Origin of the sequence: Paraburkholderia sp. RL17-347-BIC-D (assembly GCF_046027915.1) — a bacterium.
GTDB lineage: Bacteria > Pseudomonadota > Gammaproteobacteria > Burkholderiales > Burkholderiaceae > Paraburkholderia.
Genome location: NZ_JARESS010000059.1, coordinates 1 through 47,076, shown reverse-complemented (window position 1 = coordinate 47,076; position 47,076 = coordinate 1). Strand labels below are relative to the sequence as shown.

Annotated in this window: 42 protein-coding genes and 4 pseudogenes; 16 read left to right on the top strand and 30 right to left on the bottom strand. The window is 59.3% G+C overall.

Annotated elements, in window-relative coordinates:
- Window positions 1–154 precede the first annotated feature (154 nt).
- The 3 genes from P0D96_RS41055 to P0D96_RS41045 all read left to right on the top strand — a co-directional run bounded on the left by P0D96_RS41055 (window position 155) and on the right by P0D96_RS41045 (window position 2,342).
- Window positions 155–664, top strand: a complete 510-nt coding sequence (locus tag P0D96_RS41055; RefSeq protein WP_132379622.1) for a nuclear transport factor 2 family protein — start codon at window positions 155–157, stop codon at window positions 662–664.
- Window positions 665–759: 95 nt separating this feature from the next.
- Window positions 760–1,872 carry a Gfo/Idh/MocA family protein gene (locus tag P0D96_RS41050; protein WP_408319569.1) on the top strand — a complete coding sequence of 371 codons (1,113 nt, stop codon included), beginning with the start codon at window positions 760–762 and terminating at the stop codon, window positions 1,870–1,872.
- Between the two features lie 230 nt (window positions 1,873–2,102).
- Entirely contained in the window at window positions 2,103–2,342 is a 240-nt protein-coding gene (locus P0D96_RS41045; protein ID WP_408319567.1) for a hypothetical protein, read from the top strand.
- A 75-nt stretch (window positions 2,343–2,417) separates the two neighbouring features.
- Here P0D96_RS41045 and P0D96_RS41040 read toward each other — a convergent pair whose 3' ends face one another.
- The 6 genes and pseudogenes from P0D96_RS41040 to P0D96_RS41015 all read right to left on the bottom strand — a co-directional run.
- Window positions 2,418–2,957 carry a MarR family winged helix-turn-helix transcriptional regulator gene (locus P0D96_RS41040; protein ID WP_408319565.1) on the bottom strand — a complete coding sequence of 180 codons (540 nt, stop codon included), beginning with the start codon at window positions 2,955–2,957 and terminating at the stop codon, window positions 2,418–2,420.
- 224 nt (window positions 2,958–3,181) lie between these two features.
- Window positions 3,182–3,945, bottom strand: a pseudogene (locus tag P0D96_RS41035) (SDR family NAD(P)-dependent oxidoreductase).
- Window positions 3,946–3,963: 18 nt separating this feature from the next.
- Window positions 3,964–4,347: a nuclear transport factor 2 family protein gene (locus P0D96_RS41030; RefSeq protein ID WP_408319563.1), complete on the bottom strand. Its 384-nt coding sequence runs from the start codon at window positions 4,345–4,347 to the stop codon at window positions 3,964–3,966.
- A 360-nt stretch (window positions 4,348–4,707) separates the two neighbouring features.
- Window positions 4,708–5,214 (bottom strand): nuclear transport factor 2 family protein, encoded by a 507-nt coding sequence (locus P0D96_RS41025; RefSeq protein WP_408179520.1) that lies wholly within the window; start codon window positions 5,212–5,214, stop codon window positions 4,708–4,710.
- A 1,038-nt stretch (window positions 5,215–6,252) separates the two neighbouring features.
- Window positions 6,253–7,419, bottom strand: a complete 1,167-nt coding sequence (locus P0D96_RS41020; RefSeq protein ID WP_408179521.1) for a porin — start codon at window positions 7,417–7,419, stop codon at window positions 6,253–6,255.
- 242 nt (window positions 7,420–7,661) lie between these two features.
- A pseudogene (locus P0D96_RS41015) lies at window positions 7,662–7,897 on the bottom strand (outer membrane protein assembly factor BamA); the annotation flags it as partial.
- A gap of 414 nt (window positions 7,898–8,311) precedes the next feature.
- Between P0D96_RS41015 and P0D96_RS41010 the strand changes: the two are divergent.
- Entirely contained in the window at window positions 8,312–10,405 is a 2,094-nt protein-coding gene (locus tag P0D96_RS41010) for a phosphocholine-specific phospholipase C (RefSeq protein WP_408319561.1), read from the top strand.
- Between the two features lie 731 nt (window positions 10,406–11,136).
- On the opposite strand, the gene P0D96_RS41005 is transcribed toward P0D96_RS41010, so the two are convergent.
- Both P0D96_RS41005 and P0D96_RS41000 read right to left on the bottom strand, forming a co-directional pair.
- Window positions 11,137–11,889: an SDR family NAD(P)-dependent oxidoreductase gene (locus P0D96_RS41005; RefSeq protein ID WP_408319559.1), complete on the bottom strand. Its 753-nt coding sequence runs from the start codon at window positions 11,887–11,889 to the stop codon at window positions 11,137–11,139.
- A 56-nt stretch (window positions 11,890–11,945) separates the two neighbouring features.
- On the bottom strand, window positions 11,946–12,530 hold the full coding sequence (locus tag P0D96_RS41000; RefSeq protein WP_408179524.1) for a TetR/AcrR family transcriptional regulator: 585 nt from the start codon (window positions 12,528–12,530) through the stop codon (window positions 11,946–11,948).
- A gap of 336 nt (window positions 12,531–12,866) precedes the next feature.
- Here P0D96_RS41000 and P0D96_RS40995 point away from each other — a divergent pair, with 336 nt between their 5' ends.
- Complete coding sequence (locus P0D96_RS40995; protein WP_408319557.1) at window positions 12,867–13,934, top strand: alpha/beta fold hydrolase; 1,068 nt, start codon at window positions 12,867–12,869, stop codon at window positions 13,932–13,934.
- A 49-nt stretch (window positions 13,935–13,983) separates the two neighbouring features.
- On the opposite strand, the gene P0D96_RS40990 is transcribed toward P0D96_RS40995, so the two are convergent.
- The gene (locus P0D96_RS40990; RefSeq protein WP_408319555.1) at window positions 13,984–14,796 is read right to left on the bottom strand and encodes a class I SAM-dependent methyltransferase; all 813 of its coding nucleotides are present in this window, start codon (window positions 14,794–14,796) and stop codon (window positions 13,984–13,986) included.
- Between the two features lie 123 nt (window positions 14,797–14,919).
- Window positions 14,920–15,486, bottom strand: a complete 567-nt coding sequence (locus P0D96_RS40985) for a cysteine dioxygenase family protein (protein ID WP_408319553.1) — start codon at window positions 15,484–15,486, stop codon at window positions 14,920–14,922.
- Window positions 15,487–15,713: 227 nt separating this feature from the next.
- Between P0D96_RS40985 and P0D96_RS40980 the strand changes: the two genes are divergently transcribed.
- From P0D96_RS40980 to P0D96_RS40970, 3 genes are all read left to right on the top strand, one after another.
- Entirely contained in the window at window positions 15,714–16,607 is an 894-nt protein-coding gene (locus tag P0D96_RS40980; protein WP_408319551.1) for a LysR substrate-binding domain-containing protein, read from the top strand.
- A 540-nt stretch (window positions 16,608–17,147) separates the two neighbouring features.
- Complete coding sequence (locus P0D96_RS40975) at window positions 17,148–18,467, top strand: PQQ-dependent sugar dehydrogenase (protein ID WP_408319549.1); 1,320 nt, start codon at window positions 17,148–17,150, stop codon at window positions 18,465–18,467.
- A gap of 609 nt (window positions 18,468–19,076) precedes the next feature.
- Window positions 19,077–20,447 (top strand): FAD-binding oxidoreductase, encoded by a 1,371-nt coding sequence (locus tag P0D96_RS40970; protein WP_408319547.1) that lies wholly within the window; start codon window positions 19,077–19,079, stop codon window positions 20,445–20,447.
- Between the two features lie 270 nt (window positions 20,448–20,717).
- Here the strand turns inward: P0D96_RS40970 and P0D96_RS40965 are convergent.
- The 4 genes and pseudogenes from P0D96_RS40965 to P0D96_RS40950 form a co-directional block, all read right to left on the bottom strand.
- A pseudogene (locus P0D96_RS40965) lies at window positions 20,718–20,851 on the bottom strand (YbhB/YbcL family Raf kinase inhibitor-like protein); the annotation flags it as partial.
- A 796-nt stretch (window positions 20,852–21,647) separates the two neighbouring features.
- Window positions 21,648–21,962 (bottom strand): DUF3303 domain-containing protein, encoded by a 315-nt coding sequence (locus P0D96_RS40960; protein WP_341317919.1) that lies wholly within the window; start codon window positions 21,960–21,962, stop codon window positions 21,648–21,650.
- A 657-nt stretch (window positions 21,963–22,619) separates the two neighbouring features.
- On the bottom strand, window positions 22,620–22,784 hold the full coding sequence (locus P0D96_RS40955) for an FmdB family zinc ribbon protein (RefSeq protein ID WP_132379650.1): 165 nt from the start codon (window positions 22,782–22,784) through the stop codon (window positions 22,620–22,622).
- A gap of 386 nt (window positions 22,785–23,170) precedes the next feature.
- Window positions 23,171–23,746: a cytochrome b gene (locus P0D96_RS40950; protein ID WP_408319545.1), complete on the bottom strand. Its 576-nt coding sequence runs from the start codon at window positions 23,744–23,746 to the stop codon at window positions 23,171–23,173.
- Window positions 23,747–24,197: 451 nt separating this feature from the next.
- Between P0D96_RS40950 and P0D96_RS40945 the strand changes: the two are divergent.
- A pseudogene (locus tag P0D96_RS40945) lies at window positions 24,198–24,449 on the top strand (helix-turn-helix domain-containing protein); the annotation flags it as partial.
- 81 nt (window positions 24,450–24,530) lie between these two features.
- On the opposite strand, the gene P0D96_RS40940 reads toward P0D96_RS40945, so the two are convergent.
- Together P0D96_RS40940 and P0D96_RS40935 are read right to left on the bottom strand one after the other, a co-directional pair.
- Entirely contained in the window at window positions 24,531–25,517 is a 987-nt protein-coding gene (locus P0D96_RS40940) for a zinc-dependent alcohol dehydrogenase family protein (RefSeq protein ID WP_408319543.1), read from the bottom strand.
- A 74-nt stretch (window positions 25,518–25,591) separates the two neighbouring features.
- Entirely contained in the window at window positions 25,592–25,876 is a 285-nt protein-coding gene (locus P0D96_RS40935) for a DUF1488 family protein (RefSeq protein WP_408319541.1), read from the bottom strand.
- A gap of 237 nt (window positions 25,877–26,113) precedes the next feature.
- On the opposite strand from P0D96_RS40935, the gene P0D96_RS40930 reads away from it, so the two are divergent.
- Window positions 26,114–26,338 carry a hypothetical protein gene (locus tag P0D96_RS40930; protein WP_408319539.1) on the top strand — a complete coding sequence of 75 codons (225 nt, stop codon included), beginning with the start codon at window positions 26,114–26,116 and terminating at the stop codon, window positions 26,336–26,338.
- A gap of 135 nt (window positions 26,339–26,473) precedes the next feature.
- Here the strand turns inward: P0D96_RS40930 and dhaK are convergent, their stop codons facing one another.
- The 12 genes from dhaK to P0D96_RS40870 all read right to left on the bottom strand — a co-directional run bounded on the left by dhaK (window position 26,474) and on the right by P0D96_RS40870 (window position 38,693).
- Window positions 26,474–27,463 (bottom strand): dihydroxyacetone kinase subunit DhaK, encoded by a 990-nt coding sequence (gene dhaK / locus P0D96_RS40925; RefSeq protein ID WP_132379658.1) that lies wholly within the window; start codon window positions 27,461–27,463, stop codon window positions 26,474–26,476.
- A gap of 14 nt (window positions 27,464–27,477) precedes the next feature.
- Window positions 27,478–28,116 carry a dihydroxyacetone kinase subunit DhaL gene (gene dhaL, locus P0D96_RS40920; protein ID WP_408319537.1) on the bottom strand — a complete coding sequence of 213 codons (639 nt, stop codon included), beginning with the start codon at window positions 28,114–28,116 and terminating at the stop codon, window positions 27,478–27,480.
- Window positions 28,113–29,159: an ABC transporter ATP-binding protein gene (locus P0D96_RS40915; protein ID WP_132379662.1), complete on the bottom strand. Its 1,047-nt coding sequence runs from the start codon at window positions 29,157–29,159 to the stop codon at window positions 28,113–28,115. Before P0D96_RS40915 ends, dhaL begins: the two co-directional genes overlap by 4 nt.
- Complete coding sequence (locus P0D96_RS40910; RefSeq protein WP_408319535.1) at window positions 29,152–30,255, bottom strand: ABC transporter ATP-binding protein; 1,104 nt, start codon at window positions 30,253–30,255, stop codon at window positions 29,152–29,154. Before P0D96_RS40910 ends, P0D96_RS40915 begins: the two co-directional genes overlap by 8 nt.
- Window positions 30,256–30,258: 3 nt before the next feature.
- A complete protein-coding gene (locus P0D96_RS40905; RefSeq protein WP_408319533.1) occupies window positions 30,259–30,453 on the bottom strand; it encodes a hypothetical protein in 195 nt (64 codons plus the stop codon).
- Window positions 30,450–31,403, bottom strand: a complete 954-nt coding sequence (locus P0D96_RS40900) for a carbohydrate ABC transporter permease (protein ID WP_132379668.1) — start codon at window positions 31,401–31,403, stop codon at window positions 30,450–30,452. The genes P0D96_RS40905 and P0D96_RS40900 overlap by 4 nt, the downstream gene beginning before the upstream one ends.
- The gene (locus tag P0D96_RS40895) at window positions 31,400–32,356 is read right to left on the bottom strand and encodes a carbohydrate ABC transporter permease (protein WP_132379670.1); all 957 of its coding nucleotides are present in this window, start codon (window positions 32,354–32,356) and stop codon (window positions 31,400–31,402) included. The genes P0D96_RS40900 and P0D96_RS40895 overlap by 4 nt, the downstream gene beginning before the upstream one ends.
- Before the next feature lie 66 nt (window positions 32,357–32,422).
- The gene (locus P0D96_RS40890; RefSeq protein WP_132379672.1) at window positions 32,423–33,754 is read right to left on the bottom strand and encodes an ABC transporter substrate-binding protein; all 1,332 of its coding nucleotides are present in this window, start codon (window positions 33,752–33,754) and stop codon (window positions 32,423–32,425) included.
- Between the two features lie 113 nt (window positions 33,755–33,867).
- Entirely contained in the window at window positions 33,868–34,887 is a 1,020-nt protein-coding gene (locus P0D96_RS40885; RefSeq protein ID WP_310819387.1) for a LacI family DNA-binding transcriptional regulator, read from the bottom strand.
- Between the two features lie 800 nt (window positions 34,888–35,687).
- A complete protein-coding gene (locus P0D96_RS40880; protein WP_408179550.1) occupies window positions 35,688–36,119 on the bottom strand; it encodes a tautomerase family protein in 432 nt (143 codons plus the stop codon).
- 204 nt (window positions 36,120–36,323) lie between these two features.
- Window positions 36,324–37,208: a beta-keto acid cleavage family enzyme gene (locus P0D96_RS40875; RefSeq protein WP_408319530.1), complete on the bottom strand. Its 885-nt coding sequence runs from the start codon at window positions 37,206–37,208 to the stop codon at window positions 36,324–36,326.
- 78 nt (window positions 37,209–37,286) lie between these two features.
- Window positions 37,287–38,693 (bottom strand): NAD-dependent succinate-semialdehyde dehydrogenase, encoded by a 1,407-nt coding sequence (locus tag P0D96_RS40870; protein WP_408319528.1) that lies wholly within the window; start codon window positions 38,691–38,693, stop codon window positions 37,287–37,289.
- Window positions 38,694–38,854: 161 nt separating this feature from the next.
- On the opposite strand from P0D96_RS40870, the gene P0D96_RS40865 reads away from it, so the two are divergent.
- The 6 genes from P0D96_RS40865 to P0D96_RS40840 all read left to right on the top strand — a co-directional run bounded on the left by P0D96_RS40865 (window position 38,855) and on the right by P0D96_RS40840 (window position 45,453).
- Window positions 38,855–39,151, top strand: a complete 297-nt coding sequence (locus P0D96_RS40865; RefSeq protein WP_132379680.1) for a DUF1330 domain-containing protein — start codon at window positions 38,855–38,857, stop codon at window positions 39,149–39,151.
- 430 nt (window positions 39,152–39,581) lie between these two features.
- On the top strand, window positions 39,582–40,358 hold the full coding sequence (locus P0D96_RS40860; RefSeq protein ID WP_408319526.1) for an enoyl-CoA hydratase/isomerase family protein: 777 nt from the start codon (window positions 39,582–39,584) through the stop codon (window positions 40,356–40,358).
- A 1-nt stretch (window position 40,359) separates the two neighbouring features.
- A complete protein-coding gene (locus tag P0D96_RS40855) occupies window positions 40,360–41,625 on the top strand; it encodes a CaiB/BaiF CoA transferase family protein (RefSeq protein WP_408319524.1) in 1,266 nt (421 codons plus the stop codon).
- A 134-nt stretch (window positions 41,626–41,759) separates the two neighbouring features.
- Entirely contained in the window at window positions 41,760–43,067 is a 1,308-nt protein-coding gene (gene fahA / locus P0D96_RS40850) for a fumarylacetoacetase (RefSeq protein WP_408319523.1), read from the top strand.
- Window positions 43,068–43,121: 54 nt separating this feature from the next.
- On the top strand, window positions 43,122–44,486 hold the full coding sequence (locus tag P0D96_RS40845; RefSeq protein ID WP_408319521.1) for an MFS transporter: 1,365 nt from the start codon (window positions 43,122–43,124) through the stop codon (window positions 44,484–44,486).
- Between the two features lie 145 nt (window positions 44,487–44,631).
- A complete protein-coding gene (locus P0D96_RS40840; protein WP_408292419.1) occupies window positions 44,632–45,453 on the top strand; it encodes a TetR/AcrR family transcriptional regulator in 822 nt (273 codons plus the stop codon).
- A gap of 261 nt (window positions 45,454–45,714) precedes the next feature.
- On the opposite strand, the gene P0D96_RS40835 is transcribed toward P0D96_RS40840, so the two are convergent.
- Both P0D96_RS40835 and P0D96_RS48780 read right to left on the bottom strand, forming a co-directional pair.
- The gene (locus P0D96_RS40835) at window positions 45,715–46,386 is read right to left on the bottom strand and encodes a methyltransferase (RefSeq protein WP_408319571.1); all 672 of its coding nucleotides are present in this window, start codon (window positions 46,384–46,386) and stop codon (window positions 45,715–45,717) included.
- Window positions 46,387–46,463: 77 nt separating this feature from the next.
- Window positions 46,464–46,727 carry a methyltransferase family protein gene (locus P0D96_RS48780; RefSeq protein ID WP_459252705.1) on the bottom strand — a complete coding sequence of 88 codons (264 nt, stop codon included), beginning with the start codon at window positions 46,725–46,727 and terminating at the stop codon, window positions 46,464–46,466.
- Window positions 46,728–47,076: the final 349 nt, after the last annotated feature.

Sequence of the window (47,076 nt, the reverse complement as noted above, 5' to 3'; positions counted from 1 at the left end):
ACGGTGAAGTGACCGCTGGCGTATTCCGACTCGGCCGTCAGGTTACATTCCGGATTTGCTAGTGGATCGCGCTCGCGGTCGGTTTCAATCCACTCACCCAACGGCGTGGCACCGATTTGCTTCAGCCCCGACGGTTCAATCAAGGAGACCCAAGTTGGATGCGAAACTTCAGCAGCTACTGGATGAAGCGGAGATTCGCCGCGTTCATATCCGCTATTGCCGCGGCATCGATCGGATGGACTGGGACCTCGTGCGGTCGTGTTATCACCCGGATGCGATCGACAGGCACGGCGTGTACAACGGAGGTGTCGAAGGTTTTATCGACTGGGCAGCCGAGTTGTTGCCGAACTTCGAATCGACGCAGCACTTCACCGGCAACCAGTATGTCGAGGTCCACGGCGACGTGGCGTTTGCGGAACACTATGCGCAGGCAAGCCACCGCACGAAACCCGACGGCGACAAGCCTGCGATGGATTGGGTGGTGAACATTCGCTACGTGGACCGCATGGAGCGGCGAAACGGTGAATGGCGAATTGCCGATCGGGTGGTCGTGCTCGACTCCCAGCGATCGGACCCGGTTCCAGGAGATCTGGCACCGCTCGAAAATTCCAATGTTGGACGCCGTGACAAGGAAGACCCATCGTACAAATACCAGATCGTATGAGGGAAGCGGCCGGTGTCTGCGGCCGGCTCCAAAGGGCCAACCTGTGAGATCAGGCGCTCAAGGTTACTGCAGTTACCTAAACGTTAGAGGAAGCAATGGAAGGGAAATATCGTGTCGGTATCGTCGGCCTGAGCCCAGGACGCGGTTGGGCGGCGACAGCCCATATTCCGGCCTTGCGGGCCTTGTCCGACGTCTTTGAGCTCGCAGGCGTGGCGAATACGAGCCTCGCGAGTGCGCAGGCCGCAGCCGCCGCGTTCGGCATTCCGCGGGCATTCGAAAGTGCCGCTGCGCTGGCCGCATCGCCGGACATCGATATCGTCGTCGTCACCGTCAAGGTTCAGCACCACAAGGAAGTCGTCACGACAGCCCTGCAGGCGGGCAAGAGCGTATACAGCGAATGGCCGCTCGGCAATGGGTTCGAAGAAACCATCGCGCTTGCCGAACTCGCGCGCGAGAAAAAGGCTTTGGCCGTCGTCGGCGCACAGGCGATCGCCTCCCCCGAAGTGCAGTTCATGCGCAAGCTCGTCGCGGGCGGCAAGATCGGCGATGTCCTGTCTTCGACGTACGTCGGATCGGGTTTCAGCTGGGGCGACGACATCCTGCAGGGCGACGCATACGCCATGGACAACCGGAACGGCGCCACACTGCTTTCCGTGATCGGTGGGCACGCGATTTCGGCGATTGATGCCGTCCTCGGCGACATCGAACAGATCGGCGCGGTGCTCTCGCAACGCAGGCAAACCGCGCGCGTCATCGAGACGGGCGAAACCGTCGAGATGAAAACGCCCGACCACCTTATGGCGAACGCGGTTCTGCGCTCCGGAGCGCCGCTGTCGTTGCAAATCCGCGGTGGCGTGCCGCGCGGGACGAAGCTGCTGTGGGAGATCAACGGAAGCGAGGGCGATCTACGCGTCACCGCGAGGAATGAATATGTCCCGGCGGTCAACATCTCGCCCTTGCGCGTCGAGTTCGGACGCAAAGGCGAGAACGGCTACGAGGAACTCGACGTCCCGGATCCGTTCCCGATCGATGCCGACGATGCCGTTGCAGCGCGCAATGTCGCTGGCGTCTATCGGTTGATCGCCGATGATCTGCGCCATGGCACTCGCACGGCGCCCAGCTTCGATCATGCGCGCGCACTTCACAAAGTGCTCCATGCAATCGAGCAGTCGAGTGAAACGGGCAATCGGGTCAGGGTGAGCAAGTAGCAAGTGTGTGCGGCTCTCGTATGCGCCGCACACGCACATGAAGCGTGAAGACACGAGTGTGCAGTGCCTCATCCTGTCCATGTTCGGCCGAGGCCGCGAGCGGAACGCTGCAAGCAGGTTGCAGGTGATGGTCCTGACTGGCCTCGCGGCGGACGCGAACGTCCTTTTGGTGTGCGAGGCCGGTCAGTTGGTCGTAGTCACGCGATCAAGGCGAGCGTGTTAAGAAGAAGATGATGGCTAGCGCAGGAAAGTCGTTACGCTCGATGGTGGAACACTGGCTTGCTCCTACCTCGATGGACATCGTGCATGTGGTCGAATTCAAGAACCAGCGTGCAACGCGGCAATGCTATGTGTGCGTCGAAGCACGCAGGGCCGCCGGAACCGCGGCATTGTTCTTCTTTCGCCACAAGGACGGACTCTGGTGTATTTTTCCGCCGAGCCGGGAGCGTCCGACGATGCGCGTGGTGTGAGCGCACCGCCGCTCTCCGCACGCCGATCAGCAATGTCCCCACGACATCGTCGTTGTGCCAACGACCGGCCGGCGGCTAATCGATCACGGAGTCGCTCTGAGACATCTGAATCAGGTTCGATTCGATCTGGTGCATGACCTTCCAGAAGACACGCATGTCCTTCTGCGAGATTCCGTCGAGCGACTCCGAAATCATGTCAGTCAGATCAGGCAGCAATTCGTCGACGAGACGCTTGCCTTCTTCCTGTAGCATGACGAAATACTTTCGCCTGTCGTTTGGATCGCGGACTCTCTTCACCAGGCCGCGCTTCTCCAGATAGTCGAGGGCGGGGACCGCGGTCGTCGACGCGATGCCTACGCGCTTACTGAGTTCGAGTTGATTGACCTCGCCGCGTTCGGCGAGCACGCGAAGGTAGTACCAATACGCAATCGGAATAGTTTCCCTGTCGAGGATCTTCTGCCCCTGGGCATCGTAGAGTCGGTGTACCGTTCGCGCGATCCATGGAACGGTTCTGCCGCGATCATCAAAAACGTCTGATGCTCTCTTCGCTGTCGCCTCGACTAATTTGGGAGCGCTCGGGGCTGCCTTGGTTGCAGATGAATTGGATTTGGGCATTCACTCATTCCTCGCCATGGGATCGAGCCATCGGTCGGTGCTACCTGTTCAAAATGGATTCAACCAAAACGAAATGATACAGCAGGATTAACACCGCCTCTATGGACAGCGAGGCGAGAAACGGCGTCGGTTGCGGCAAGCGGTACACCTGCACGTCCTGAGCGTTCCGTGGAGGGCGGGACCGTCTCGGTTGACAGGACGGCCGCATCAAGCACATAGCAGCATCAAATGGCGAGGAATCCCCCGTCGACCGCCAGTTCGGCTCCCGTCACGAAGGACGCCTTGTCCGAAAGAAGCCAGACGGCGGCAGCAGCAATCTCCTCCGGGACGCCGATTCTTCCCAGTGGGTGACTGGCTCGAATCTTCTCGATCAAGTCGGCAAATTGCGGATCGGACACCAGTGCCTGAACCATTGGCGTGTCCACCGCACCTGGGAGGATGGCGTTGACTCGGATATGCTTGTCGCCATAGTCGACCGCTGCGCCTTTTGTCAGCCCCAGCACACCGCCCTTGGAGCCACAGTAGTCTGCCGCACTGCGCATCGCTACGCGGCCCAGCGTGGACGAAGTATTGACGATGGACCCGCCACTCGTTTGCAGCATGGCGCGTATCTCATGCTTCATGCAAAAGAACACACCGTCGTAATTGACTGACTGAATTCGGCGCCATTGCGCGGCGGTCAGTTCGTGCAGCGGGACGTTCGTCTGCGAAAGACCGGCATTGTTGAATGCGCCATCGAGCCGGCCACACTTGTTCAATGCCGCAGCCACGAGTGTTTCGACTTGTTCTTCATCGGCCACGTTCGTGGCCTGGAAGATTGCGTCACCGCCCGCCGGATCGCCGAGATCGTCTCCTCTCCCGCCGCAACATCAATATCGGCGACCACTACGCGCGCCCCCGCCATGGAACACGCGAGCGCCGCCGCCCGCCCAATACCCGAGCCACCGCCGGTGACGATGATGGTCTTGCCTTCAAGATCGCGATTCATTTCTTTGTCCGCCATAGATCAATGCTCGAACAGCGGCGAAGTATCGGCGTAGATGCGGCATTCATCGATCAACTTGTCCTGCAACTTCCAGATCGTCACGGCCGGAATCGTCAGCGTCGATCCATCCTTGCGTGTGTAAGTTACGGATATCTGGGAAACGATGACATCCTCGAACGCCCATACATTGACGAGGTCGTGTTTGATGCCAGCAAGCAGCCTCAGGAAATTCTGTGAGGTCGCTGCAGCGTTTACGCGACCGATGACAGGATCGCTATTCGCATGGACGAATGTGCAGTTCTCGGTCAGACAGTTCGCGAACCCCTGCTCGTCCATCGAATCGATCGTTTCATAAACTTTTGAAACAAACTCGTTTACTGCTGCGGGTGTCTGCATAAACAACATCGTGAGTCGTCTCCTTTTTGATGATTGGGTCCATCACAGTTGCCGATGTGAAGCATCCCCTGCGCGGAACGCACTGGGCGCGCCACACTTCTGGTGAAATCGCTTTGGTATGCCAAAAGCGGCAGCAGTCGCTTGAGCGCTCGCTTGACTCGTGTTAGCGACGCCGGCAATTTCGACGTCGTCAGACGAAGCGCGCAGCGCTGGTATGTGAGCCGCAATCGGCCAACTGCGTTACGCACTCAAACCGATGATGCCAACATTGAATCGTCCATCCATGGTCAGTCGCATCTGGCGTGACGCATCAGGCAGCACGTCAAATGTTCGCTTCGGCGAGCCGTACCGCCGAAGCGCTGCGCTTTATCACAGGCCGTACTCGTACGATGGGTCATCGCGATCGCGCCGCCCATAGTTCCAGTCGCCCAACGGCGCAGAGTCAGTGCTTACCGGGATCGTGCGCTCTGAATCGTACACAACGATGCGGTCAACAATTCTCCATTCGTCATCACGCTTTTCCAGGCGATCGACATATCGCACGTTCACAATCCAGTCCGCAGCGGGTTTGCCGTCTGCGGGTTTCGTGCGGTGAAACGCCTGCGCGTAATGCTCCGCGAAAGCGACATTGCCTTGCACCTTCACGTATTGGTTACCGGTGAAATGCATCGTGGTGTCGAAGAGAGGCAACACTTCCCCGGCCCATTTGATAAAACCTTCGACGCCACCTTCGTAAGCACCATGTCGATCAATGGCGTCCGGGTGATAGCACGAACGCACGAGATCAAAGTCCATTCGGTCGATGCCTCGACAATAGCGCATATGAACTTCACGAATCTCCGCCTTGTCTTGAAGTTCCTGACTCTTAAAATCCAATTTGTGTCTCCCAGTTCAAGTAAGAAACTGAGGCACATCGCCCCAACTCAACCTCGGCGATCGCCTCGACGCCCTGCCTCACTTTCCCTACACCGCTACCGCGGCTATCGCACCGCGAAAAAAGATCTACGACTATTAGATTTATGTCGCATGATGCATCATGGTATCATTAGAGTCAAGTGCTTGCCGGTAGCGCCTGATGGGTCCGCTTCAAGTAGATCTCAGCACGCCGGCGCCGCTAGGGAAAGTCCCCAACTGTCCTTGACGATATGAACTCGCCGGTGGGCGGGCACTACACCGGTGCGGGAATAACACTCGGGCTCGCGTTGACGTTCGGATATCTGGCGGCTATGTCAATCGCTGGAAACAGGCAGGCGGAGGTAGACAGCAATGCATATATCCCTACCGCCTCCACCTCTGAGTTGCGCATTGCCTGATAGCCAATTGCTTGCTGCGTGACTGAAGACGGCAGTGTCAACTGTATCGACGAAATGAGGTGACTGGCATGAAGCGACTTGTTTGCGTGATAGGCCTGCTTGCTGCTGCAGGCTTGACAACTCTGGTACTTGGATGGAGGGAGCCGGAACCGTCAGACGAGCCGTCCGGCAAGATTGCGTGTGCTTACTATGGCGAGACTTGCGTGTCTCCAGAGGCTATTTCCAAAGCCTACTTCCGCCTGTTTCCATGAGATCTTCGCTCAGTTCCGGTGCGCGCTTGTGGTCCGGATAACAGGCTCACTGTTTCGGCATCGTTTTGGTGTGCGCCAGCTAGCGAAACGGCGGTGTCGCCGCCCGCTCGGAGCGCGTTGACAGCCGAAATTTCCTTGGGCGTCATCGTAGTCCTCGACACGAACTGTCGAGCGCCCGATACGCACGTCTGTTGAGCGCGCGCAAAAGTTGGAGAGACTCCCAAGGAAGACCGCTTGTGCTTTCGGCAGCGGTATCGGTTTCGACTGGAGTACGCTGCCGGTTGTCCGGCTCCATGCGTATCCATGTTGTCGAAAACCTAAAAACCGCCCTAGTGTTTGACACAGTAAGACTAGAACTTATGCCGGATCCCGATACGAGCGACCGCCTGATGACGATTCGAAGAAGGCGGCAAATCAGCGATGTTCGCGACCGCCGCGTGCCCGGTCGAGTCGTTTCCGCTAACCGTCTGCCACTCGCCTGAAAGATAGACATCGGTGCGCTTGGACAGCGTGTGATTCACACCGGCGGAGAACTGATTGTATTTCGCGCCCCCAATGGTTTGAGTCACGGCATTCCCTTTCAGGAAGTTATAAGCCGCTCCAACCGACCAATCCGGGGCAATCAGGTACTGCAGGCTGACTTCCGCATCGTTGAAATCCGCACTGCTTCCACTAAGCGCGGCAATGTTCGAATAGCGAATGTTCGAATAGGTCGCGCCCATGACGACGCGTCCGAACTTATAGGAACCGCCGGCCGCTACTACCTGGTACGTTCTTGCCGATGCATAGCCGCTGTAGATCGGGCTCGCGGTCAGCCCGTTCGACGTCGCGGTATCGCTTGGGTTGCTCCCGAACAAAGACGCCGCCGGATTGTTGACGTGTGAATATGCCACGGACATGCCAAGCGGGCCCCTCACGAAATGGGCTCCGAAGGAGTATGCCTGGTTGGTTGCAAGCGAGCCTGGCACACCACCGAAGCTATAGAGACCTTCGAAACTCAACCCGCCGAAGTTGGGGCTCTGGTACTTGACTGAATTGTTCTGGCGACGCGTGAAATTGAAATTGTCGAGGTCGCCGGGATGTGCCGCGTGATCCGAGCCAAGATTTGAATCACCGAATTCGTATATTCCGACGTAGTCGACGATGGGATCATATTGCCGCCCGAGCGTCACGGTGCCATACCGGTCACTCGACAATCCTACAAAGGCCTGACGGCCAAATTCAGCGCCGCCTTGCGCGAGATTTCCGGTGTTGAGTTCAAAGCCGTTCTCAAGCGTAAAGATCGCCTTGAGGCCACCGCCGAGATCTTCGGAACCTTTGAGTCCCCAGCGGGATCCGTTCAGCCCGTTGTTGGCATCGAGTCGGAACAGTCTGCCGCCGCTTTTGCTGCCGGCAACAGGCGCATTACTGATTGCTTCGAAACCCTCGTCAATGATGCCGTATAAGGTAATGCTGCTTTGCGCGTACGCGGCAGGGACAGACACAACAAAAGCACATGTCACTATGACTTTTTTCATTAGCAAACTCGCAGGATGCCGGCGTCGCCCGCAGCGCGTGGAAAGCGCAAGCAGGTCCGACGACGCCGAAGCGGAAGAAAGAAGGCAAATCAAAGCCAATGGACGAAACGAACGCCGGCTCGATTTATTCCTCTGACTTTCAGAAAAGAGTTCGCGAGAGTTCTTGCAGCTCCGAATAACGTGGGCGACTGCGGTTGACCAAGCGTGAGCCGAGATCAGTTATCGGGAGGATATCGACGAGCGATCTGGCGTGTTTCACCGCGCATCACTTCGTCGCGCGTACGCGTGTTGCCCATCACGTTCACGCGGCGCACATACACCCGCCCGCTCGCGTCGATCTGCATCGTGAGGTCAAGCGTGTAATGCGTCTGGTCGATCTATGGCTGTGCGGTATCAGTGCGATTGCGTAGCCATATGCGCCCTCCTTGTGGAATGTCGCTTTGGCGGTGGCTTGCAGCTTTTCCGCGGAGAAGCGCTCAGTGTTGACGTTGCCGTCGCGCGCAATTGCGAAATTTGACCTTTCCCCGACGCCTCTTCCTGGCAGACAGCCGACGCAAATTGCATCAAGCAAATGACTTTGCGCCTTACATTTCTCAACGTGCTTCCTAGCGTTTCACTTACTCCAAACACACACATCCAGAAACCGTTGGCATGATCCGGCATATCGGCGAAGCAGACGTACTCAGTGCCAAAGTCAGCTCGCCACATCTCGCCCCATTTCTAAAGCAGTTGCCACATTTCGGTCATGTTCAAGGCCCATTCTCCCGGATGCCTTACGCGGTTGCGAGTCAACAGTTGTCTCCTGTAGCGCGTGCCGTGAAGCCACGAGTTCCTTATCTTCTGGCTGCACTGGACGCCGTTTCCCTCAATCAACGGCAAATAAACAACGAACATGACATCAAACAGTCGACGTGATTTCCTGAGAGCCGCTGCGCAAGCGGCCGGCGCGGCCACCGCACTGGGTGCAGTGCCTCTAGGTATCCGCAGTGCGCTGGCGATACCCGCGCACAATGCGACCGGCACTATCGAAGACGTACAGCACATCGTTGTCTTCATGCAGGAAAATCGTTCCTTCGATAACTACTTCGGATCCCTACGCGGCGTGCGCGGTTTCGGCGATACGCGCCCCATTCCGCTTACAACCGGTAAGTCCGTATTCTTCCAGCCCGCCAACAACGCCGACGGCTATGTCTTGCCTTTCCGCCCCGATCTTCCGAATCTCGGTCTGCAATTCGTGCAGGATCTGGATCACAGTTGGCCCGGCACTCATGCGGCATGGAACAACGGCCGCTATGACCAGTGGGTGCCGGTCAAAGGCACGACGACGATGTTCCATCTAACGCGCGAGGACATCCCGTTTCACTATCAGCTGGCCGACTCATTTACGATTTGCGATGCCTATCATTGCGCGGCCATGACGCCGACCGACCCGAACCGTTACTACATGTGGACCGGCTGGGTGGGCAACGACGGAACCGGAGGCGGCCCGGTGATCGATAACGCCGAAGCCGGTTATTCATGGAGCACATTCCCGGAAAAGCTGGAGGCCGCCGGCATATCGTGGAAGGTCTACCAGGACATGGGCTCCGGTTTGAATCCGTCGACCGGCTGGGGCGACGACCAAAATCCCTTCATCGGCAACTTCGGAGATACGTCGCTTCTGTTCTTCAAGCAGTATCAGAACGCGCAACCCGGCAGTCCGTTGTTCGAAAAGGCACGCACGGGCACACAGGTCGAGGTAAGCGGGACCTACTTCGACATACTCAGAAAGGACGTGCAAAACAATACGCTGCCTCAGGTTTCGTACATCGTGGCCCCGGAAGCGTTTTCGGAACATGGCAACTGGCCGCCGAACTACGGCGCATGGTATGTCGACCAGGTTCTTCAGGCACTCACGTCCAACCCGGAAGTATGGAGCAAGACGGTGCTGCTTCTGACCTACGACGAGAACGACGGCCTCTTCGATCATATGCCGCCGCCGTATGCATCATCCACACCCGAGACTGGCCTTTCCACAGTCTCCACGACGAACGAGTTTTTCGCGGGTTCGGGCAAAAATCAACCCGGTCCCTATGGACTTGGGCCGCGCGTACCGATGATCGCCATCTCGCCATGGTCGAAGGGTGGTTACGTGTGCTCCGAAGTCTTCGACCACACATCGATCATCCGGTTTATCCAGAAACGTTTCGGGCACGGCAACAGCCTGGAGGAGCCGAACATTACGGCATGGCGCCGCACGGTGTGCGGAGACCTGACATCGGTTTTCAATTTCAGGAATCCAAACGACAGCTTCCCGCAACTGCCGGTCACCACCTTTCCGGCGGACAAGAACCGTCACCCGGACGTCATACCAGTCGTGCCGAGCACCCAGTCACTGCCGCAACAGGAATTCGGTGTGCGGCCGGCACGCGCACTGCCGTACGAATTCTTCGTTCGCGGCGGCGTGAACGCACAAGGCAACGCGTTCCGTTTGCACATGACGAACACGGGGCACGCGGGTGTGAACTTCCTGGTCTATTCGGGCAATGCGACGGATCTGCCGCGCAGCTATACGGTTGAAGCAGGCAAGGATCTTTCGGACGATTTGATGCTCGCTCCGGGTGGGAGCTACGACTTTTCCTTGTTCGCACCCAACGGCTATCTGCGCCGCTTTGTAGGCAAGGCAGGCTCTACGCGCAATCAAGGAACAGCGGTTCAGATTGCCGATGGCTACGATGTCGCAAACGGCAATCTGCAACTGCGTCTGACGAACCCGGGTAAAGAGCGATCTGTTTTCAAGGTCGACAGCGCCTACAACTCGCCGATAAGCGGCGAGCGCAGCGTGCGCGGCGGTGATGTCAGCGTTCTGATGATTGATCTGCGAAATTCATTCGGGTGGTACGACCTGACAGTGACAGTCGACTCTGACAAAAACGCCCTGTGGCGCATTGCCGGTCACGTAGAGACCGGGCGCGACAGCGCATCAGATCCAGCGCTTGGAGGCTGAGGTTGAGTCGCTAACGCCAGCCGACCGGTCGTCAACTTCTTGAGGGTAGTTGACGATCGGGACTCCATCCAACGGGTCATGAGACCGCCACGGTCAGTAATGAATGGGCCGGTACGGCCGCTGGTTATTTCATCCTTCACCCCGCGGGCATAGGTCCCGTCGATCATGGAAAAACCATTTCTAGCCATGCAGATGTTCACCAGGGTAATCGGGTCGATATTCCGCTGCAGGCACCCTGCATGGGCACGCGCAAATTGTCGCCTGGCAGGCGACAGCGACGAGACAAGTCTCTCGCGCGGCTTATCGGGCAATCGCATTCTCCCGGCAATGTTCCTGCTCGCCACGCTCAGCGCGTGCGGAGACAACAGCAATGCGCCGGACGCCAGTTCCACATCAGCGTCGGCAACCGCGCCTCAGATTTCAGTTTCGGCACAACCGTCTGCCGCTACCCAGGATACGTCAACCGGCCTGCCCCCACCACCATGGACAGCCTCTGCGCCGCAGTCCTCTTCAGACGCGTTGCTGTCGCCCGTGATTCATACAGTGGACTAGCGGGAGGCAGCAGATTCCAGCAGCAGAACTGCTCGGCCGTGCGGACATTCCATGTATGCTCGGCCACAACCGGACGGTTGCAGCCCGCTCGCTGAGGCCGGGCCGTCCATTCAGGTGGCCCGTCGTGGCACCGCGAATCGTGAACGCCGATCGAAACGATGGAACAGGTCACCAGACGGTCATAGCGCCATACCACCGTCGATGGTAAGGCTCGAGCCAGTCATGTAGCCTGACTCCTTGCGGGCGAGGTAGGCAACCAGACCGGCGATCTCATCCGGATCGCCAGCGCGCCTAAGCGGAATGAGCGGCTTGATCGCGTCGATATGATCGGCCGTCATGTCCGTTACGGTTGGCCCGGGTTGAATGTTGTTGACTGTAATGCCCCGGCCAGCCAGGTCAATGGCGATACCTTTTACCATGACGGCAACTGCAGCCTTCGTCATTGAGTAAACGCTCGAACCCGGATGTCCGCTTCGCACCGCTGTGTTGCTGCCGATCGTAATGATCCGGCCACCTTCAGTGAGACGCGCAGCCGCGGCCTGAATGGCGAGAAAGACACCACGCACGTTGATGTCCAGCATGCGGTCAAGATTTTCCACGCTCACCGTCGCGACGTCACCAAGCATCAAGATGCCAGCGTTGACAACCGCAATATCCAGTTTTCCAAAATGATCCACGGTCTGCGCGACGGCTGCCTTGATAGCAGCCGGATCCGCGTTGTCAGCCTTGATTGCAAGGCCAGACCGCCCGGTGGCCTCGATTGCCCGAACCGTTTCGGCGGCTCGCTCCGGCGCCGAAACGTAGGTCACCGTTACGTCGGCGCCCTCTCTTGCCAGACGTCTCGCCGCGGCCGCGCCAATGCCTCGCGAGCCGCCAAAGACAATGGCAATCTTTCCTGTAAGTCCGCAATTCTCGTTCACCAGCATCTCCATTGTTGACAGATCAGTCCATAATTGGGCGCGCGTCGACCACGTCAGGCTTTCCTTGTCTAGCGCGGTCTAAAGCGGCTGATTGCAAATCTGGCCTGTGCGCGCAGACTCCTAACGTCCCCACCTGCACGGGCCCCGAGCTGAATGCCTTGCATCGTCATCTGCAAAAAGGCGGCTGCTTCGCGGGCGTCGATGGCGAGGTCGACTTCTCCGCATGCCTGTCCCTCACGGATGCGTTCGACCAGGCGCCTGAAAAGCCTTGGGCCCACTTTGCTTCGTAGCATCACAAGATCCGGATCCGCAGTACCGAATTCACTGACAGCGCCGACACCCATGCACCCGAGTGCACGGACGCTGTCATCTTCGGCTATGAGGCCGAGCAAAAGCGCCTCGATTCCACGTAACGGCGAGGCACTGCTATTCAGACGCTCCAGGTGGCTCGCATTGCTTTCCCGTTGATATCGCTCCAGCGCTTCAAGGTAGAGCTTCCGTTTGTCACCGAACGCGTTGTAGAGGCTTTGCCGCCCGATGTTCATGGCAGCGAGCAGGTCTTCGGTTGAAGTCGACGCGTAGCCTTTCGCCCAGAACACGCGTGTAGCGCGGTCCAGTGCCTCGTTTCGATCGAACTCTCTAGGTCTAGCCATGGCTTGAGGATATTCATTATGGACTGGTATGTCAATAACGTTCGATGCTACTGCCGTTGCAGACGTCAGAGATCGCATCCCAGACCTTATTCAGTGCATGGTCTTCGCCATGATGGGAGATTTGCTAGTGGTCTAATAGCGCCGCTGCCGTCGCATCATTGCGGTGACTGTCGCGCGATTGCGAAGACGTGGCCGCAAGATTCAAGCGGGCGCAAAAAGCGAACGCTGAGGTGACAAGCAAGAGAATATTGTCGCCTCGTCAGAGCAGTCGGTAACGTTGTTCTCTAGAATGAGGCATCCGTTCCGATGCTCCACTCAAATTCGAGGATTCCATTCATGAGATTTTCGACTGTATTACGCCGCGCCTGCTTTTCCTTTCTTGTTGTATTGCTCCCCTCTCTCGCTTCAGCACAAGACTATCCCACTCCGCGTGAAGGCGACTGGATCGCGCCAAGCTTCACATTCCATACTGGCGAAACCCTGAACAATGTTCGCCTTCACTATGTGACCGTCGGCGACCCCACGAAGCCGGCGATTCTCGTGCTTCACGGTACGAACCAAACCGGCGCGAGCATGTTGACACCGCACTTTGCCGGCAAGTTGTTCGGACCGGGGCAACCGCTCGATGCGACGAAGTATTTCATCATCCTGCCCGACGGACTCGGCATCGGTAAGTCCACCAAGCCCTCCGATGTTCTGCGCGCTAGCTTTCCGCAATACGACTATGACGATATGGTGTCCGCACAATATCGGATGGTGACCGAAGGACTCGGGATTCATCATCTTCGCCTTGCCCTCGGCTATTCCATGGGCGGCATGCAGGTCTGGCTTTGGGGCGAAAAATATCCGGACATGATGGATGCGCTCGTACCGATGGCGTCCCAGCCTACCGAAATGTCCGCGCGCAACTGGATGATGCGCCGCATGTTCGTCGAGTCGATCGAACAGGATCCGGCGTGGAACCATGGCAACTATACGACTGAGCCTCCATCGTTGCGCCTCGCCGGCGCGATGTTCGCAATCGCCACCAGCGGCGGCACGCTCGCATATCAGGCGCTGGCTCCGACACACGCGAAGGCCGACAAGATCGTCGACGATATGCTGGCGGCGCCGCAGAAGAGCGATGCCAACGATGTCCTCTATCAATGGGCGTCATCGGCCGACTATAACGCCGCGCCGGGACTGAGTCACATCCAGGCGCCTTTGCTGGCGATTAACTCCGCGGATGACGAACGCAACCCGCCCGAGACCGGCACGATGCAGATGTCGCTCAAACAATTGAAGAACGCCCGCTTGCTGCTGATTCCTGCCAGCGCCGAAACCCGCGGACACGCTACATTAGCCGACGCGACGTTCTACGCCCAGCAGCTTGGTGTTTTCATGAAGGAGACTGCCACGCACTGAGACGGCCGTGCATGCTCGCCCTGATTTGGCAGGTCATGGCGCCGACCATTCAGGGCTTTCTCGCTGACGCGAGCACACACGGCATCGGGACTTGTACCTCACCATTGTCCGTGTACGATGCCGCATCGTCGGACACAGCTTTCTGGATCGAAGCCAGCGCCTCCGGTGACTGCGCCTTCAAGATCGCCGCGATGCGCACACCTCCGCGCATCAGGACGTCGAAGGGCGTTTCGGGCGCGCGGATACGCAACGTTTGACTGACTTCCTCAATGCGAGGCTCAACGAAGCCCGCATCGAGCAGCGCACGCTCCGACTCGTGCGAGTCGCTGAAGCGGAAGAAGGGAGGCCCAGAGGGTAGCGGGACGTCTATGCGACCGTGCTTCTCAATGGCCTTGAGCACCATCCCGAATCCAACGGTCTGGTCCGGCGGCGCCCAAACGGTAAACGCGATTCTGCCGCCCGGTCGCAGCACCCGTAATGCTTCGGCAAGCACCGCGTCGGGGCGAGCGAAATGCAACATTCCGAAGCTGATACCGACCGCGTCAAAACTCACATCCGGAAAAGGCAGATCTTCGGCACTGCCGGGACGGAAAGCGAGGTCGGGAAAAATGCGTTGCGCTTGCTTGACCATCGCGTCCGCGAAATCGACGCCAACCACATCAGCGCCGCGACGTGCCGCCGCTGCCGCAAGATAGCCGGGACCTGACGCGACATCGAGAAACTGGACGCCGGCACGAACCTCTAGCGCATCCAGCAGCGCATCATTGGACTGCGTCGTCAGTTCGCCAAAATACGAGTGATATGCTAATGCGACCGTTTCCCAACCCTGATGCTCAAAGGCGCTGAATTCGTCTTGTTCCATGTCACCCCTCCATGAGCGTTTGCCCTGCCGCGACACCGACATGGGTTCGACGCGATCCGCGCCGACGCATGGTGTTCAGGTTAGTGGCATTCGGTCACCGTTCGAAACCAGAGATTGTTGCAGCTACGCCAGCTTCAGAATGAAGGGCGTTTCGCTGCGCTTGTCGGAATCAAACTGGGAGCGGTCGGTGAAATTAACGTGCTTCCCATACACGTGCAGTGATAGCGTGACATGATCGGACTCGTTGCACACGCTGTGGATCGTGCCGCTAGGCATCGCGAGCACGTCGCCGGGACGGAACACTCTTTCTCCGCTCTGGCGCAGCTCCGCGTAGCCTGGGCGCGTGCGGTCGTCCGTCCGTTCCCAGAACACGTTCTTTTCCGGGCCGTCCACGCCCCCGACAATCGCCCACGTGCCATGGTCATGCGGCGGTATTCCACGTCCGGGAAGCCAACTCACGGCGAACACCGCGAGCGTATGGTCTGGCTCCTCGTGGAGCACGTGCACACCAAAACCCTGTGCGCTGTCCGCCTGGTAGTGGCGTGGCTCGAGCCAGGAGCAGGAGAGCGCAAACCGTTGCACCAGCGGCCGCATCGTCGCGATGACCCAATGCTCATCGCGCCCTTCGCAAGCGGTGTGCCGCAGGTCAGTGATGAACCGGTTAAGAGAGTACGCGTCGTCTTTCATCATCTTTCCTTCACCTCGGTGGCTTCCGAGCCCCAGTCCCACCGAGCCGGCACTGAAGCTTTGCTAAACTATTTACAGACCTCGCCGGCCGCCGCCGCATCTGGACTCCGATAGCCGTTCACCCGGCTTTACAGGCATTTTCAACGGATCTGACAGCTTCAGTCTCTGCCCGGAACTCTCAAACGACAAGTGAATTCCGCTCGAGGAAACATCAGCGACACTTAACTTTCGTGCGCACCCTTGACCTGGACCTGCTTCGCACCTTCGTCGCGGTCGCCGACGGGGAAAGCTTTGCTCTTGCTGCCGAGCGAGTGCACCGCACGCAATCTGCCGTCACGCAACAGATGGCCCGCCTCGAACTGCAACTCGGCGTGGCACTGTTCCAGAAGGTCGGCCGCTCGAAGCGGCTGACCGAGCCCGGCGTGCGGCTCCTGGACTATGCGCGCCAACTGCTCGCATTGAACGACGAAGTGCTGGAAACGCTGGCGGCACCCGACCTGCGCGGGCCGCTGCGCATTGGAAGCCCTTATGACGCCGCAGAGTTCTTGCTGCCGCCCTTGCTCGCGCGCTTTTCGGCCCTCTATCCCCACGTGCAGATCGAGGTGCATCCTGCCCGCACCGCCCACCTGTTGCAAGCGCTCAAGCAAGGGCAAATCGAGATTAGCCTCGTTGCAATGCCGGAAGGAATGGTGGATCCCGCGCACCCAAGCGTACGCTTGCGAACCTCGCCAATGGTTTGGATGGCTGCCGCCGAATACGTGCACGATCCGTCGCAGCCTGTGCCCCTGGTCTTGCCCAACGAGCCGAGCCACTACCGCGCGACGGCGCTCGCCGCTCTAAATGCGCACCAAATCCCTTGGCACATTCGGCACGTATCCACTTCGCTTGCGTTCGGCGGCTTGCGGGCCGCGTTGCGCGCCGGTCTGGGGGTGACGGTAAGGCCCATCGAAATGCTTGCCTCCGAACTGCGGGTCCTGGACGAAGCCGAGGGGCTGCCACGCCTGCCCAGTCTATGTTTCGATCTCTATCTGCGTGACTGGAGAGTGAGCCCGCCCGCACAGCGGCTGTTCGAGGCTGTGGCCGGAGGCGGCGTCCTGCAATCAATCGGATCGCGATACAAGTGAAGACTTTTTTTGGGTGCGGCCAATCTCCAGACTACCGTCTTAACATAGTTCGACTTCGGCAAAGGCCACTGCCGAGGATAGGCGATCCGACGGTGGCCGACTTCTACGCCGACAAAGATCATTCCGGGCATGTGATTCGCGAGAGCGGTCATTGGTATGGTGTTTCCAGGGAGGGAGCGAGCAGAGCGCTCATGTGTGCGGGCGGGTCACCCGCTCATTGCTCGCGGGTCGGCGCGTTCGCGTCTAAGAGCGGTGCCATTGCCAGGCCAAATACTTGCTTCCTCGTTGCTCGGGCGAGCAAGCAGGCCCGTCCTGCCTACTGCAGGTGATTTTCAGAGACGTTTGTCGATGTAAAACCTGCAACGCGCGCATCAATTCCGGACAATTCCCTCGCAGGAGCTAGTCATGATTTCCTTCCTCCGTCCGGCGTCATGTCGTCTTCTGGGTATGTGTCTTCTGTTCCTGGCCGCCTGTGGTGGGAATGGCTCTGGGGATGGAGCCTCAGGCGCTGCAGGAAGCTCTGGTAGCTCGGGAGGGAGCGTGACTGCTGGCGCGTTGTCGCTCTCGGTAACCGGCCTCCCAACTGATACGGCCGCAAACGTGTCTGTGGCCGGCCCTGGCGGGTTCAGCCGGGTAGTGAGCCGATCCGACACGCTGGCAAACCTCGCGACCGGAACCTATACCGTCACGGCTGACCGTGTACTGAACGGCACCTCGTTGTACAGCCCGACCAACCTAAGTCAGTCTGTCACGGTGACTGCGGGCGCTTCGTCGGCAGTCACCGTTGCCTACGGGCCTGCTGAAACGTTTCGCCTCACAGTGACCGGGGTAGCGAGTGGACTTACCGCTCCGATTTACCTTACCGCGCCTGCCAATGACCCCCGTCTTTTTGTTGTCGAGCGAGCGGGGCGGATACGGATCGTCCGCGACGGGACGCTGCTCTCGGCGCCATATCTTGATATCTCGGCGCTGACTTCGACCGATGGCGAGCGTGGCTTGCTGTCGATGGCGTTCGACCCGGCATACGCGTCGAACGGACGGTTTTACGTCTATTACACCGCAGCAGATGGAGCGATCACAGTATCTCGATTCCAAGTCTCTTCCGCCAACCCTGACGTAGCCAATCCGAGCGGCACGGTGCTTCTGACAGTTCCGCACCCAGGTGCATCGAATCACAACGGCGGCCAGCTCGCCTTTGGGCCAGACGGGATGCTGTACCTGGCGCCCGGCGACGGTGGCGGCTCGAATGATCCCGCCGGCAATGCGCAGAACAAAGCATCTTTGCTCGGAAAGATGCTGAGGATTGACGTGAGGGGCAACGGCTACGCGATACCTTCTGACAACCCGCCCGCTACAGGCGCAGGCGACCGGCCGGAGATCTGGGCGGGCGGTCTGCGAAATCCGTGGCGATTCTCCTTCGATATGACGGGGCAGATCTACATCGCGGATGTCGGCGAGTCCGCGCGCGAGGAGGTCAACGTCGTCCCGGCGACAAGCGGCGGGCTGAATTATGGCTGGGACAGAATGGAAGGTACGTTGTGCGTCGGCGCGGCCACCTGCGATACCACGGCTCTGACGCCCCCGGTCTTCGAATACACCCACGCAAGCGGAGGCTGTGCGATCCTCGGAGGCTATGTCTATCGAGGCGCCGCCGTACCTGAGATCCAGGGCCGTTATTTCTACACCGATCTATGCACCGGCCGACTGCAGAGTTTCGTCTTTCGTGATGGTGTCGTGACGGAATCGGTTGATTGGTCATTGCCAATACCGGGGACTGTGTACTCTTTCGGCGCAGATGCCGCGCAGGAGATTTATGTGCTGACCGCAGGGGAAGTGTTGCGAATCCAGCGGGCGCAATAGCGATATCGCCCGTCGCCAATGTTCGTAACGTTGCTGCGTCGCGAAAGTAGGACCACGTGAGTGAGAATGAGCGCTGGCGTTAGTCCATTATCGGATATCCACGAACGGCCGGTAAACGGCGAACAGCAGGCGCCCGCGTTATCGCCGCGCAGGACTGTTTCTGGCCAACTGCTGTCCGGCGCGGTCGGCAGAACCCGGCCCGAAAGGGCCTTTCGGAATTCCCGGTAGCGGCCCCACTTTTGAGGCTATGTCGGACGATTCAAAGCCGTCTGGCCGATCAAGTCGCCGATTGGACGCGCCCTTATTTTCCTGGACCAAAGAGCGGCCGATAATTGGTCTCGGGTTTCATTCGACTGGTTGCTCCCTCGTCTTGCTGTCAGTATCGTCAATCGGAAGTTCCTTCCCGCAATTGCGTCGGAGCACTATGCTTTTCATCAAGTGAGGTGCGAGGCCAAGGCTCGCGAACGGCCACCAGATAGGTGTGCAAATCCCGATTGATCCCACGCGCCCGATGTCGTTCTTGTCGACTGTTCGGCGCGAGGCTTCTGGGTACGGCATCGCGTCGTCGCGCGTGCGCGCGATGGATAAACTCTTCAAGGAGGCAGCGTCATGGACGAGGTTGCGATTCAGGGATTTCGCGGAAGGCTGATCGGTCCGTCAGACCAGGACTACGACGAGGCGCGAGCACTGTACAACGGCATGATCGATAAGCGGCCCAAAGTGATCGCTCGCTGCACCGATGCCGCCGATGTCATAGCGGCGGTCAACTACGCGCGCGATAACAAGCTGCCTCTGGCAATCCGCGGAGGCGGACACAACGGCCCCGGTTTGGGCAGTTGCGACGATGGGCTGGTCATCGACCTGTCGCAGATGCGCAGCGTGCGCGTCGACCCAGCGAGCCGCACCGTGCGTGTCGATCCAGGCTGCACCGCAGCGGATCTCGATCACGCGACCCACGCCTTTGGCCTCGCCGTACCACTCGGCATCGTCGGCAGCACGGGCGTCGCAGGTCTGACCTTGGGCGGCGGAACCGGCTATCTCACGCGCGAGCACGGCCTCACGATCGACAATTTGCTCGAAGTGGATGTAGTGCTGGCCGACGGCTCTTTCGTCACCGCTAACAAGGACAAGCACGTTGACCTGTTCTGGGCGTTACGCGGTGGCGGCGGCAACTTCGGCGTGGTCACGAGCTTTCTATTTCAGGCCCACCAAGCCAAAATGGTGTTCGCCGGTCCGATCTTCTGGGACGCCAAGGACGCCAGGCAAGTTATGGCGATGTACCGCGACTTCATCCCAAACGCTCCCGAGGAGCTTGGCCTATTCGTCGGCCTCAAAACCGTGCCTCCAGTCGATCCCTTCCCTAAGGAGCACTGGAACAAACGCGCCTGCGCTCTGATCGGCGCTTTCAACGGACCGATCGCAGAGGGTCAGAAGCTCATGGCCTCGCTGCTCGAGAAACTGCCCACCCCGCTGTTCAACTGGATGGGCGAGATGCCGTGGACTGCCATCAACAGTCTGTTCGACCCGTTCTTCCCTAAAGGCTTGCAGTGGTACTGGAAGGGCGACTTTGTCAAGGCGCTGCCTGACGAGGCGATCGACGTGCACATCGCCAACGCGCTCAAGGCACCCACCCCCTTCTGCCTGATGCACCTTTACCCCATAGACGGCGCCGTTCGGCGCGTCGCCAAGGATGCGACGCCGTGGAGCGCGCGGGACGCGTCTTTTTCGATGGTAATTGCCGCGATCAGCCCCGATCCCAAGGACGCCGAGGCGCTTAAGGCCTGGGGCCGTGCCTACTGGGGGGCCATCCACCCGTTCAATCTGGAAGGCGCCTACGTCAACTTCCTGGACGCCGACGAGGCCGAGAACCGCGTCGAACTAAGCTACGGCGACAACTACAAGCGCCTTGCCTCGATCAAGGCGAAGTACGATCCCAACAACCTGTTCCGAGTCAATCAGAACATTAAGCCGAAGGCGTGAGTCTACGCGCGCGGCCTCGCCGCGTGGCGGTGTTCAGCGCGACGCTCGCTAGAATACTGACGAACGGGTACGTGAATCAGATCGGATCTAACTGAACTCCGCCTGGATCACGTTCCCCGCGCACGAGGTCACTGGGGACCCAGTGTGTGCAAGCTACGCGAAACGGTTAGCGAAAGTCCGCTTCAGAGCCGTTCTCTGCCTGACGCGCGTGCATAAAGTCGGCACCACGGGATTTCCTTTGTTCTCAGTCCCGATGCAACGACGCGTCGTTCATCGCTTCACATAAGTGCCGATTAGCGCCGCGTGCGCTATACGTACCCCTGCATGGCCTTTTCAAGCGCCGCCTTGGTGGGCACTTTCAAATCGGGCAGTACAGCGTCGAGCGCATACAGGTTGTGGAAATGCAGGTATGCCGCGCGGGAATCTCGCCGTTCTGTTGAAAGGCTTGCGATGTTAGCGTCGACGTCATGGTGCGCTCCTTGGCGTCAACCATGGATGGCTGTCCCGGCGGGACGATCAACAAAGGTCACCGGGAGCGCAGCCAGTGAAGGCAATACCCGCGCCCAAGCCGCTATTTCAAAGCGCTTCGTTAGGGGGCGTTGGGCACGTTGAAGTCTGTCATCGTCACGACCACTGCTGCGAGCTCCCGCATATCGCGTGAAGCCCCGCTGCAATGCGGGGCCTTTCATCTTGCGATGTGGCATCAATGTTTGTGCCGGTGCATCCAACCCATATGGTGCGAGTCAAGCCACTGAGTCATCCCCTCTGCGGGGTGATCGCGCCTGTAACGTTGTGCCACCATGAACGCGGCGACCAACAAGATCGCCAAGCCGACAACGAAGTAGATCATAGACTGGGTCATGGCAGTCTCCTAATTGGGTAGCGACCATGGTGATATTGTAGGTCAGCCGCCACCGAAGTGGCGTGCGATCCACGAGCACGGCTTCACCGTTCGCATCAAAACGCGAGTTGCGCGGACGCGGCGCGTTGGCGTCCAAAGCCGATCCGCTCCAGCCGTTCATCCCTCCCTGAAGCGGACGCTTGCTGTCAACGACTGCCGGCGGGCGCAGGCCGTTGGCCGTCCAACTGAGCGGGGTTTAGGCCGCCGCTCGGCGGCAGTGCCAAGACGCTGGTCACTTTAAAAAGGAGGACCGTGTCTCGGCTTCACTCGCCGTGAAGGCGACATGATCCTCTCGAATGTCACTTACTTTTCAGTCCGTCTCGCCAGGCGATCGCTTCGAGTTCGACCCGGACTGCGTCCTCGACGGCCACTACGGGGTGCGCGCGAAATTCAAATGCAGGGAATGTCGAGCAAACTTTGTGAACCGCTAACGGATCGTCGCAGTCAACCAACATGTGCCCACCCCACTCTCCCACACGCACCACGAAAAACTCGATCTTGAAGTTGTCGGGCGCCTTCCATTGACTAAACACATCAAGGATTCGCTTCTGGGCATTCTCGTACTCCACAGGCGAACCTTGTGTGCGTTCGAACCAGCTAATCATGTACTTCATTGCCATGCTCCTTTTAATCATTGATGTCGCCAGAACGCTTGCCGTTTGGACGGGCTAGCGAATCAGCAAACTACAATTGGAGCAGCGGCGACGAATGCCCATTGCGGTTGGCCCTTCTTATGCGCCGCTTCAAAGCGGCCAATGAGGGTCGTTTTACGTGTTCAAAATCGGACGCCAACGCACGACGATGACCAACGACGGCGGCCCCAAAACCGTGCTTCAAAGACGACGGCGTTGGTCCGGTCGCCATCAAATCAGATTAGCTCATTGCCGAAGGAATTCGATGGAAATGTAACTGCGAGCTGGTTCGCGGAGCATCAGACAACTGATGTTTGCTCGTGTCGGGAAAGCCATGACCTTGATGCATGGGTTGACACAAGCGTGCGCGGCGACCGCTGCCGCAAATCTGGGCGCACACATCCGCTTGGAACGGAGCGTGGCGAGACTTGACATACAAGCGGATGATTCACGCGCTGAATCGGAACGGATTCGATCTGACGGGATGAGTAAAGGCAGCGCACTTTTGTCCGAAGTTACTCGGACGGGCTCGCTCGGACATGAGTTTCGTAGATCGCAGTATATCGCCCCGAAACCGAAGGGACGTGCCTACCCGGTTGCTCACCCCACCAAAGAGGATGAATTGTCAGCAGGTAGAGCTCAGCTCTTTCTGGACGTTTTCGCGACAAATGGCGTGGGTATGTGCTGAACCTTCTCGCTCCCGCACTTCGGACAATTCGGATGAGCGGTTTCATGTTCAACGAGATGTTCGGCATGCTCGAACGTCTCACCGCACTTCTCGCAACGATACTGGTAAGTCGGCATGGCATTCCTCTAACGCGAATCCCGCACGTCGTGCTGTCCAGATACTGCCAGCGATGCACGGCAACATACTAGCCCATTCTAATGCAGAAAACGGCCGCATACGCGGCTCGCCAAGCGCTCATCGTACACTCCGCAGCCAACGCCAGCACCCCAGTTACGGCTAGGTGAGTACACGTCCCAGCCGACAGGCGTTGACGGCATGCCGCTCGTCGCGACGAGCCGCACCCGTCCCACAAGAGACCTTCGTTCAGCGGCGCTGATGCTACGTTAATTATCAGACCAGCCGTCGAACTGATGCCGTCGTTTGCGCCAACACCGCGGCGCGAAGCCAACCGATAGCATTGATACGGTGCGCTTCCTTGTGTCCCTAATCATTCAGGCCGACCTCAGCGGTTACGTGCCGATTGGCGCGATGGCCCCGCATGCGGCAGCATCCGTTGCAACACGTGGTCTCGCAGAACAAGGCGATGGAACAACGCTGCCGCCACGTGCAGACCAATCAGCGCGAACAGCACCCAGGCAAGGATGCCGTGCACATCCCCCATCTTGTGGCCGAAAGCCGAGCCCGGAGCGCTCAGTGCCGGATACGGCACGAGACCCAGCAACCGAACCGTCCAGCCGCGTGAGGACGCGTTGATCCACCCCAACAGCGGCACTAGCACCAGTGTTGCATAGAGCAGAAGATGCGTGACGCGCGAAGCGATGCTGAAAAACGGCGGCAGGTCGTCCGGCGTGGGTCGGTGCGTCAATCGCCAGATCACCCTTAGCAGGATGACGACGATGAGTGTCGAGCCGACACCGAGATGCCAAGCGATCAATCCGATGGGTTGCGTGTCCTTTTGGACGTCGGGCATCGTCCAGCCAATCATGAACTGCATCGCGATCAACAGGACGGTTAGCCAATGGAGCGCCCGCGCGACTGCGTCATATCCCGGACGCGTGCTTTCCTGGAGGTTTGCCACTCTCACTCCTTAGCTTCGACGGAACGTAATTGCACTTGTAAAACTTCACCTGAGGGCTCTTGATTCGATTGCACACAAATGCGCGTCGCCAAGGTTGAGCAATGCTATCGACTTCAGCTTAAGGAAACCTGATGCCCAACGCGGCGGTCCGTCTGACCAACTCTACGGTCGATCGTCGTGGAATGGCCACGCGGCCAGAAAGTGACCAATGATCGCAAGCCCGGCATCAAATTGGATGCCGTTGAAATTTCGTGGAAGCGCGAGTATTCTCAGCGACGGCGTTCTTGCTGCAAATCTCTCACGTCCTTCCGAACGCCTATCGCGGGAAATAGACATGCGCCTGATAAGTTGTCTGACTGTTGCACTGATTTCATGCCTGCCACTGCCCGTGGCTTTTTGCACAGTTCGACAGTGAAGAAACGGACGTGCGAAGTGATAGCGAGGTGAAGAATTGCTCGGCACGATGTCCGCCGAACAGCGGGTGGCGACGTTCCTGCTGAATCTGTCTGACCGCCTGAGAATGCGCGGATATTCGCCGGCCGAATTTCACCTGCGCATGACACGCGAGGAAATCGGCAGCTATCTAGGGATCAAGCTCGAAACAGTGAGCCGGATGCTCTCCAAATTTCAGCGCGACGGATTGCTCGATACACACGGCAAGGACATCCGGATTCTCGATCACGAGGGCCTTGTGCGGGTTTGAAGCCGGAATCGGCTCGCATTCCGGCTCGCGGCGGTCAACGCCACCATCGTGGAGCGGCGTCAGCCATCAAGACCGACCACGCTATCGGATGACGAGCACGGCCGCACCTGTCAGCCTGCCATCGCGCAGATCGCTCAGCGCCCGATTGGCCTCCGTCAGCGGATAACTCGTCGTTTCAATCGTGAGACGCGTCTCGGCTGCAATTCGCATGAAGGCGAGCCCATCATCGCGGGTCAGATTCGCGACCGACACCACGCGTCGCTCGCCCCACAGAAACGCGTAAGGGAACGACGGAATATCGCTCATGTGAATCCCGCCGCAGACCACCACACCACCCTTCGCAACCGCTTGCAATGCTTGCGGAACGAGCGCACCGATCGGTGCGAAAAGCAATGCCGCATCGAGTTCGTCGGGCGGCGCCTCGTCGCTGCTGCCCGCCCACGCCGCGCCGAGACGCAGCGCGAGTTGCTGGGCTGCGTGATCGCCGGAGCGCGTGAACGCATACACTGTGCGTTGCTGATGACGCGCAACCTGCGCGACGATATGCGCCGCGGCGCCGAAACCGTAGATGCCGATCCGCTGCGCGTTGCCCACCATGCTCAAGGTGCGATAGCCGATGAGACCGGCGCATAGCAGCGGCGCTGCCTCGAAGTCCGTGTACTGCTCCGGCAGATGAAAGCAGTAGCGGCTGTCGGCGACGGTGCGCTCAGCGTAACCGCCGTCGATCGTATAGCCCGTGAAGCCGGGTTCGTCGCACAGATTTTCCCGCGCCGACAGGCAGTAGCGGCAATGCCCGCAGGTGTGGCCGACCCACGGCACCCCCACCCGGTCGCCAACGGCGAACCCCGTCACGCCCGCGCCGAGCCTGGCTACCGTGCCGACGATTTCGTGGCCCGGAATGACGGGCCGTTTGGGATGCTCGAGTTCATGGTCCACCAGATGAAGATCAGTGCGACACACGCCGCACGCGTGAATATCGATCAGGATCTGGCCGGGACCGGCCGCGGGGTCGGGCACCTCCTGCTCTCGCAGCGATGCTGCGCTACCGTCGAACACCATTGCACGCATACCGTTCTCCTTGAAACTCCAAGCCGGTTCGCACCGGGAAGGACACGACCCCACTCGGCCGCCTCGCTCGGAATTCACTCGCAAAACCGGAAATAACCGTTGTGTAGGAGCATAGGTTTGCCGCCGATCTCGTTGAGCAAATGTCGCGCTGCGTGTTCGATAGGATGCCGGTTCGAGTTGAACGCGCCAATCAGATCATCTTCGCGCAGGGAAGCGGCACCGAAATGATCTTCGAGCGCTTCGGCGGTGATCGCGCACTGGATGCGAACAGCATTCACTTCGGCCGGGAACGCGACGACGAGGTCGCGCGCGCAATACTCAGGACACTCTTCGGGGAAATGGATCTTCATGACCATCACCTGATTCGCTGCGCAGGAAAGGAAGCTGTAACGGGGCGCGCCACCCTTCGAAGCGGTCGGCCTGCGCGACGCCCGCCTGTCACCAGCATAGGAGCTATGCGCGGCACGTCAAATTCGGGCCGTGCATCCAGGTTGACCGAGGTCAATGGCACAGGACTCGCCGCCCCTACTGGTGAGCGTTGCGCAACGGAACGGTTTTCGCGTAGCGCCGAGCACTCACCGGGAGGAGGTACTCGCATGGTTTCGCATTCGAATGCACAAGACGCGGACGAACCTCTTGCTGAAATCAACATCACGCCGCTGGTCGATGTGATTTGTACTGGTCGTGATTCTTCTGGTCATGGCGCCAATGCTGACCGGATCGCTGCGGATCAATCTTCCAAAGCCGCTCGCAACGGCGTGGGACGCCGCGTTACGAGTCAGGATTTCGCGCTGCCTCACGACCCCAACTCCGCCGGATGAGCGCACGCGAGATTAACGCGAGCTGCATACTGCTGATCCGGGCACGAAACACCGACCACGCCGGTAGTGAAACCGAACCACCACAGTAGCGACAGTCAATCACCGCACCAGCGCGTTTCTCGCAGCCAGCGCGCCCTACATCCCCCAACGCAACGACGGCGTATGGACCGGGCTGTCCCAGTGGCGGGCCATTTCGTCGTCCAGCACACATAACGTAATCGAGGCGCCCGCCATCTCGAGCGAAGTCGTCAGCGCACCCACCTGTGCCCGGCCGACCTTCAGGTCGCGTTGCTGAAGCCACGCGCGCGTCGAGTTGAAGAGCAGGTAAAGCTCGCCAAGCGGTGTTCCACCAAGGCCGTTGATGAGCACCAGCAATTCAGCCCCGGCTTGGGGCTTGAGGTCATCGACGATCGCTTTGAGCAGCTCTCCCGCAATCGCATCGGCGCCTGAGAACTTTGCGCGGCGCCGGCCCGGCTCACCGTGAATGCCCACACCCACTTCGATCTCATCATCGCCAATCTTGAACGTCAGCGTTCCCGCGGCCGGCACGGTGCAACTGCTGAACGCCACACCCATCGAAGCGGTGCGCTTGTTGATCCGGTCGCCGAACGCCTTGCACTGTTCAAGGTCGGCGCCGCTTTCGGCCATGCTGCCTACCAGCTTCTCAACGATCACCGCGCCAGCTACACCACGCCGCCCGGTGGTGTAGCTGGAGTTTTCCACTGCCACGTCATCATTGATCAGTACCATCGCGTTTGGGATCTCGGACATCTCCGACGCCATTTCGAAGTTCATCAAGTCACCCGAATAATTCTTCACGATGAATAGCACCCCCGCACCGGTATCGACAGCGTCGGCAGCGGCCATCATCTGATCCGGCGTAGGTGATGTGAAGACTTGACCGGGACAGGCTGCGTCGAGCATTCCATAACCCACAAATCCGGAATGCAACGGCTCATGCCCCGAACCGCCGCCCGATATCAATGCCACTTTGCCCGGTTTAAGCGTCTTACGGCGCACGTACACCGGTTCGTTGTTGAGCACGACCAGGTCGCTATGCGCGGATGCAAATCCCGCCAGACTTTCGGCGAGGAAATCGTCGACGTGGTTGATGAATTTTTTCATGGTCTGGCCTCCTTTCACACCTGGTTGCGCGCCAGATGCGCGCATACGGCGGTGATCATGATCTGACTGGAACGCGCACCGGGGTCGATATGGCCGCGCGAGCGTTCGCCCAGAAACGATGCCCGCCCTTTGGTCGCGAGCATATCGCGGGTGGCGAGCATGTTCTGCTCGGCCACCTGCGGCAATTCATCCAGCACTGTTTTTCGCGACGTAAGTGATTCGATGGTCGCAAGCTCCTTGAAGCGCGCGGCAACGGGAATCAGCACGTCCATCATCGTTTTGCTGCCTACGCCCGTCTTGCCCCGCTGTCCGACCGCTTCGACGCCCGCCGCAAACATGAGGGCGGTGCCCGCAACATCCAGCGGATTGTTCGCCGATGCTTTCGCCATCCCGTTCAGCAACGAAAAGAACAGCGGCCCGGATGATCCGCCGACCGTCGACAGCACCTTGTTCGCCGCGAGTTCCAACGCGGCCCTTAAGGTTTCCGCTTCGATGTCCGCACGCATTGCAAGCAAGGCCTCCATGCCGCGCAGCAGATTGAAGATGTGATCGCCATCGCCGATCTGCTGGTCGAGTACGGCTATTTCGTCCGTGTGTTCCTTGAGCGCTGCGTATGCGGCGTCGATACACTCCATGACCGTTTTGCCGTTCATGTCGGGATCCTCCTGCCGTCTGCACGGAAATATAAGAGGCTGCGAGCGGGCAGCGAAACGCCCACCGACTGCCCCGGGCTGAAATTGCGCTCGGCCATCGTGGTCGCCACAACCGCAGTTCCTGCGTGCTCCAGAATCAACAGATGACGCAGCGGTGAGTATTCGAGCACCTTCAGGTCGAGTGCGTCGCGTGCATGATGGGTGCCGGGTGAATCACGCGCGTCGCCCTCGTGCAGGACCACGTCTTCAGGACGAATCGCCACGGTCGCGGTGCCGGTCGGCACCGCTGCTGAATCGAACAGCGTTGGCGGCAACAGGTTGATCGGCGGCGAGCCGAGCCGCTGCGCCGCGCTCAATGAAACCGGATTACCGTAGACCTCGCGCGGTGTGCCGAGTTGCACCAGACGGCCGTGTTCAAGAATGCCGATGCGGTCGGCGAGTGTGGTGGCTTCCACCTGATCATGCGTGACATAGAGAATGGTCGCGCCAATCGTACGATGTAGCCGCTTCAGCTCGATACGTAATTCCTCACGCAGTTTTGCATCGAGCGATGACAGCGGTTCGTCCATCAGAAACACTTTCGGCTCGCGCACGAGCGCACGCCCGATCGCGACTCGCTGCATTTCGCCGCCGGACAAATGCGTTGCCATGTTGTCGAGCTTCGCTTCCATATGCAGCATCTGCGCGACCGCATGCACGCGCGCGCGGACCTGTTCCTCGCTGCTGCGACGACGTGGCGAGCGCAGCGGAAACGCAAGATTGCCGAACACAGTCAGATGCGGATACAACGAGTATTGCTGAAAGATAAACGCGACATCGCGATCGGAAGGATGGACGCCGGTGGCGACCGCGCCGTCGATCAGCACGTCGCCGGCATCGGGACGTTCCAGTCCCGCGACCAAACGCAGCGTAGTCGTTTTGCCCGCGCCGCTCGGTCCGAGCAACACGACGAATTCCCCGTCTTTAACCTCGATCGACAGGTCGTCCACCGCAACGATGTTGCCGAAGCGCTTCGATACATTGCGTAGCTGGACTTCAGCCATGAACGTCTCCGTTGACAGAAAGCGTGGAAGCAGCGCCCGGCAGCAGGCGTTCAGTAGCGGCGTCATAAAGCAGCGTGCGTTCTTTCCGAAACGACAGACCGACGATCGTGCCCGCGGCAACACCAGCGTCTTTGCTTGCCCGCACGCGCACGACGCCGAGCGCGGTTTCAACCGCCAACACCTGGTGCGAGCCGAGGTATTCGTCGGCGATCACCTGACCGCGCAGCGGACCGTGCTCGTCGATCATGACGTGCTCCGGTCTGATTCCCAGCAATACGTGCGCGGCAGCGGCATCGCAACGCGGTACGGAAACCGACGCGCCATGCAGACTCACCTGCTCCTGTCCCTCCGTAACCGGCTCGTCGACGGGCAAGAAATTCATGGGCGGACTGCCGATGAAGTTGCCGACGAACACTGTCGCGGGGAAGTGATAAATCTCATGGGGCGAGCCCGCCTGCAACACTTCACCTTGATTCATCACGACGATATCGTCCGCCATGGCCATCGCCTCACTCTGATCGTGTGTGACGTACACCGTGGTGGCGGCGAGCGCGTTGTGCAGTTTGCGCAATTCCAGACACATCAGTTCACGAAAATCCGCGTCGAGCGTGCCGAGCGGTTCGTCCATCAAAAATGCCTTCGGTTGCCGCACGATCGCGCGGCCGAGCGCCACGCGTTGCCGGTCGCCACCGGACAGGCCGCCAGTCTTACGATCGAGAATGTTCTCGATGCGCAGCATATGCGCCGCTGTATCGACCCGGGCAGCAATCTCGCTGCGCGACACGTGTTCGTTCCTCAGTGGAAAAGCAATGTTATTGCGCACCGTCATATGTGGATACAGCGCAAACATCTGGAACACGAAAGCAATATCGCGTTGCCGCGCGCGCAACGCAGTGACGTCCTCACCATCGATCAGGATCTGCCCGGAAGTCGGCAGTTCCAGCCCCGCAATCATCCGCAGCGTTGTGGTCTTGCCGCAGCCTGACGGTCCGAGCAGCACGACGAAGCGTCCCGCACCGATGGTCAGGCTGGTGTCACGCACCGCGACAAAATCGTCGAAGCGCTTGTGGAGATGAGCGAGAACGATCGTAGACATGATTCAGCCGGGAAAATGGCTGGTGACGACGAACGCGAGCGCGCCCACCAAAAGGACCGGAAACGACCAGGTGAAGAGCGCCAATGAAAACGGCTGCACAAGCATCGCTACACCTAAGCCGATCAGTACCGTCGATGCACCCTCGCTGTAGCTGCGACGAAACAGCCAGCGGTGCGGCGGAATGACATCGCGTTTCATTTGCGCACGGCTCCGAAGGTGATGCCCCGCAACAGATGCTTGCGCAGCAAGACGGTGAAAAAGAGAATCGGCAGCACGAATAATGTTGTTGCAGCTGCAACGGCCGGCCAGTCCTGACCGCCTTCTCCGATGATGAATGGAATGAATGGCGGCATGGTCTGCGCATCGCCGCTTGTCAGCAGCGAAGCAAATGCGTATTCGTTCCATGCAAAGATCAGGCAGAAGATCGCTGTAGCGGCAATGCCCGTCATCGCTTGCGGCAACACCACCTTCACGAAGGCCTGCAAACGCGTGTAGCCATCCACTAGCGCAGCCTCTTCATACTCGCGCGGGATCTCATCCATGAAACCTTTAAGCAGCCACACCGCAAGTGAGACATTCACCGCCGTGTACAGCACAATCATGCCGACATAGCTGTCGCTCAAACCCAGTGCGCGATACATCAGGTAGATCGGAATGGCGACGGCAATGGGCGGCATCATCCGTGTGGAGAGAATGAAGAACAGCAGATCGTCGGACAGCGGCACCTTGAAGCGCGAAAACGCGTATGCCGCCAGCGTGCCGAGAAATACCGCAAGAAACGTCGAGCCAAATCCAATGACAAGCGAATTCATGAAGCGCGGCAAAACCTTCGACGGTCCGGCGATCACCATGTTGCGCTTGCGCACCTCACGCTCATACCAGGTCCGCGCAGGCGGCAGGCTCGCAATGAACTCAGGTGTCTGCCGCGAGCGGATCGTGAGCAGGTTTACATAGCCTTCCATGGAAGGCTGGAACAGCACGACGGGCGGATACGCTATCGCATCTTCCTGCGTCTTGAAGCTCGTCAGGAAGATCCAGACCATCGGTAACGTAGCAATCAGCGCATACGTGATAACGACCGCAGCCGCGAAGCGCTTGGCGCGCGGAGATGACGCCACCACGGAATGTTGTGTCGTAGTCGGTCTCATCGCTGTTTGATCCGGTTAAGTGCCTTCACGTAAATGTTCGCCGCACCGAATACCGTCACGAAGAGAATGATTGCGAGCGCGGACGAATAACCTGTCTGCCACTTTTCGAACGCGGCACGCTTAAGCGTGATCGATACCGTTTCAGTAACCGAGCCCGGGCCGCCCGATGTCAGCAGGTTCACCATATCGAACATCTTGAAGTTTTCGATGCCGCGAAACAAAACCGCCAGCATCAGGAACGGCATGGTCATGGGCAACGTGATCGACCAGAACTGACGCCACGGCGTCGCGCGGTCCACTTCCGCTGCTTCGTAGATATAGTCGGGAATTGAACGCAGGCCCGCCAGGCAGATGAGCATGACGTACGGTGTCCACATCCACGTATCGACCATCACAATGGTCCACGGCGCGAGCGCTACGTCGCCGATCATCTGGAATGACCCCGGCGCGATGCCGGTGAAGAAGCTGACGATATCGTTGAAAAGCCCCGTCTGCGGTTGCAGCAGGAACGTCCAGAAGTTGCCCACTACCGCAGGCGATAGCATCATCGGCAGCAGGATTAGCGTAGTCCAGAAGCTATGTCCGCGGAACTGCCGGTTGATCAGCAATGCAAGACCGAATCCCAGCAGCACCTCCAACCCGACCGACCAGAACACGAAACGCGCGGTCACCTGCATCGCGTACCAGATATCTTCGTCGGTCAGGATGTCGACATAATTGTCGATACCGACGAAACGCGCCGGCACGCTCGGCATGTTCGACTTGAAGTTGGTGAACGACAGGCGAAGCGCCCAGATCAACGGAAAGATGTTGATCGCAAGAAGCAGCAGAATGGTCGGAAGAATGAAGAGCCATGCGATGGCCCGATCCGACAGTCCACTTAGCCGCTTCGCTATGCGCGTTGACGCTCCCGCTTCGAGACTCGTGGGAGAAAATGGCTTATCTGCCAACATGCCTGGCTCCTTTAAGCGGACCAGAGACAGGCCGTTCAGCCGTCGCCGGTCCAGTCCAGCTAAAACCTAATACTTCCCTTCTTGCTTAAAGACCTTGGTCCAGTCTTTCACCAGCAGATCCAACGCATCTTTGGCCGTGCCCTTATCGGCCACGACGTAATCGTGCACACGCTTCTGCATGTCGAGCAACAGTTCGGCATAAGCTGGCTCTGCCCAGAAGTCTTTGACGATTGCCATCGACTTCAGGAACGCGGGTGCGAACGGTGCGCTCTTCGGGAAGTCCGGTGCGTCCACCACTGATTTGGCCGCCGAATAGCCGCCCAGTTGCCACCATTTCTTCTGCACGTCAGGTTGCGCAAACCACTTGATATATTCGAGCGCGTCTTCTTTATGGTCCGAGTACGAGACGACCGAGATGCCCTGCCCGCCCAACTGAGTGTATTGCTTCAATTCACGCGGATTGACGAAGAAGCCGATCTTGTCGCCACCGACATTCGGGTCTTTATAAAGCCCTGGAAAGAACGCAAACCAGTTCATCTGCATCGCCACCTGACCCGACTTGAACGCGTCGAGCCCTTCCTGCATGTAGGCGTTGGTCATGCCTGGCGCCGTGCAGCACTTATAGAGTGCCTTGTAGTATTCGAGCCCCTTCACCGCGCCCGGCGAGTTCACGAAGCCATCGAGGTGATAGGGCTTCTTGGGATCCTGATACTCAAAGCCGAAGTTGTACAAGGCATTGGTCACGCCCATCGTGATTCCCTCGGATCCACGCTCCGTGAAGATATACACGCCATAGACTGTCTTTCCGTCAATCTTTCGACCCTGGAAGAATTCCGCAGTCTGCTTGAGTTCATCGAGCGTAGTAGGCGGCGCGAGCTCACGGTTGTATTTCTGCTTGAATTCCGCGCGCAGTTCTGGGCGCGCAAACCAGTCCTTGCGGTAAGTCCATCCGACCGCGTCAGCCATCGCAGGTAAGGCCCAATAGTTCGGCGTATTCTTTGGCCACTCCGAATATCCCACCACCGTTGCCGGCACGAAGTCGTTCATAGAGATCTTGTTCTTGGTGAAGAAGTCGTTGAGCTTCACGTAATGTCCATTGACCGCCGCGCCGCCGATCCACTGACTGTCGCCAATGATCAGATCACACAACTTACCGTGCGAATTGAGTTCATTGATGAATCGGTCGGCATAACTGGTCCACGGTACGAACTCGAACTTCATCTTGATGCCGGTCTTGGTCGTGAAATCCTTCGACAGTTCGACCAGTGCATTGGCGGGATCCCATGCCGCCCAGCAGAGTGTCAACTGCTTGTCCTGTGCCTGCGCGCCCGTTGCAGTGCCGAGCCCCAGCGATATGAGGGTTGCCGCCACTACCCTCGCTGACGTTAGACGTACCATGTCTCTTCTCCTTGTCTTTCTCGGGTCTCCAACCTGATGACATTCAGCGCCCATGCGCCGGGCACCGCATTTCGGCTCTGGCAGATCAGAAGTCGATCCGCGTGTCGCGAGCGTCAGGCATGCGCATTCTCACGAAGATAAATCCGGGTCTCCGGCGTGGGGATGGCAAGCGCCCCCCGGACGTCGTTAAGAAAATTAATCGCTGCGAGCCCAGCCCAATGGACAATGCCGCGCACGTCCTGATCGAGTATCACGTCGATCGCACGTTCCGACAGTTGGGTGCGGGTCTCCGCAGTGCATTCGTGGCCAATCAGGACGAGGTGAACCTTGTCGCCGGACTCCTGCAATGCCGCTGCAATGCCGGAGATGCCGCCGCCCGTCACATACACGCCGACCAGGTCCGCATGGCGCGCACTTAAGCCCTGTACGGCAAGGCCGGCGCCATCGTCGTCTTCGGCGAAGTCCGGTTCGGCGATCCAGCGCAGGTTGCGGAAGTCCTCCTCCAACACTTGCGAAAAGCCGGTGCGACGTTCCACCTGGTCATGCAGACGCGACGATCCCGATAGCACGGCAACAGTGCCAAGCTTCGCGCAAAGGAAGCGCCCCATCAGTAGTCCTGCCGTGCGTCCGGCAATCCTGTTGTCGACACCCACGTACGCGGCGCGCCGGCTTGCGGGTAAATCGGAGAACACTGTGACGACTGGCACGTGAGCGTCGCTCATCTCCTCGATGAAACGCTCAACCCACGGATAGTCGAGAGGTGCGAGAACCAGCGCGTCGTAGTCGATCACTTCAGCGGCGAATGCCGCGGTCTCGCGTTGGCTAGAAAAATCGCAGCGGTAAAACGAAGGCGTTATGCGATGCTCGCGAAAGAAGCTGGCCGACAGCGCAATATCGCGCTCGACGTGATCGAGAAAGCGGGAGTTCACTTGCGGCAGCACGAACGCGACTCGGAACGAGCTGACCTTTGCCGGCCGGCCGCGGCTCGCCCGCTCATCACGCAGATTCGCGAGTGCGAGATGCACGCGTTCGGCAGTTTCCGGACGCACAGCCTGATCGTCGCGCAGGACACGATCGACCGTGGCCACGCTGACGCCAGCCCGACGCGCAATCATCGTACGAGTAGCCGGCATGGGTCTCCTCCGGTGCCGAGCGAAGAATTGTTTTGTTTTACTGAAGGTAGTTTTTTCTAAGAAAAATGCAAGCTTTTTCTCCAAGGAAAAAGCGTCATTGCTTTGATGAACAGAGCGACCCTTAATAGGGCCCGCGAGCGCAAGGGACGGCGCAGCGGGCGCGGAATCGCGAATCGCACTGAGAGTTGACGGCGTGCGGCGGCGCCTAGCGCCCGAAGAGAGAATCCCGGCCAACTACCTACGGTCCGCGGTTTGTAGTTGATCTCCGCAGGCACCCACGACGCTTGAACGGTGGCGCGAACGAGGAATTTGAAGTCATCGTTTACCGCGTTGAACGCAGCGACTCCAAGGGAGATTGGGGGTGACGCCGGGCGGCGAGCGAGTTCTGAAGCAATGAAGTGCTCGCGTGTGCTTTGGGTCGCACAAATGGAAACGGCCATTTACCGACCCAAGTCTATTCACAATTCATTAGCCGAAGCGATCCGCCTCGGCCGTCCCACGCTCACGACACCGCCAAACACATACCTTTGCTGCGACACGGGACGGATTGTTACGGCTGTGCGCCGTTTCGGCTCGATAGATGAGCGACGGCTTTCCAGGCAGCACTGCGGGCGGCGACCAATGTCGAGGGGCATTCCGCGCGTGTGACATTGGCGGCCACACTGTCGCCGCGCAGCGGCCCGCCTCGATGCGGGGCCGCTACCCGTGCTTCGATCCGACAACGTCCAGCACCTCCGACGAAGACGCGGGTGTCGCGGTCAGTGCAGCCGCCGACGCTGCTTCAGCCGAAACCAACCCATTCAACCTTCGTTCGGATCATATGGCGACGCCCGGTTTTCAACCTTCCATTTCTTCTCAGCTTCCGTATCAGGCCGAGGTGGTCGAATGCCGTCGATCAACCACAATTCTCGCGGCGTTTCGCCGACATGCAACTCGTAGTGATAGCCTCGATCCTGGACGAATGGCGCAATCGCAGCGTTCGCCTTGCGCAGCCAGGACGCCGTCCACTCGACGTCCTTGGAAATGTGTCTGGCGAATTGGTCTAATCTGATTCTGACAAAGTCGCTTCGCGGCTCACCCCCCATGAAGAAGGTGTCTTTCGGCTGTTCATGAAACAGAACACCTACGTAGAAGCGAGGAATGATGTAAATGTCGGCGATTCGCTTGGCCATTTCCTGCTTGTCATCTGCCGTGTAGGCGCCGACCGGATGATAGATGTTCCACAAAGGCATTTTAGTCTCCATGCATCAATAGATGCCGCGTTTCTTAAGTCAGAACATCTAAGTCTCTTGCGAGAAATGATGAACTTGACATCAGTGAGGCGGCGGTATCGGTAGCCCAGGGACAGGCTACCGGTTAAAACCATTGCTCCTCGCAGCGCAGCGTTCTTAGGGACGGCGATCCCGCTCGGCACCGTGGCACGCTCTTACCCGGTTCTATTGGCGACCGGGAAGGCCGAGTATGCTGCGAGCCTCGTCAGGCGTTGCCACGTCTGCGCCGATACTTTTGACGATAGCGACCGCACGTTTAACCAGTGCCGCGTTGCCCGGTGCCAGTTCGCCTTTGGCAAGATAAAGATTGTCCTCGAGACCGACGCGGACATGGCCGCCAAGAATCACGCTTTGCGCCACGATCGGAAATTGGGCGCGCGAGATGCCGAACGCCGACCAATGCGCATTCTCGGGCAGATACCGCTTCATCTGAAGAAGGCTCTCGGTGTCAGCGGACGCTCCCCATGGAACACCAAGACACAACTGGAACAGCGGAGCCTGCAGAATCCCCTGCGTTTCGATCAGGTGGCGCGCGAGGCGCACGTGCCCGAGATCGAATACCTCGATTTCCGGCTTCACGCCTGCTTCCTCAATCAAGGTTGCCATTTTGACGAGATGGTCGGGGACGTTGACGAATGCGCGATTGCCGAAGTTCATGGTCGCTACGTCCAGAGTGCAGATTTCCGGACGCAACTCGAGCACATGTTGGACGCGGGCCTCGGGCGTCATCATCGTACTCAATTCACTTCCCCGGTTCGGGTCTTCGTCGCTCGGAACGAAACGTGCCCCTGGGCCCGTCGTCAGATTGATCAATATCGGGCACCCACTACCGCGGATACGGGAAACGACTTCTTTATAGAGCGACAGCTCAGTGCTTGGAACGCCAGTCCTGGGGTCACGAACATGGATGTGCGCGATGCTCGCACCGGCCTCACATGCAGCAATCGCCTCATTGGCGATTTGCTCGGGCGTCACGGGCACTGCAGGGCTCAGCCGCGGGGTATCGTCGCTTCCAGTTATCGCGCAACTGATAATCGTCTTGTTCATCATAGTGTTCGGTCAAAGGGAAAGAGGAACGAGGCGCCACAATCGGGCCCTTCGTCATGGGAGCAGCGTGAGGCTCCCCGTTCAAGCGGCCCGTGCAGGGCCGAACGGTGCCGCCCCGACGGGGGCAACCCTGATCAGCTTCTTGTTGACGAACTCGTCGAAGCCCAACTGAGACAGCTCCCGGCCAAAACCTGAACGCTTGACGCCACCGAATGGCAGTTCCGCCGCCGTGCCGAACGGCTGATTGACGAACACCATGCCGCTGTCGATCTGCGCGGCGACCCGCTCGCCGCGTTCGGTATCCGCGGTGAACACCGACGCGCCAAGACCGAATGGCGTGCCATTAGCGAGTGCGATCGCGGCAGCTTCGTCCTCGACGACGTGGAAAGCGGCGACCGGGCCGAACAGCTCTTCGGCAAATACCGGGTTTTTCGGCGCGATGTCGGTTAGAACAGTCGGTTGCAAGTAGAAACCCGGGCGCTCGACGCGCTTGCCGCCACATGCGATGCGCGCGCCGTGCAATGTCGCGCGATCGATCTGCGCAAGCAGCAGATTCAGCGCGCGCTCGGATGCTACCGGGGCGACGGCGGTCGCCGGATCGGCCGGATCACCGGTCTCGAGCGCTGCCATCCGCTTCGCGAAGCCTTCGAGGAATGCGTCGCCGCGTGCCTTGCCGACCACGATGATGCGCTTGGAGCTGACGCATAGTTGACCTGAATTGAACATGCGGCCCGCGACCGCGCTCTGGATCGCCCAGTCGAGCGGCGCATCCTCGAGTACGATAAACGGATCGCTGCCGCCCAGTTCGAGCACGACTTTCTTCAGATTGCGGCCCGCACGTTCGGCGACGGCGGCGCCGGCGCGCTCGCTGCCCGTCAGCGTCACACCCTGGACGCGCGGATCGTCGATGACGCGCCCGGCCTGCTCGATCGAGATGAACAGATTCGTATATACGCCTTCGGGCGCACCCGCTTCCTCGAACAGTCGCGCGAAGGCCAATGCCGATTGCGGCACGTTTTCGGCATGCTTGAGCAGCAGGACGTTACCCACCATCAGTTGGGGCCCGGCCACTCGCGCAATCTGGTAGTACGGTAAGTTCCACGGCTCGATGCCTAGCAGCACACCGACCGGCTCGACGTGCACGGCCGCGCCGGGCGCTTCTGCAAGCGGCCGGGGCTGCAGATAGGTTTGTGCGTGCTTCGCGTAGTAGTCGAGAATGCTGGCCGCCGATTCGACTTCCCTAAGCGCTTCACCGCTGCGTTTGCCCATTTCCAGCGTCAGATAGCCGGCGTATTCGACAGCCTTTTCCCGCAACAGCGCCGCGGCGCGCGACACAATGCGCGCCCGATCGCTGACCGGACGGCGGCGCCAATCGGTTTCAAAAGCGCGATGCGCGGCAGCGAGCTTCGCTTCGAGCAATTGGTCGGATATGTCGTCGTAGGTGGCGAGCAGTTCGCCGGTAGCAGGATTGACAGTCGTGTACGGCATGGAGTTCTCCGCGAAAAGGTTGGCATTGAGTCATCGCATTGACTAATGTTAACGCCGTTATCTCACCTTCCGACCAAATTTTTTGACCAGGAATAACCCTCATTGAACTTGATGTTAACGATGTTACTATGGTCAGGTATTTTTTAAATTGAGGAAGCGAAATGGCAAAGGGATATTGGGTGGCAGCGTATCGGGCGGTCCATGACGCAAGCAAACTCGCTGCGTACGGCGTCCTCGCGACACAGGTGGTGAAAGCAGCCGGCGGGAAATTCCTGGTGCGAGGCGGCGAGGTCGTTGCGTTCCAGGCGGGTCTCAAGGAACGGACCGTCGTGGTCGAATTTCCGAGCTTCGAACAGGCTCTTGCCACGTTTCAGAGCGAGGCTTATCAGAAAGCGTTGGCCGTACTGGCGGACGGAGCGGAAAGGGACGCGCGCGTCGTCGCAGGCGTCGACGACTGAGAGGCTCGCTGGAGGCCAACGAGGCCGGGTGCACTGTATGACAGCGCGAGCGTTGTTCGCTCTGGGGCCGCCAGCATTCCATCACACGCCTGATGTCCAGGCTATCTGATGGTTGAAGTGCTTCGCGATGCACGGACGGGACCAACCTCAGGTCTTGACGGGCACACGCATATCGAATCGATCGTGCCATTCTGTTGTCGTTCGGTATGCTACCGATATCGCATCACAGACTGCATTACGACGTTCGAATAGTCGAACTCCGTCTCGGGTCTCGCCGTAGTCTGATTGTCTTTGCTGCGACAAAGAAACGAACCTCTCCAGTCCTTCCTTTTTCGGTCAGGGAAAACGCTGGTAACAGAACAACACTCTCATGTTATGCTTGTTAACATATAAATCGAAAAACACTTGAACCTGACGAAATGGAGCAAGAATGGACGAAGCAATTGTTCTGAAAGAACTCAAAGGTCATGTGACGGTTCTTACGATGAACCGTCGCCCACATAACCTGATGGGTCCGACGCTGTATCGCGCGCTACTCGAAGAATTCGACGAAGCGGTGAAACGCGGCTCGCGCGCGATCCTGCTGCGCAGCGGTCTGCGGCACTTCTCGGCCGGTGCCGAAGTCTCGCTTTTTCCGGATCGCATTGCCAGGCAGGGCAAGGCGCTGATGGATCCGCTCGAGGTGCTTCGCGGCTTCGAGACACTACCGATCCCGATCGTCGTCGCGGTGAACGGTACATGCCTTGGCGGTGGCTTTGAAGTGGCGCTCGCCTGCGACTTCAGCGTGGTCGCCGAATCGGCCAAGATCGGGTCAGTCGAGGTCGCGCTCGGCCTGCATCCGCTGCTCGGCGGCATCCAGCGTCAGGTGATGCGGGCCGGCCCAGCGCGTGCAAAAGAGCTCGCGATGCTCGGCCGCCGTTACGACGCGGCAACGCTCGAACGCTGGGGCCTGATCAATCTCGTCGTGCCCGACGACAAACTCGATGAAGTCGCGCTGTCGGTTGCTCAGGAACTGGCGGCCGGCCCGACCGTCGCGCATGCCGCGACCAAGCAGCTCGTACGGGTCGCGGTCAACGAGGGTGTCGCTGCCGCCGACGAAGCGATGTTCGAAGTGCAGAAGCCAATCTGGGCGTCGCAAGATCTCAAGCGTGGGCTTGAGGCCTTCGATACCGCCGGCCCCGGCACCGCCACTTTCGAAGGGAATTGACATGGCCGGACCACTCGAAGGAATCAAAGTCGTCGATTTTTCGCGGGTGCTGGCAGGTCCGCTGTGCGCCCGGACGCTGGCCGATCTCGGCGCCGACGTTATCAAGATCGAGCCGCCGCGGCCCGATGTGTCGCGTGCCGCATTCCCGAATCGCGACGGCATGTCGGGCTACTACGCGCAGCAAAATAGCGGCAAACGCAACGTCAGCATCGATCTGAACGCGCCGCACGCACGCGAGCTTGTGCTACGCCTGTGCGACGAGGCGGACATCATCGTAGAGAATTTTCGGGCCGGCACGCTCAAAGGGTTTGGACTCGACTACGAGACGCTCGCGAGGCGCAATCCAAAGCTGGTCTACGTCTCCATCACCGGATACGGCCAGCGCGGCCCCTGGGCCTCGCGCATGGCCTACGCGCCGACAGTGCAGGCTGAAACGGGATTCACGCACAACACATTACGCCATTTCGACAGCGCGGGTGACGGCCCCAGGTGGACCGATCCCCTGTCGCACGCGGACGTCTATGCTGGCCTGCAAGCGACGATCGCCGTGCTCGCAGCAATGCGCAAATGTGAAGTAACGGGGCGCGGCCAATACATCGACGTCGCGATGGCTGCCGTGATGCTGTCGATCAACGAACGCGCTCACCTCGATCTCGCGGGTGTCGATACCGGTGCAGAGCCAGGCATTCTCGGCGCCGCCGACGGCCCGCATTTCGTCGGCCCCGGCGGCGAAGAGTTCGTGGCAGCGCAAAGCATCATCGGCAGCAACACGTTTCCGAATTACTTGCGCGCCATGCGCCGTATGGACCTTGCGCAGGATCCACGCTTCAGGACCGCTGAGCGCCGCCTGCAGAACTACAAGGCACTGCACGCAGTGATCCAGACGTGGATGCTCTCGTTCCGCGATCTCAGGACGCTCGATGCGCAGCTCGACGAGGCCAAGATCGCGATAGGCCAGATCCGTACGCTGAAGGAATTGGCAGAGACCGATTGGGCGAAGCAGTGGGGTGCTGTGCACGAGGTCCCGGATCGCCGCGGCGGTTCGTATCTCATCCACGGCTATCCATGGCGCTTTTCCGATGACGAGCTTGGAATGCGCAGCGCACCGGCATTTCGCGGCGAACACAACGAGCAGGTGTTCCGCGGTGCGGGCTTGTCGGAGGGCGAGGTTCGCCGGGCGATTGATGCGGGCATTCTGGTCGGCGGCCCGCCACCGTCCGCGAAGGAGATCGACGCCGCTGTTGTTGCGGAAGCACGGGCCAACTAAATGCAACCTCGTGTCGCGGCGCGCTAACGGGCTGTAGCCCGTGCGCAAGCGCTGTCGCGACAGTTGCACGTGACAGGCGGCGTCTTGCACTGACACGCCACCGTCGCGAGCGGTCGATTGCGCTGGAGTAAAACATGATCGTTACGATAGATGAGACCCACGACGCCGCGGCGCTCAGTTGGGTTGAAAGCGCCAATACGCTGGAAACCGATTTCCCCTTGCAGAACCTTCCTCTAGGCGTATTTCGTACAGAGGCAAACCTTATGCCGCGAATCGGTGTGCGTATCGGCGATGCTGTTCTCGATGTGCATCGATTGCTCTTGGCGGACGCAATTGAGGTGCATTCGCCCGAAGACGACGCACTGCGGCAGAACACCTTGAATGCATGGATGGCGTTGGGACGGGCGTCTTCGTCGGCATTGCGGCGCAAACTGTTTGCGCTCCTGCATTCGTCCACGGAAGGGGCGGTTCGCGAGACCGTGTCGAATTGTCTGGTGCCCGCGAGCGCATGCACGATGATGTTGCCATCGCAGATTGGAGATTTCACCGACTTTTATACGTCGATTTATCACGCGAGACGGGCCGGCGAACTCGTGAGGCCGGACGCACCCGTCCATCCCAACTTCAGAAGCATGCCGATTGCCTATCACGGACGAGCGTCGTCGGTGACGGTCAGCGGTGAGCCATGCCGTCGGCCACTCGGACAAACCAGTGCGACGAGTGGATATCGGCCGACGACCAAGCTCGATTTCGAGCTCGAAGTCGGCTTTTACGTGGGCGAGAAGACGCATGCGATGAAGCGGTTGTCCGTCGACTCCGCTGAAGATCACCTGTTCGGTCTCTGCCTTGTCAACGACTGGTCCGCGCGGGACATCCAGCGCTGGGAAAGCGCACCGCTGGGTCCCTTTCTGGCGAAGAGCTTTATGACCAGTGCGTCGCCATGGGTGGTCACGGCAGAGGCGATTGCGCCATTCAGGGTTGCCGCGCCAATACGTGGCGACGACGCGCCGCCGCTTGCGGCACACCTTACGTCGGCTTCCCACACAGCCTCGGCAGCCATCGACATCTCCCTGCGCGCCACGCTGCAAAGCCGAAGCATGAGGCAGGCGGGCATAGCCGGCGTCGATATGGCGACCCCCAACTTCAAAGATCAGTACTGGTCCGTATCGCAGATGCTGACCCACCACGCCAGTAACGGGTGTCCGTTGCGCAGCGGTGATCTGATTTCGAGCGGCACCGTATCGGGACCCGAGCGCGCTGACAGCGGATGTTTGCTGGAGCGGACCCGCGACGGGCGGGAACCGATCACTCTGCCGACGGGCGAAGTGCGAACGTATCTCGAAGACGGGGACACCGTCTCTTTTTCCGGCCGATGCAGGCGGGCAGGTTTCAGGACGATCGGCTTCGGAGAGTGCGTCGCAGAAGTGACCGGCGACCTTTGATAACCGCAGTGCGCCTCGTATTACCGGTATCAACACAACACGTCGGAGGACCGAATGGAAGTGGTGAAGCAAGCCTGTGTAGACGGGTCATCATCAGATGACAACGCCCTCCTGCGGAAAGCCTACGCTTCGGCCCAATGGAGGATACTGCCGATATTGTTTGGCCTATGGATGCTGGCGTGGGTCGGTCGTTCGAACGTTGCTTTTGCGAAGTTGCAGATGGTCGTGGATCTGCGATTCAGCGAAACGGTATATGGATTAGGCGCCGGGCTTTTCTTCGTCGGCTATGTGCTGTTCGGCGTGCCTACGACCATGTTGCAAAAAAAGTTCGGTGCACGCGCCGTGCTTGCCGGTGTCGCCGGCGGCTGGGGCATGACGAGTGTTGCGATGACGTTCGTCAATAGCGCACCGACGTTCTACGCGTTGAGGTTCCTGCTCGGTGTATTCGAGGCCGGGTTCTACCCAGGTGTAGTGTTGTACTTCAATGCGTGGTTCCCGGGGACAAGGCGTACCCGCAATTTCAGTATTTTCCACTCCGGGTCGCTCTTCTCGACCGTCATGATTGGCTTGACGGGGGGATTCGTGCTCGAGCACTTAAACGGACTGGCCGGCTTCCAGGGCTGGCGATGGATGTTCTTCACTCAAGCTATCCCAACGATCGTGTTGGCGTGCGTCGCGTTCGCGATACTTCCGGACCTGCCTGGCGGCGCGAAGTGGCTTTCGGCGCGACAGCGTGAGCTCATCGAGGACGATCTCAGGAAGAATGCCGAAACGATGGACGACATCGGCGTAGACGAGCGTCCCCTGTTACTCAACCCCGCTGTCTGGATCCTGAGCGCCGCTTATTTCTGCCTCCTTGCCGCCACGGCGGCACTATTTTTCTTCTCCCCGACGATACTGCGTGAGGCGGGATTCGGCGGGTACAATGAGATTGGCCGTGCCGTTGCCGGTGCCTGCATTCTGGGGGCATTGGGCAATGTGCTCATCTGCAGCATCGGGGGCGCCCCGCATCGCCGCCGGCTCTTCTGTGCGCTGGCGTCGGTCTTCACTGCGGTAAGCCTCTCGGCGCTCGTGTTTGTTTGGCACAGTAGTACCACCGCGACTTTCTTCCTGCTTGTTCTTGGCTTCGCGGGAACGGGGGCTGGTATAACGCTCTTCTGGCAGATGTCCGTCGGCCTGCTCAGCGGTAAGTCGCTGGTCGTTGGCGTGCCGTTAATCAGTTCCGTCGCCAATGTCGCTGGCTTCGTTACGCCCTTTGTGATCGGGTATGTTCGCGACGCAACGGGAACTTATGCGAGTGGATTCATCATGGTGGCCTGTGTCCAGGCACTTGGCGTCGTTGTTCTTCTGTTCGGCGTGCAGCGCATTGTCAGGAGGCGATCGCCGGTTGGCGATATATCGGTTAAAAGTGCAACGTGATTAGTCGATGCCGACGTGGGCGCGGCAGGCGCTCCCGGCAAGTACCCGCGTTTTGCACCGAAAAGCCGTTCTGGGCACTGCGCACCTCTGAGCGGCCAGGCATGCGATGTATTCCGACGCCCAGCCCCGCAACCGAGCCGCTAGAATGCCAGTAGCGACGCATGCTTGTTTAACGCGTGATCCGCGATATTGCGTGCCTCTCTGCGCAGAATTTATAATCATTTCCTTGTTTTGCTCCTCGAACGAAGGTCACGTGAGCCCCAAGTCATCTATCCCGAAGAATGCGGATTACCACCATGGCAATCTGCGCAACGCGCTCATCGAAGCGGGGCGCAGCGCGCTCATGGAGGTATCGGCACAAGACTTGAGCCTGCGTTACCTCGCGCGCATGGTGGGCGTATCAGAAGCCGCGCCCTCGCGACATTTTGCGGGTATCGACGAACTGCTGGCCACGATCGCGGCAAGCGGCTATCGTGACCTCGCTGCGCTGCGCGTTGCGATCCGTGATAGCGAGGATACGGCGCTTGCCAAAGCGTACCGGATGATGCGGGTGTATGTTGAGTTCGCGCAGCGCCACAATGGGCTGTTCGGTCTGATGATCGGGCCTCGCATCGTGGCGCATCAAGCGTATCCAGAACTCGCCGAAGAAAGTAACAGGTCGTTCGGGTTGTTTTCCGAGACGATCGAGGCGCTGGCTATCGAGAGTGGTTGGGCCCACTCCGATCTCAAACTCGTGACCCATACCGCGTGGAGTACGGAGCATGGTCTCGCCACACTGCTCCTGGCCAACCGCGCGCCGCGCGCGGACACGAAAGTGGCGATCCCCAAGTTGATCGACTTCGTCGTGATGACACTACTTGGCGCCATCACGGCGGGTCCGGATCATCTCCAGAGCGTGATTCAGCAATGCGCGCCCCTTCAGAAGCCAGCGGTTACACGCACAGCTCGAAAGCGCGCCAAAGCGTAGGCGTCGTCGCTGTCGAGAACGCGGCACCGGTGACGCGCTCTGGAATATCGTTTTGAACGTGTACGACGTCCTAATCAATGAGTGTTGAGTTCGAGACGATGTTGTGGGGCACGGGGTTGAGCCGACATTTGAATGGCCGAGCCCGATCCGACGTTGGATCAGCGGAATGCTCCGCCATTGATCGGTGCGCCTTAGGCAGACAATCGACCCGCGACGTTCTTTCGGTTTTCTCCGAAGCACACACCGCGAGCGCACCGCAGCTCATATCGGGACAACTTCCATGACCCGCACCGGCGATGTGGTTTCAATCACGCGCTCAAGTCCCAAACCTGAACCCTGGAGCAGTTGGTCGAATTCAGCTCCTGTACGCTCCCGCGCGGTACCGAACATGGCCATCATCTGCGTGTCGACCAGATAACCGCTCGGCCGTCCGATCGCCGGGTCGGGCTCAAGGATCTGCTCCACGATCAGTAAGCGCGCGCTTCGGTTCATTGCGGCACGGCAGTTGCGAAGAATTCGAATGCAATCTTCGTCGGACCAGTCGTGCAGAACGCGGATCAGAAGGTAGATGTCCGCGCCTTCAGGAACGAGATCAAAGAAGCTCCCGCCCTGGACATCGATTCTTCCGTTCAATCGCGCTTCCGGCGGTATTGCGGCTACGACGTCATCGCGGTCAAAAATTACTCCGCGCGGCGACGGGAACCGGGCGAGTACACGGCGCAGCGCCTCTCCGTTGCCACCACCAATGTCGACGATTAGGTTCGCCCCGGAAAAATCATAGCTAGCGGCAAGCGCCTGGTGCCGATGATCGGGGAAGTTCGCCATGAAGGCATCAAAACTCCGAGCCTCGTCGGCGTGTTCACGAAGGTACTGGAAGCGGCTCATGTTCCAGGCGGCTTCATGCGGAGTGTCGCCGGCGAGCGCAGCATCCAGAACACCCCAAGCCTTCCACGAGCCGGGCGCAGTCCAGAACCTTGCTCCGTAGTGAAGGCTGTTCGGTTCATCGGTCCTCAGGAGCGCGGAGAGTGGGACACGCGTCCGTCCGTGCTTATACGAAAGACGCCGAATGCGGCCAGCGCCCGTAGCACTCGAAGCAGTGGCGAAGCAAGCACTGCACAGGCTGTAGCCAACTCGCTGATATTGCGGCTTCCCGTTCTCGGAATCTTGTCCGCGAGACCAAGATCAGCCACCAGCCGGAGCATGCGCGAGACCTGAAATCCGCGAATGAGAAGATGGAGGGCTTCTCGATCATCCTCAGTTTCATGATCGGTCACGGCAAACCTCCGCAGTTGATTGCCTGCACTCAAAACCAGGGTTCCGGCCACCTCTGAGTCGCGTTGACCTGACCGGGACCTGCAGATGGCAATGCACGAATCACAAGCTACCGCAACCTATGCAGAGTCCCTGCGGCTCCTATCCGGCTGCCGGCAAACGCCAAGGCTGCGCGCTCAAGAAAATCGTCAGTGCAAGCGGCCGGCGCTGCTGGGACGCTTCCGCCGACGCCTATTGGTCGATCACGAAACGCCCGCGCACGGCTCTGCGGCGATGATCCGACTCGACCCCATCACGCGATCGTTCACACCTTAACCGTCTGAAACTACGTCTCGGACAGCGACAGCAACT

Coding starts and splice junctions, on each gene's coding strand:
- P0D96_RS41040 (WP_408319565.1), bottom strand. CDS start 2,957: ATGCCCAAATCCAATTCATCTGCAACCAAGGCAGCCCCGAGCGCTCCC.
- P0D96_RS40990 (WP_408319555.1), bottom strand. CDS start 14,796: ATGGAACAAGACGAATTCAGCGCCTTTGAGCATCAGGGTTGGGAAACG.
- P0D96_RS40860 (WP_408319526.1), top strand. CDS start 39,582: ATGGACGAAGCAATTGTTCTGAAAGAACTCAAAGGTCATGTGACGGTT.
- P0D96_RS41020 (WP_408179521.1), bottom strand. CDS start 7,419: ATGAAAAAAGTCATAGTGACATGTGCTTTTGTTGTGTCTGTCCCTGCC.
- P0D96_RS40895 (WP_132379670.1), bottom strand. CDS start 32,356: ATGTTGGCAGATAAGCCATTTTCTCCCACGAGTCTCGAAGCGGGAGCG.
- P0D96_RS40855 (WP_408319524.1), top strand. CDS start 40,360: ATGGCCGGACCACTCGAAGGAATCAAAGTCGTCGATTTTTCGCGGGTG.
- dhaK (WP_132379658.1), bottom strand. CDS start 27,463: ATGAAAAAATTCATCAACCACGTCGACGATTTCCTCGCCGAAAGTCTG.
- P0D96_RS40915 (WP_132379662.1), bottom strand. CDS start 29,159: ATGGCTGAAGTCCAGCTACGCAATGTATCGAAGCGCTTCGGCAACATC.
- P0D96_RS40885 (WP_310819387.1), bottom strand. CDS start 34,887: ATGCCGGCTACTCGTACGATGATTGCGCGTCGGGCTGGCGTCAGCGTG.
- P0D96_RS40865 (WP_132379680.1), top strand. CDS start 38,855: ATGGCAAAGGGATATTGGGTGGCAGCGTATCGGGCGGTCCATGACGCA.
- dhaL (WP_408319537.1), bottom strand. CDS start 28,116: ATGAACGGCAAAACGGTCATGGAGTGTATCGACGCCGCATACGCAGCG.
- P0D96_RS41010 (WP_408319561.1), top strand. CDS start 8,312: ATGACATCAAACAGTCGACGTGATTTCCTGAGAGCCGCTGCGCAAGCG.
- P0D96_RS40970 (WP_408319547.1), top strand. CDS start 19,077: ATGGACGAGGTTGCGATTCAGGGATTTCGCGGAAGGCTGATCGGTCCG.
- P0D96_RS40840 (WP_408292419.1), top strand. CDS start 44,632: ATGCCAGTAGCGACGCATGCTTGTTTAACGCGTGATCCGCGATATTGC.
- P0D96_RS40995 (WP_408319557.1), top strand. CDS start 12,867: ATGAGATTTTCGACTGTATTACGCCGCGCCTGCTTTTCCTTTCTTGTT.
- P0D96_RS41045 (WP_408319567.1), top strand. CDS start 2,103: ATGATGGCTAGCGCAGGAAAGTCGTTACGCTCGATGGTGGAACACTGG.
- P0D96_RS40930 (WP_408319539.1), top strand. CDS start 26,114: ATGGTTTCGCATTCGAATGCACAAGACGCGGACGAACCTCTTGCTGAA.
- P0D96_RS40880 (WP_408179550.1), bottom strand. CDS start 36,119: ATGCCTTTGTGGAACATCTATCATCCGGTCGGCGCCTACACGGCAGAT.
- P0D96_RS40955 (WP_132379650.1), bottom strand. CDS start 22,784: ATGCCGACTTACCAGTATCGTTGCGAGAAGTGCGGTGAGACGTTCGAG.
- P0D96_RS41005 (WP_408319559.1), bottom strand. CDS start 11,889: ATGGAGATGCTGGTGAACGAGAATTGCGGACTTACAGGAAAGATTGCC.
- P0D96_RS40890 (WP_132379672.1), bottom strand. CDS start 33,754: ATGGTACGTCTAACGTCAGCGAGGGTAGTGGCGGCAACCCTCATATCG.
- P0D96_RS40875 (WP_408319530.1), bottom strand. CDS start 37,208: ATGATGAACAAGACGATTATCAGTTGCGCGATAACTGGAAGCGACGAT.
- P0D96_RS41030 (WP_408319563.1), bottom strand. CDS start 4,347: ATGTTGTTTATGCAGACACCCGCAGCAGTAAACGAGTTTGTTTCAAAA.
- P0D96_RS41000 (WP_408179524.1), bottom strand. CDS start 12,530: ATGGCTAGACCTAGAGAGTTCGATCGAAACGAGGCACTGGACCGCGCT.
- P0D96_RS40960 (WP_341317919.1), bottom strand. CDS start 21,962: ATGAAGTACATGATTAGCTGGTTCGAACGCACACAAGGTTCGCCTGTG.
- P0D96_RS40985 (WP_408319553.1), bottom strand. CDS start 15,486: ATGATGAAAGACGACGCGTACTCTCTTAACCGGTTCATCACTGACCTG.
- fahA (WP_408319523.1), top strand. CDS start 41,760: ATGATCGTTACGATAGATGAGACCCACGACGCCGCGGCGCTCAGTTGG.
- P0D96_RS40940 (WP_408319543.1), bottom strand. CDS start 25,517: ATGCGTGCAATGGTGTTCGACGGTAGCGCAGCATCGCTGCGAGAGCAG.
- P0D96_RS40870 (WP_408319528.1), bottom strand. CDS start 38,693: ATGCCGTACACGACTGTCAATCCTGCTACCGGCGAACTGCTCGCCACC.
- P0D96_RS41050 (WP_408319569.1), top strand. CDS start 760: ATGGAAGGGAAATATCGTGTCGGTATCGTCGGCCTGAGCCCAGGACGC.
- P0D96_RS40905 (WP_408319533.1), bottom strand. CDS start 30,453: ATGAAACGCGATGTCATTCCGCCGCACCGCTGGCTGTTTCGTCGCAGC.
- P0D96_RS40845 (WP_408319521.1), top strand. CDS start 43,122: ATGGAAGTGGTGAAGCAAGCCTGTGTAGACGGGTCATCATCAGATGAC.
- P0D96_RS40900 (WP_132379668.1), bottom strand. CDS start 31,403: ATGAGACCGACTACGACACAACATTCCGTGGTGGCGTCATCTCCGCGC.
- P0D96_RS40910 (WP_408319535.1), bottom strand. CDS start 30,255: ATGTCTACGATCGTTCTCGCTCATCTCCACAAGCGCTTCGACGATTTT.